We start from the raw sequence: 57671 nt of genomic DNA on the forward strand, positions 1-57671 counted from the left end.
ATACGGCGTCCAGCGGCTGCCGAGGGGACTCTTGCGACGGCTGACGGTGCGGTCGGCGGTCGGTGGAGCGTGTACTGCCATGGGTCTCCTTAGTGCAGCGTCGCCGGTGCCCACGGGGCACCGGCGACGCCGCAGGGCTCAGCCGACGAGTTCGACAGCCTGTTCTTGTGCCTTGTCCAGGGCCTCCTGCATCGTCTGCTCGCCTTGGAGAGCCGCGATCACGTTCTGCACGACCACCTTGCGGATGTCAGGGGTCCGGGACTCGAATCCGAGGACGACGTGGGGAAGGCTCGAATCGGTCAACTCGTCGAAGACCGGAAGGAACGGTGTCTCCTCCAGCGACGCGGCACTTCGCTCCGTCACCGTCGCGACACTGCTCGCCCCGAGGATCTCCTGGAGCTTGACCTGGTTCTCCTCTTCGAGCACCCATTCGATGAACGTCGCCGCCGCTTCCTTGGCTGGGCTGGCCTCGTTGATCACGATCGGTGCGAGGATGGCGCCCTGCACGCGCTCCGGGAACGGGATCGGGGCGACGCTGAAGTTGAGGTCCGGCCCCTGCCCCTTCGTCGCGGAGACGTATCCGCCGTTGTTGAGTTCCATGCCGACCTTCCCCTCGGCGAACATGCGGCGGAAGGTTGCGGCGTCGGCTCCCTTGGGAATCACATTGGCGTCGTAGAGCTCCTGGTATGCCTCGAGGCCCTCGAGGTTGTCAGGGCTGTTGATCGTCAGTTCTTCGCCGTCGGACCAGGCACCGCCGAATCCGTAGACGTAGTTGAAGATGTCCTGCCATACTCCGGCCTCTTCAGCCTCGGTCTGCCGGAACGCCAGCCCGTAGGTGTCGCCACCCGTGACCTCGACAGCGGTCTGGAAGAATTCCTCGTACGTCGTGGGTGGCTCGGGGATCAGGTCCGTGTTGTAGAACATGCCGTAGTTCGAGGCCTCGAAGATGATGCCGTGCCGCACGCCGTCATGCACCATGAACTGGTCGGGCTGCTCGAGCAGGTCGTATCCGTCGACGTCGATGAGGTCATCCAGTGGTGCGATGAGCCCCGCCTCCGATGCCGAGGCGAACTCCGGCATGTCGAAGCGGATGAGATCGGGACCGAGGCCGCTGCCCATCTGCGTCAGAATCGTCTGCCCGAAGGTCGGGTAGGGCACCGCGGCAGCGGCCACCCGCACTTCGTCCTGGCTTGCGTTGAACTCGTCCACGAGTTCGAGAAGCAGCGGACCCCGGCCCGGGTCTCCGAAGGTCGACGCCGCGAAGGTGACCGTCGTGACGCCTCCGGTCTCGGTCGGCGTCTCGGTGGCGCTGCACGCGGTGAGCGCGAGGACGAGTGCCGTGCCCGAAGCGGCGGCGATCATCCCCGTCCTGCCGTGCCTGGCAACTCTCATCTTTACTCCTTCGTAGTGAAAGCGAATTCCGGTGCACGTCGCAACGAGCGTCGCAACCCGTGCAACGTTAGGTAGCCATTTCGCTGAGCGCTACACTCCATTGCAGATAACGCAATGGAGGCATCATGTCGCAGGCCGTGCAACGGGCCATCGAATTGATCCAGCGATCAGCGGAGGGCCCGATGTCCCTTTCCGACGCGGCCGATCTGCTCGATGTCCACAAGTCGACCGCGTTGAGGATCCTGCAGACCCTGGAAGCCGCACGCTTCGTGCGGAAGACGGGCGCTGGAACCTACGTCTTCGGCAGTGGCCTGATCGAACTGTCCGAGCTCACCCTCGGTTCAATGGATCTTCGGCAGCACGCGGGTGGCCTTCTGCGAGACCTGCAGCGACGCACCGGGCACACCGTGCACCTCGCACAGCTGATCGGCGACGAGATCATCTACGTCGACAAGGTCGACAGTCCGGCTTTTCAGGCCGTGCAGTTGCCGTCTCGGGTGGGACACGCTGTGTCGATCTACGCCAGCGCCGTCGGCAAAGTCATCTTGGCCTACCTCCCCCGCCAGGAGCGCGACCGGCTGCTCTCGCATGTCGTGTTCGAGCGCTACACGCCCACGACATTCGCCGACCGCGATTCGCTCGAGGTCGAGCTGGCAGGCATTCGCCAGCGGGGCTGGGCCGTCGACAATGGCGAGCACGATTCGTACGTCATGTGCGTCGCGGTCCCGGTGCGGGATTCACGCGGTCAGACCGTCGCCGCAATCTCTGTGACGGCGATCGAAGTCGTCGCCACGCTCGCCAAGCTCGAAGAGAACCTGCCTCTCCTGTTCGCCACGGCCCGCGACGTCTCTGCCGAGATGGGCCACAGCGCCTGAGGGGCCGATGGCCGGCATCTTGCGTGCGGGCGAGCGTCCTTCGTCAGGCCGACGCGGGCGGCACCACGCTCGCGATGAGGTCGGGATCGCCGCCGAGGCTCGTCAGGCGCGCCCGCAGGGCCGTCGCTGCCCGGGCGTAAGGCTCGGCGCTCGCGTACAAGAGGGATCGGGTGTTCGCCGCCTCCAGGAAGGACACCATCTCGAACGTGAGCTGGCGCGCATCGTCGAGGAGGGGCAGCTCGCCCGCCTTCATCGCGTACTCGATGCTGACCGTGAGGTAGTCCTCCCAGTCCGAGCTTGCCGCGACGACGGCGTCGCGCACCGCACCGGGCTTGGAATCGTACTCGACCGACGTCGCGGCGAAGAAGCAGCCGCCGCGGAAGACGCGTGTCTCGGAGTACGCGAGCCACTGCGACAGCAATGCGCACACGCGCGACAGCCCTCGCTCGGAGGTCGCTCGGGCGGGAGTGACGACGCTGTCGACGAAGACCTCTCGTGCTGCCGCCACGACGGCCAGCTGCAACTGCTCCTTCGACCCGAACAGCGTCGCGACGCCGCTCTTGCTATGGCCTGAGGCATCCGCCAATCGCCCGATGGTGATGCCGTCGAGGCCGTCGACCGAGGCGGTGTCAACGGCGTGCGCGAGGATCCCCCGGCGGGATTCATCGCCCCGGAGTCGGCGTCCGTCGATCTGTCCTTGTGCCACGGGATCAGAATACCGTACGATCGTTCGTATTACTAAGTACGACCGTTCGTATACCCGGATTGGAGCATGATGAACACCGTCCTCTCGCTTGCCGGCGCCGGCGTGCGCGCCGCAGGATCCGTCTCGCCTCGGTGGGGTGCGGCAGCGGCCATGCCGCTGTTCGCCCATGTCGACCGGCCTCGACCGGTGCGCACGGTCGATCTCCCTACAATGTCGCGCTCACGGCGGTCAGTGGTGCGCATCCCCGGCGTCGCCGGCACCGGCGTCGATGTCGTGGCCTACGAGTGGGGCGCCGGCAACCGCACGGTCGTGCTCGCCCATGGCTGGAACGGGCGCGCCAGCCAGTTCGCGACGCTGGTGCGCGAACTCATCGCCGAGCGGTATCGAGTGGTGGCCTTCGACGCGCCCGCCCACGGCGACTCGGCGGGCCGCAGGACCTACCTCGTCGACTGGCGCGATGTGCTCGGCGCTCTGCAAGAGCGGTACGGGCGCTTCGAGGCGATCGTCGGCCACTCATTCGGGGGCCTTGCCACACTCGTCTCGACGGCAGGAGGGATCGAGACGGAGCGAGTGGTCACGGTCGCGGCGCCGGCTGCTGCCGAAACCCTGCTGACGCGATTCCAATCGACGCTCCGTTACCCCGACCGCACCTCGGACGCGCTCGCGCAGGTTTTCGCGCGTAAGTACTTCCCCGGCGATGCCGACCCGTTCACGTGGCTCTCCGCGGTCCGGCGGCCGTTGCCGGGGACGCCGCTGCTCGTCATCCACGACGACGCCGATCGTCGCGTTCCGTTCGCCGAGGCGTCGCGCATCACGGACGCGAACCCGGGATCGCGTCTGCTGTCGACGAGCGGCTACGGACACAACCGGATCCTCACGGCCGATCCGTTCCTCGACGCCGTCGTCGACTTCGTCACGCGGCCGGTTCCTACGTCGTCCCGAGCGGGAGAGGCGTCCGCCGCGGCGCTCCGCGAAACCGCCGAGGCAGTAGCGGTGTGAGTGTCAGAAGAGCCGGGCGGATGCTTCGCGCCCGTCACCCACGCCGGCAGGGCGCGGCTGCGCCGCCCGGCCGCGCGAGGTGACGATGATCGGCGCCGAGCGGGCGGCCAGGCCCGAGACGGGTGCGCCCCGCGGAGCGTCGTCTTCGGCGCGGCCGTCCAGGCCGTGGACGCGAAGCAGAGGCCGCACGCGCTTGGCAAGCCACGACCGGTAGGCCTTGGGCGCGTTGGCAGTCATCCCGGGATACAGGCCTCGATACGACGAGACGAGCTCCGGATGCCGCTGCTCGAGCCATTGCATGAACCACTGCTTGGCGCCGGGCCGCAGATGCAGTGCGCCGTACACGACGCGTGACGCACCCGCATCCTTGATGCGGGTCAGCGCGTGGTCGATCGCCGCGATGGAGTCGGTCAGATGCGGGATGATCGGCATGAGGAAGACGGTCACGCGGAAGCCTGCCTCGGTCGCCGCGCGCACCGTCTCCAGCCGCGCCGTCGCGGTGGGGGTTCCGGGCTCGATGATGTGCTGAAGCTCGTCGTCGAACACCGCGATGGAGGTGGCGATCGTCACGTCGACGTGACGTGCGGCATCTTTCAGCAACGGCAGATCTCGGCGGATCATCGTGCCCTTGGTGAGGATCGAGAACGGAGTACCCGATTCGGCGAGCGCCGAGGCGATGCCGGGCATCAGCTTGTAGCGGCCTTCCGCTCGCTGGTACGGGTCGGTGTTGGTGCCGAGCGCGACCGGCTCGCGCATCCACGTACCTCGTCGCAGCTCCTTCTGCAGCACGTCGACGACGTTCACCTTCACGACGATCTGCGAGTCGAAGTCCTTCCCCGCATCGAGTTCGAGGTACTCGTGGGTCCCGCGGGCGAAGCAGTTGTGGCTGATCACGCCGTTCGCGATGAAGTCGCCGGTCGAGGTCGTGATGTCGACCATGTCGATGGTCTCTCCGAGGTCTTCGATCGCGACGACACGCAGTGGCGCATCCGACTTCACCGCATCCCCGATGATGTTCAGCTTGCGAGTGATGGCGGGGTTCGTCAGATCGAAGAAGCGACGCCGCGTCGGCAGACCGCCGAGGAGACGAATGGAACTGACCCCGTTCGGACGCGGCGGTTCCTGCACATAGCGGAAGCCGTGCGCGTCGAAGGCCGCGGCAATGGCGGACAGGATCCTCGGATCCGAATTCGTGATCCGGAGTATGCCGCGGCTGCAGCTGCCTTCGGCATCGAAGATTCCGGCAAGGAACCCTCGAGACCACTCCAGCGACGGCTCCTCCGGCCATCCGATGAGCGCAGCGATCGCAGCGAAGTCGTCCGCTCGCGACGTGAAGATTCCGGTCATCTCCCGTCGAGTCGCAGTCGCCGGGGTGAACTGCCTGAGGGAAGTCTCCACGCCGCCGATCTGCAGGAAGTCCCTCGAACGAGATAGGGCCTCATCATCGGCGAGCGCGAGGCGAAAACGATGCGCCATGTAGCGACCACGTCCGTTGGACCGGTCGTACTCGCGCTTGAGCATCATCCCGTCGCCGCGGATCATCCCGCACAAGTAACCCCGCCGATAGTCATCGGTCTCGGTGTTGGAGGCGGGGACGCCGCCTGACCCGAAGCCGACGAGCTTGTTATTGGTTGTGAGATGCGGTCGCTGAGAACCGGCCTGGCCGGGCTGCACGTACTTCCAACCGCGTTCCGTCAAGAAGCGGTGGTCGCCGCTCGCCACGAGTTCCGTGCCGTCGGCGAGCGTCACGCGGTAGGCGTGCTTGCGGGTCGTCCATTGCGCCGACACCGTTGCCGCGACATAGCGACGGTACGAGCCCTCTCGCCGAGTGCCGATCACCTCGTCGCCCGCGCGCACATCGCCGATGCGCTTGCTGCGGCCATCGGACATCAGCACCAGTGTGTCCGGATCCAGACAGTACACGCATGCATGACTGCAGCCGCGGTACGGGTTCACCGTCCAGTCGAAGGGCATGGCCGAAGAGCTCGGAACATGGTTGAGAGCGGACTTGCAGAGCACCTCGTGGAAGGTCATGCCGGCGAATTCCGGCGTCGTCACCGACTGGACGAGACCGTTCAGCTGCTCGAGGCCGGGCAGGGCCGCGGCATCCGCCACGCCCAATTCCTGTCCCTGCCACCGCATGCTTCCATGAGAACATATCTTCGAGCATCGGTCAAGCAGACCTCGCATTACATCGAACATCGACCGAGGGACAGTTCGGCCCGGGTTCGCGTCGATCGGGCCCGAGGGCCACAATGGCTAACGTGACGGCGCCTGGCAAGCCCGAACCCTCCCGGCCGGCCCCCGGTACTCGTCGTGCCGCGCGAGCGATGCGCGACGAGGCGGAGCGACGCGCCCGCGCCGAGAAGAGCGCCCGCGCTGAGAACCGCACGCGTGCCGAGCACAGTACTCGCTCCGGGAGCGCTGCCCCGCCCGTGGGCAGTCGCCGCGCGGCACGCGCGGCCGAACTGTTCGATCCCGATGGGGTTCATGCCCACCATGCCCGCACGCGTCGCTGGAAGCGTGCGGGCGTCGTGGCCGGCCTCGCGGTCGGCGCCGCACTCCTGGTCGGCTCCTCGGCCGCGCTCACCGCGATCGTCGCACCACCCGCCGACACCGTCGAGGCGACGATGTCGCTGGCGGGCGATCCGCCCGAGATCGAGCAGCTGCCCGTGCCCGATGTGAGACAGTCCCCTGTCGTCACGGACCTGTGCGCGGTCCCCGAGTTCGTCGCTGCGCTCCAGTCGGGCGATGACGAGGCCGCCGTGCTGGCCGCCGGAGGCGGCGAGGCGTTCCGCTCCGCGGTCGCGGGGGGATCGGCGAGCTGTGTCGACCTCGGAGATTCCGCGCGAGTGTGGGCGGTCGTCGACAAGCTGCGCCCGGCGTCGCCGATCGACTACCGGCCGTCGGCGCTGGTGATGCCGGAGGGCGTGCGCAACATCGAAGGCGGCGCGTTGCGGGCGGAGGCGGCATCCGGGCTCACCTCCCTCGTCGCGGCGGCGCGCGATGCCGGCGTCGGCGAGGTCGCCCTCGAGAGCGCCTTCCGGTCGTACCAGACGCAGCAGGAGACCTACGGGCGCCATTTCGCGCAACGGGGCGAGCAGGCCGATCAGGTCAGCGCCCGGCCCGGCTACTCCGAGCACCAGCTGGGGCTCGGCGCGGACGTCGTCGCGTGCGCCGGCGCGTGCGGAAGCCTCGATGACCTCGCCGGCACGGCGCAGGGCCGATGGATCGCCGAGCACGCGTGGGAGCACGGCTGGATCGTGCGGTACGTGGACGGCGCGACCGCCGTCACGGGCTACCTGCCGGAGCCCTGGCACCTGCGCTACGTCGGCCGAGAGCTGGCGCGTGCCTATCACGAAGGCGGGTGGACGTCCCTGGAGGAGTTCTTCGCCCTGCCGCCCGCGCCCGACTACGCGGAGTGACGCCGGAACTCGATTCCATCTTTCGTGAGACTGAATGTCGCGGTTCGGCGTAGGATCGACGTGCCGCGGCCGAGAGCAGCGCCGCGGGCTCGACGAGGAGAGAGGTTTCGCCTGCCATGGAGCGGGATATCTACGACGAGGACCACGAGGCGTTCCGCGACGTCGTCAAAGAGTTCATCAAGCGCTACGCGTCCGACGAGAAGCGCAGGCAGTGGGACGCAGCCGGCGAGATCGACCGGGCCACCATGCTCGCCGCCGGCGAAGCCGGCATCATCGGCCTGTCCGTGCCCGAGGAGTTCGGCGGCGCCGGAATGCTGCAGGACTACCGCTTCCGATCGGTCGTGCTCGAAGAGACCATCGGCGCGGGCCTCGGCTCGCTCGCCGGTGCACTCGGCATCCAGGACGACCTGGCCGTGCCGTACATCGTGCACATGGGCACCCAGGCGCAGAAGGAGAAGTGGCTGCCGGGAATGGCGACCGGCGAGATCCTCGGCGCCCTCGCGATGACCGAGCCCGGCGCCGGCTCCGACCTGCGCGGCATCAAGACGACGGCGAAGAAGGTCGACGGCGGCTACCTCGTCAACGGGGCCAAGACGTTCATCTCGTCGGGCAAGACGGCCGACATGGTCGTGACCTTCGTCAAGACCGGTGAAGGCAACCGTCCGGATGCCTTCAGCCTGCTGATCCTCGAGAACGGCATGGAGGGCTTCGACCACGGCAAGAAGCTCGAGAAGATGGGCTTCCACGGGTGGGACACCGCCGAGCTCTCGTTCACCGATGTGTTCGTGCCCGAAGAGAACCTGATCAGTGGCAGGGAGGGTCAGGGCTTCATCCAGCTCATGATGAACCTGCCGCTCGAGCGCCTCTCGATCGGCGTCGCCGCGGCCGCCGCCGGCGAGGCTGCGTTCGTCTGGACGCGCGACTACACCCTCAGCCGGGAGGCGTTCGGCGAGCGCATCGCCGACTTCCAGAACACGCGCTTCAAGCTCGCCGACATGGCCACCACCGTCGACGTGATGTGGACCTATGTCGACCGCGCAATGATGCTCTACAAGGACCAGAAGCTCACGGCCGAAGAGGCCGCGAAGGTCAAGTTCTGGACGACCGACCGCGAGGCCGAGCTGCTCGACATCGGCGTGCAGCTGCACGGCGGCTACGGCTACATCACCGAATACCCGATCGCCCGCGCCTACCTCGACGCGCGCGTGCACCGCATCTACGGCGGCACGAACGAGATCATGCGCGACATCGTGAGCCGCCAGATCGTCGGCAAGCGCTGAGCATCCTCCACGGACGAACACGGCCATCCCCGGGATCGGGGATGGCCGTGTCGTCTGTATCAGGCTGCTTGGATGTCCGAGAACAGACCGGTGAACGCGGTCCCCGTCCCGATGACGCGCTGGAAGAACTCTCCTCCGATCGATGTCGTCACTGCGCGCGAGGCCTCGTCGTAGTCGCCGAAGTACAGGTCGAGTGTGCGGTGCGCGGGGGTCGGGGTGCCGTCTTCCTTCGGCCAGACCTTGGCGTCCTCCAGGCGCTGCAGACCTGGGAGCTGACGGGCCAGGTCGATGACGCGGGTGTACTCCGCTTCGAACGCGATGACGTCGTCGGGGTTGTCGAAGATGAGGGTGATCTTCGTCGGCATTGGCTTGCTCCTTCGATGTTGTGGTGAGGTCGGATCGTTCGTCATGCCCCGACGCGGTCAGTCGCCTCCACCCGCGGGGCGGCGGGGGACTGATGGCTGCCGTCCGGGCGTCCGTAGGCTTCGAGAAGTCGAAGCCAGATCTCGCTGATCGTCGGGTACGACGGCACCGCATGCCAGAGGCGATCGATCGGCACTTCGCCGACGACGGCGATCGTCGCGGAATGGAGGAGCTCGGCCACGTCCTGACCGACGAAGGTCGCCCCCACGACGACCTGGCGATCCTCGTCGACGACGAGCTTGGCGCGCCCGGTGTATCCGTCGGCGTGAAGCTTCGCGCCGCTCACCCAGCCGAGGTCGTACTCGACGGCTCGAACCGCGATGCCCGCGCGCCGCGCGCGCTCTTCGGTCAGACCGATGCTCGCCACCTCGGGGTCGGTGAACACCACATGCGGCACCGACCGGTGGTCAGCGGTCGCGACGTGCGCGCCCCAAGGCGCGTCGTCCACGGGTCTGCCCTGCAGACGCGCCGCGATCGCTTCACCGGCGGCGCGAGCCTGGTACTTGCCTTGGTGGGTCAGGAGCACGCGACCGTTCACGTCGCCCACCGCGTACAGCCAGTCGTTCCCGTCGACGAGCATGGTGTCGTCGACGGGGACCGCTTCGCCCGGAGTGAGCCCGACGGTCTCCAGACCCAGATCGCCGGTGTTCGGGCGTCGACCGGTGGAGACGAGGATCTCGTCGGCGTGCAGATTCGTCCCATCGGGAAGGAGCACGCGAACGGTGCCGTCGGGATCACGGACCACACGCTCAGGGGTCACGCCGAGGCGCACGTCCACGCCTTCGCGCTCGAGCGCGTCGGCGATGTACTCGCCGACGAACGGCTCCTCCTGGTCCAGCAGCGGCGTCCGCGAGATCACCGTCACCTGCGAGCCGAGCGACGCGAAGGCGAAGGCCAGCTCCGTCCCAGCGACGCCTCCTCCGATGACGATCAGGCGCACCGGAACATGGTCGGCGGCAGTGGCCTCCCGAGTGCCCCAAGCCGCGACGGTCTCGAGACCCGGGATCGGCGGCACGAAGGGAACCGATCCGGTCGCCAATGCCACTGCCTTCGCCCTGAACACGCGCTCGCCGACCTGTACCTGCTGTGGTCCGACGAGGCGCCCGTGGCCGCGGATGAGCTCGATTCCGGCAGAATCGAGCCACGCGACCTGCCCGTCGTCGTTCCAATGGTCGGTGAACTCCGAGCGCCTCGCGAGCACGGCCGCGACGTCGATCCGGCCGGTGACGGCCTCGCGTGCTCCCGCCAGGCGCTGAGCGGCACGGATCGCGTGACCGCTGCGCAGAAGCGCCTTCGAAGGCATGCATGCCCAGTACGAGCATTCACCTCCCACGAGCTCGGATTCGACGACGGCGACGCGAACACCCTGCTTGGCGGCATAGTCTGCGACGTTCTCGCCGACGGGGCCGGCGCCTACGACGATGAGGTCGTAGTCGAACGCCGTCATGCTGAGACCTTCTTCAGTGCGATGCTCAAGCGGATGGCGGCGATGAGGAAGAAGATCCCGCCGAGAACGGCGTAACCGCCGACGCCGGAGACGGTGCCGCACCCTTGCAGGCCCTGAGCCGCGAACGCCGCGCCGGCGAGAACCGAAATGCCGCCGCTGATGATGAGGGGCACCTGACCGCCTGACGTGCGGCGGAGAATCGCAGCGAACAGCTGTGTCAGGCCGGACACGATCGCCCACGTCCCCCACGCGAGCAGGACCGCAGGGGTTGAAACCGTCGACGCCCATCCGAGGGCGATCGCGGCGATCGCGCTCAGGATGACGTTGATCAGCTCCGCCGGACGCGGTCCGCGCGAATCGCCTTCGGAGCGAATCTGTGCCAGGACGGCGCCTGCGTCGACGAGCGGGTAGAGAACCAGGAGCACGGTCTGGAGCGGGCCTGCCGCGCTCCCGACGGTGAACACGAGCGCCGCCCAGAGGAGAGCGAACGCGAACCGGATGAAGTAGATGCGGCGCAGAGTTGCGCCGAGGGCGACGGATGAAACGGCAGAGCTCATGATCTTCTTTCGAGGGATGGATGTAGAGTTACTAGTACGTCTACATCACAGACTCTAGGATAGAAACGTCGCTGGGGCAACCAGCACAACCCGGATCGGAGCAGCAGGTGCATGCAGAGCTTGGCGAGCACACGCGTCGCACGACCTCCGGGCCCAGCACACGCGCGCGTATCCTCGCGGCGGCCAGCGAGCTCTTCTACGCGCAGGGAATCCGCGCCACCAGCGCCGACCGCATCATCGAGCAGGTCGGCGTCACGAAGGTGACTTTCTACCGGCACTTCCGCAGCAAGGGCGAGTTGGTGATCCACTATCTCGAGCAGCAAGCCGAAGCGGAGCGGAATTGGATGCAGAGCGTGCATCGACCGGGCGATCCGGTGGGAACGCTGCGCGCTCTCGCCGTGGGCATCGGCGAGGCCAGCTGCCGGCCCGGGTTCCGCGGATGCGCGTTCATCAACGCGGCTGCCGAATTCTCCGACGCTCAGGATCCGGTCCGGCAAGCGGTCGACGCCCATCGTCGATGGATGTTCGACTTCTTCACCGAGGTCGCGGGTGAGACCGAGCCGGGTCGTGCTGCGGCGGTCGCCCGGCAGCTCATGCTGTTGCGAGATGGCGGGATGGTGAGCGGGTATCTGGGCACGCCGGAGGAGGTCGCGAACTCGCTCGCCGCGGCGTTCGCGTCGGTCGTCGCCGCCCCGCGCCCGACATAGTCCGAACTCGGGCCGACATCCGTGGCGTCTGAGCCCCGTGCGGCATCCATTTCGTGTCGGCGTGAAGTCTCAGCGCGGCAGGGGTTCTCCGTCGAACGGCTTCGGGACGTCGCCGGGATCGGTGTTGCGCGGCCGGCGCCGGCTCGAAGCCCACGCTCGGATGCGGGCCTGGATCTCGGGCCGCTGGAGGGGCTCGGCCGAGAAGTAGTGGCTGACGTATCGCGCGGCGACGGCGACCTTCCAGTCCTCGGTCGCCAGCGTGCCGAGCACACGGGTCTTCGGCGGCGGCGGGGCCTCGACACCGTGAAGAGCGGTCGCCGCGAAGCGCGCATCGCTGCGGAGACCTAGTCGAACACGAAGTCCAGGGTCGAGCGGAACGACTCCTGGATTCGCCTCGCGAGGCTCGTCGGATCTCCGGCATCCGCGCTGGCGACGAGGTCGCGCATCCGCAGGGCTTCGACCGCTGCGACGGACATGCCCTGCCCGTAGATCGGGTTCAGAGCGAGCACCGAGTCGCCGACCGCGACGAAGCCGTCCGGTCGTGAGGCCATGTCCTCCCACCGGGTCCGGCGCGTTCCGCGGATCTTGAAGGGCTTCGGATCGTCGACGAACTCGGCCCGGCGGGCCGCGTCGGCGACGACCGGCGTGGGGGCTCGGTCCAGCTCCGCGAGGAACTCGTCTCGGTCCGCGGGCGCCCGAGACGCGTTCTGCGCGACCGTCACGATCTGGTGCAGCCCGTCGCCGCACGGGAGGAGAACGGCACCACGAGGGTTGATCGGTGTCGGCGGTGCGAGCACGCCGCGGATGTCGGGCCGCAGCGCGTCGGCGCTGAGTCGCACCACGGCAGTCGAGTAGACGATGTCGCTGACGATCTCATGTTCGGCCGGTGGCTCGAACCCGAGCGCGGTGATCCATTCCGCCGCGTGCGACGTGCGGCCCGACGCGTCGACGACGAGGTCCGCTTCGATGGCCTCCTCGCCCCGCAGTTCGACCCCGGTCACCCGGCTGCCGTCGCGCGACGCCCGCAGGCCCGTCACGGTTCCCTGGGCGATCGTGACGGTCGGGATCGCGCGGATCCGGTCACGCACGATCCGTTCGAGGACGAGACGACGGATGCCGTAGGTCCAGGCCTCGCTCGGGCCGCGAGCCGTCCATCCCTGGGAGCTGAAGCTCGCGACATCGCGCGTCGAGTCGAACCATGCCGCCCCGGCATCCGCCCAGGCTGCACCGATCCCCGGCAGCAGCTCTTCGAAGGCATCCTGGCCGATCGCGAGGAGCACGTGCATCTGCTCTCCTTGCGGAACGCCGCGGCGGTGCGTCGCATCGACGGGGAGCGCATCCCGCTCGAGGATCGTCACGCGCTCGAAGCGCGGGGCGAGCGCCGCGGCCGAGAGCAGTCCGCCGATGCCTGCACCGACGACCACCGCGTGATCGAATGCCATCGCGCACCTCCGCCGCCCGCACAGCGGCGCCTGTCGGCCCCGCTCGCCGCGAGCATAGCGGCGCCGACGCGACAACCCTCGGCGAAGGCCGTGTCAGGCGGCGGGTTCCGCTGCTGCCACCGGTGTGCGGCGCCGCGCGAGCTTCGCGACGCCCGCGGAGCGCAGGCGATCTGCGACGACGATGCCGAGCCACGTGCCGGCGAAGCAGCTGGCGAGCGTGACGCCGAAATAGGCGATCTGCATGCCGAGCGGGATCGTCCAGAGGTCGAAGGAGGCAGCCGCCATGACCGGGTAGACGATGCTGACGATGAGCGCGCTCGCGTAGTGCTGCCACGTGCGCCAGAACCGGTACAGCACCAGCAGGAAGCCGAGCTCGGCGAACAGCGCCCACCACAGCGTCGTGCCGATGGCGCCGACGGTGAACAACGGCGCGAGCACGAGCCCCGAGATGAGCCCGACCAGCAGGCCGGCGAACGGGCGCTGGATGAGGCGCAGCGCGATGACGGCGGGCATGAGCCACAGTCCCGCGATCGCGACCGAGATGAGGGGCATGGTGATGAACAGCATCGACGAGATCCACCAGCCGGCGGCCAGCACGATGCCGCCCGCGACGCCGATCGCGGCGCACGTCAACAAGTAGGCGGTCGAGACCTGGGCGCGGTTGGAGCGGCTCATGCCGTCATCTCCGCAGGAGCGGCCTGCGACTTCGGGGTGGGTGACGACGCACCGACACGCCAGTATCCGCAGAAGCTCACGAGGTCCTTCGAGACCCCGCGCTCACCGACCAGATGCCGTCGCGCTTCGGTCGGAAGCGCCTGCTCGCCCACGATGTAGGCGTGGAACGGAGCATCCGGAAGCGCTGCTTCGGTCAGTGCGTGCAGCGCGAGCGATCCCGGTTTGATGCCGTGCTCGCGCACGATCCAGCGCACCGTGATCCCGGCCGGATGCGGGAACTCGAGGGCGTCCTCGGCCGACGGCACCTCGATGATTGCCACGCCCGAAGAATCGGCGGGCAGTGTCGCGCAGATGCTCGCGATCGCGGGAAGCCCGGTCTCGTCGGCGACGAGCACCACTCGGTCGACCCCGCGCGCGGGATTGAACGCCAGGCCCTCGTCGATGATGACGACGCTCTCACGCGGCTCGCAGGTCTCGGCCCACCGCGAAGCGGGGCCGGCCGTGCCGTCGGCGGCCGAACCGTGCAGCACGAAGTCCACGTCGATCTCGGCGCCTGCCGACTCGGTCGCCGGACGGTACGCGCGCACAGAGTAGTTGCGCATCACCGGCCGCACGCCGTCGGGGATGCGCAGGTACCGCAGGTAGCCGAACATCTTGTTCGCCTTCGCGGGAAGGCGGTCGAGGCCCTCGTCGCCGCCGAGCGGCAGGAAGATGCGGAACCACTGGTCATAGCCCATGTGGCGGAATTGCGAGATCTCGCCGCCGCCGAGCGTGACGCGCATCCAGTGCGGCGACAGGCGCTCGGTGCGCAGCACGGTCAGATGCACGAGTCCCTGGGTCTCGGGCTTGACGAGTCGACTGGCCTGGGCCATGTGTCCTCCGATGATCGGTATGCGGTGAAGGGGTGTGGGATCGCGAAGCGTTCGGGCTAGCCGAGGCCCCACGGGAAGAAGAACCAGAGCACGGCGGCCGAGGCAGCCCAGAACAGCACGATGAAGACGGTGTCGCGCACCCGGTACGGAACCAGATGCCGTTCGGTCCGGTCGGGATAGGCGCCGAACGCGCGTGAGTCCATCGCCAGCGCGACGCGCTCGGCGTGGCGGATCGCGCCCGCCATCAACGGCACGACATAGCCGAACCAGCGCGCGACGGCGGTGAACGGGCCACGTCCGCCGTGGGATCCGCGCACCCGGTGCGCCTGCCGGATCACATCGAGCTCGTGGCCGAACCGGGGCACGAACCGGAAGGCGGCCAGTGCCGTGTAGCCGATGCGGTAGGGCACTCGCAGGTGCTGCACGCTGGCGCGCACGAGGTCGGGGCCCGTGGTCGACAGGCCGGCGATGAGGGTGAGGGCGACGATCGCCGCGAGGCGCAGACCGGTCGCGAATCCGATCGCGAGCGCACCCTGGTACAGGGTCCACCCGCCGATCTGCCAGAAAACCGGGGTGTCGTCGACCTGTGACGCATCCGTCCACAGCGAGAAGCCGAAGCCGATGGCCATCGCCCCCAGCGGCAGCGCCAGCAGCAGCACACCGGCGAGCACGCGCGTGAACTGCGCGCCCACCAGCAGCACGGCGTAGGCCAGCACGAGGAACGCCGCCGGCGTCGCGGCATCCCGTACGAAGATCAGCACGATCATTGCGGGCAAGGGAGCGGCGAGTTTCGCGAGCGGGTTGAGGGCGTAGAGGAACCGGACCGGGGATGCCTCGACGCGCTGCGCGTACGGATCGAACTGTGCGTCGGGCGCCTGCACGGCCAGCAGCGGGGCGGAGTCGGTCATGCCGCACCTCCCGTGTGGTGCGCGGCCGTCGCCGGCGTGGACGCCCGCGCGCCGGGAAGGTCCGTGAGTCGCGCGATGCGCGAGAGTTCCGGATGCCGCTGCAGGCCGTGCAGCGCGCGCCGCAGCGGCGGCAGCCGAAGGCCGGCACGCTCGATCAGCGCGGCGTCCGCGAAGACCTCCGGAGTGGCGCCGGATGCGAGCACGCGGCCGTCCGTCATCACCACGGTGCGGTCGGCGTACTCGGTGACCAGCTGCATGTCGTGCGTGACGACGATGATCGTCGTGCCGTCGGCGTTCAGCTCGGACAGCAAGCCGAGCAGTTCGTCGGCGCGAGCGCGGTCCTGGCCGAACGTCGGCTCGTCGAGCACCAGAACCGGGGCGCCGGCGACGAGAGCGGTGCCCACCGAGAGCCGGCGCTTCTGGCCGCCCGACAGCAGGAACGGGTGGCTCTCGGCCCTGCCGGCGAGGCCGAAACGGTCGAGCAGCGCCTCCGCGCGCGTGCGCACCTCATCGTCGGGCAGGTGCTGCAGTCGCAGGCCGTGCGCGATCTCGTCGAACACCGTGTGGGCGATGAACTGGTGCTCGGGGTTCTGGAACACGAAGCCGATGCGCGAGCTGAGGGTGCGCGCGTCGGCGCGGCCGATATCGATGCCATCCACCGTCACGGTGCCGCGAGGCGGCGGCACGACCCCTGCCATCGCCTGGATGAGGCTGGTCTTTCCGGCGCCGTTGGCTCCGACGATCGCGACGAACTCTCCGCGGGCGATGTCCAGATCGATGCCGTGCAGCACCTCGCTCCGCCCCCGGCGGAGGCTCAGGCCGCGGACCGTGATGAGTACGTCGCCCGTCGGTTCGGGTCGTTTCGTCTCGCTCGTTCCTCGCTCGCTCGACGACCGGGTGTCAGGAGGTGTCTGGCCTTCCTCGGCCTCGAGGGCGGAGTGCAGCTCCGCCGGCGTCAAGGGCAGGGGGTCGAGAACGAAGCCGGCGCGCCGCAGGCGCAGCGCGGCGATCGACGACACCGGCAGCCACACGCCCATCTCGTGCAGTTCTTCGGCGCGGCCGCGCAGCACGTCGTGGACGGTGCCGTCGGCGGCGAGGCGGCCGTCGTGGTCGAGCACGACGACCCGGTCGACGAAGCCGACGGCGGCGTCGAGGTTGTGCTCGACCAGCAGGATGGCGCGATCGCCCGCCGCGACCAGTTCGGCCAGGGCGTCGTACACCTCCTCGATTCCGCGCGGATCGAGGTTCGCGGTCGGTTCGTCGAGCACGAGCAGCGGCGACCCCATCGCGAGGGCGCACGCGATCGCCAGCCGCTGGCGGCCACCGCCCGACAGGCGGTCGGGGTTCTCGCCGCGTCGCTCCCACAGACCCACTCGGCGCAGCGCCGCCTCGGCGCGTGCGAGCACCTCTGCCACCGGCATCCGGAGGTTCTCAGGACCGAAGGCCACCTCATCCAGAAGTGTGCCGGTGACCAGCTGGGCGTCGGGATCCTGGAAGACCATGCCGACGCGGGTGCTGAGCTCGGCCACCGGTGTGGTGTTCGTGTCCAGGCCGTCCACGACCACCGAGCCGGTGACGGTCGCGGGCACGGCATGGGGGATCAGGCCGTTCAGCGCGAGGCTCAGGGTCGACTTGCCCGAGCCGCTCGGGCCGAGAAGGAGCACGACCTCGCCGGGCGCGACGTCGAACGAGACGGATGCGGGAGCCGGTGTGGTCTCGCCGTCGTGGGTGATGCCGAGGTCGCGCACCCGCAGCAGCGGCACGGCAGAGGACACGGGCATCCGATCGTCGGGGTAACTAAGCCTCCCCTAACTTAGCGTGACCTAACCCGCAAGGCCACTCCGGTTTGCGGGGACAGGATGCCTCAGGGCCGGCTGCGACGCGCGACTCCTGCTCGTCGCAGCGCGCTGCCGACGCCGAGGCCGACGGCGGTCCAGCCGACGGGACCGAGCACGAACAGTGCGACATAGACGATCTGCCCCCACACCGGGAAGCGCGAGACGTCGGCGGTGAACCAGATCGCAATCGCGATCACTGCACCCACGATGACCGCGGAGAGGAAGAAGCGCCAGGACTCCCAGCGGCGGTAGCGCGACATCGCCGCGATCAGCTCCTGCAGCCCGCCGATCAGCAGGGCGGTGCCGATGTACCGGCCGATCCACAGCGGGACGACGGCGCTCGCGACGAGAGCGGCGATCAGGTGGGTGATGAGCGCGACCCACGGGCGTCGGAGCACGTCCTGTGCGATCACACCCGGCAGGACGTGGACCCCGAGCACGAGCCCGTACAAGAGGGGGACCCCGGCCGAGACGAACCCGCTGATCGCTCCGGCGCCCGCCTGCAGCGCACCGGTCGCCACCCCGATCGCCGCGCAAGTGAGCAGAACGCTCGTCGACAGTCGGGAAACTCGGGCCACCTGCCCAGCGTACCGGCGGGCGGGAGGGCGGTTCTCATGGAGCTCTCATTTACTGAGAGTCGCCTGGGAGTTACGTTGGAGCGTGCTGCGCCCCAACGATGTGGCGCGGCAACTTCCTCATATCCACGATGGAGGCCAACATGGGTCGATCCTCCGTGCGGGCAGCAGCGGTCGTCACACTCGCCGCACTGTTCACCGGTACCGCCACCGCCAGTTTCGGTGCCGAACCGGAGGAGGTGAACACCCCCATCCCCATCGACCTCTCGGCCGGACGCTACATCGTCCTGCTCGACGAGGCCCCGGCGGCCACCTACGAAGGCGGCGAGGCCGGCCTGGCTCCCACCAAGCCCGAGGCGGGCGAGAAGCTCGACGCGTCGAAACGAGACGTCCAGCGGTACTCGGACTTCCTCGAGGAGCGGCAGCGCGACGTCGCCACCGAGGCAGGCGTGACGCCTGACGGCACGCTGACCATCACGCTCAACGCGTTCACCGCCAACCTCACCGCAGCGCAGGCGGCGAAGCTCGCCGGCGCCGACGGCGTCAAGTCCGTCGTTCCCGACGAGATCCTGCACCCGGATGCCGTCCCGTCGACCGAGTTCCTCGGACTCGAAGGCGACGCGGGCGTGTGGAACGCCGTCGGCGGCGTCGACCAGGCCGGCGCCGGCACGGTCGTCGGCGTCATCGACACCGGCATCGCCCCCGAGAACCCGTCGTTCGCGGGTGCGCCGCTGGGTACCGCCGCGGGTGCGGAGCCGTACCTCGACGGCAACACCGTCGTCTACGCCAAGGCCGACGGCAACACGTTCCGCAGCGACAGAGTCACCGGCGAAGAGTGGGACGTCGACGACTACTCCACCAAACTCGTCGGCGCGAAGTACTTCAGCGCCGGCGCCGCCGCGGCGGGCTTCGACTTCGCCCCCGATTACCTCTCTCCCCGGGACGCCGACGGCCATGGGTCGCACACGGCAGGCACGGCAGCGGGCAACCACGACGTCGCGGCATCCGTCGAAGGAATCGACTTCGGCGCCATCTCCGGTGTGGCACCGGCGGCCAGGGTGGCCGCGTACAAGGCCTGCTACGTCGGGCCCGACCCGCTCATCACCGACGACGACATCTGCGCGCTGAGCGACCTGATGGCAGCGATCAACGCCGCCGCCGCTGACGGCGTGGACGTCATCAACTACTCGATCGGCGGCGGCGCCGCGACGACGACGTTCGCCACCGAGGACGCGGCGTTCTTCAACGCCGCGGCCGCCGGCATCTTCGTCGCGGTCAGCGCCGGCAACGACGGCCCTGGCGCCTCGACCGCCGACCACGCGTCGCCGTGGTACACGACGGTCGCGGCATCCACCATCCCGACGTACGAGGGCACGGTCGAGGCCGGACCCGTCCTCGCCGCCGGCGCTTCGGTGAGCGTCCCGTTCGGTGAGACCGTGACCGCACCGGTCGTCTATGCCGGCGACGCCGCAGCAGCGGGTGCGGCGGTCGCGGAGGCTCAGCTGTGCTTCCTCGACACGCTCGACCCGGCCGTCGTGACCGGCAAGATCGTCGTCTGCGACCGCGGCACCAATGCCCGCGTCGAGAAGTCGCAGGCGGTGGCCGAGGCCGGCGGCGTCGGCATGATCCTGGTGAACGTCACGCCGGGGTCGCTCGACAACGACTTCCACTCGGTGCCCACGGTGCACATCTCCGACACGTATCGCGCGGCCCTGCTGGCGTACGTGCAGGGTACGCCGGATGCGACCGCCACGCTGCACGGCGCGAACATCACCGGAGTCGAGACCCCGACCCCCGTGGTCGCCGGGTTCTCGAGCCGTGGCCCGATGCTGGCCGACGGCAGCGACATCCTCAAGCCCGACATCTCGGCTCCGGGCGTCGCGATCCTCGCGGCGACCCACAATGCCGCGGCGGAGGACGCGACGTTCGGCTTCAAGTCGGGCACCTCGATGTCGTCGCCGCACATCGCCGGTCTCGCCGCGCTGTACCTGGGCGAGCGACCGAACGCGACCCCGGGCGAGATCAAGTCCGCGATGATGACGACGGCGTACGACACCGTGAACGACGACGGCTCGACCAGCACCGATCCGTTCGCGCAGGGCGCGGGACACGTCGACCCGACCCGGTACTTCGAACCGGGCCTGGTCTACGACAACGGACCCGCGGACTGGGCGGCGTACCTCCAGGGCAAGGACCTGTACGACTTCGGCGTCGAGCCGATCGACGGCAGCGACCTGAACCTGGCCTCGATCGCGATCGGCTCGCTGTCGGGCCCGCAGACGGTGACGCGCACGGTGCGCGCCACTACCGCGGGCACCTACACGGCGGCCGCCTCGGTCGCCGGCGTGGACGCCGTCGTCGAACCGGCCTCGCTCACCCTCGCCGAGGGTGAGACGGGCACGTTCACCGTGACCTTCACCAAGACGACGGCCGACCCCGAGACGTGGGCCACCGGCTTCCTCACGTGGAGCGGCCCGACCACGGTGCGCTCGCCGATCGCGATCTATCCGGTCACCGCGGACGCCCCGGCGGACGTGTCGGGCGAGGGGATCAACGGCAGCACGACCGTCGAGATCACGCCGGGCATCACCGGCGAGCTTCCGCTGAACCTCAGCGGTCTCGCGCCGGCGACACTCCAGACCGAGGAGATCTTCGCCAACGGTGTCGAGGTTCCGGGTCACTCCGGAAACGAGACGTCCGGTGACGAGGACGGGTACTCGTACTACCTCGTCGACGTGCCGGAGGGCTCTACTCTCGCGAGGTTCGACCTCGACTCGTCGGACGACGAGGGCTCCGACCTCGACCTGTTCGTGTACCGCGTGGTCAGCCCGGACGACCTGCGGTTCTACGAGCAGTGGCAGTCGGCGAGCGGCGCGGCCGACGAGTCGGTCGTACTGACCGAACCGACCGCCGGCACCTATCTCGTCGAGGCGCACGTGTACTCGCACACGGCTCCGTTCACGTGGGACCTTACGACAGCCGTCGTCGGGGTCGAGGGCGAGGGGTCGCTCACCGCGGCGCCGAACCCGCTGCCGGTCACCGAGAGCACGCCCACGAGCTACACCCTGTCGTGGTCGGGCCTGGCCCCTGAGACGCGCTACTACGGCGTGGTGCAGTACGGCGACTCGGACGTGCGCACGGTGCTGACGGTCGACTCAGGTGCCGCGGCACCGGCGGCCGTCGTCGCCCCGAAGATCCACGGTTCCGCGAAGGTCGGCAAGACCCTCAAGGCCAACCCGGGTCAGTGGGAGCCGGCCGACGTCACGTTCGCCTATCAGTGGCTGCGCGACGGCGCTCCGATCGAGGGTGCGACCGCTCAGAAGTACACGGTGACGGATGCCGATGCCGCAACGGCGCTCTCGGTGCAGGTGACCGCCACCCAGGCGGGCAACATCAACGCCGGGACGGCGGTGAGCGAGTCCGTCTTCGTGAAGTTCACGTCGAAGACCTCGGTGACGGTCAGCCCTTACATCGGGCGGACCTCGACCGACTTCGCTGTGACCGTCACGGTCACGCCGTCGGGCGGGGAGGCTGCTTCTGGGCCTGTAGCGGTGTGGGTCAACGCCCAGAAGTTCACCGGCGAGCTGGTGGACGGAACGGTCACGATCGCGCTGCCGAAGCAGAAGCGCGGCCTGTACGTCGTGACGGCGAGCTACCCGGGCAGTGACCATGTGCAGTCATCGGCGGGCCTGTCGGGATTCATCGTCACCCGCTGATGTCCTGATGCACGAAGGCGCCCGGGCTTCGGCTCGGGCGCCTTCGTATGCCCGGACGGCATCTTTTCTGCCGAGAAGGTGCCCACCTTCTCGCGGCGCAAAGCACCTTCTCGGGGCGCAAGGCACCTTTTCGCGGCGGCGGGCCTGCTACAGGCGCCGCCTGCGGCGGGTCAGCCGCACCGCGGGGAGCGGGGGCGCCGGGATGCGCTCGTCGCCGTGGTCGACGACCGGGCCGAACCGAGCCGGCGCAGCAGCGTCGCCGGCACCCTCGGCCTCCCAGGCCTCCCGTGCGTCGGCGATCTCCTCGTGCGAACGGGCGACGAAATTCCACCACATGACGATGTCGTCCTCGAACGGCTCGCCGCCGAGCAGGAACAGGGTCGCGCCTGAGGCGCTCTCGATGACCACGTCGTCGCGCTGCAGCCCGAGATAGAGCAGGTGGGCGGTGTCGAGTGCGGTGGATGCCACGGCCGCCTCGCCGTCGACCGCGATGAGCGCGTGCTCCCACGCCGGGTTCAAGGGCACGCGCACGCTCGAGCCCGCGGGGATGCGCAGTTCGGCGCCGACGATCGGCGTGTACGTGCTGGCCGGCGAGCTCACGCCCGCGAGCTCCCCCATCACGACGGTCGCGCCTCCCGGCTCACCCGCGATCGCCTCGAGCTCCACGTCGGGCAGCACCGCGTGCTGCTCGAAAGCGGGCGGACCGTGTCGCCGCGACTCGGGCAGCGCGACCCACAGTTGCAAGGCGTCGAGGGGCGTGGCATCCTGCCCGACCGAGTACTCGGAGTGGGCGATGCCCGCACCGCTCGTCATGAGGTTGAGCGCACCGCGGCGCACGACCACGTCGCTGCCGACGGTGTCGCGGTGTCGCACCTCGCCGACGTACGGCCAGGTCACGGTCTGCAAGCCGATGTGCGGGTGCGGTTCGACGCGCATGCGCGCCTCCTGCGGGCCGAAGCGGTCCAGGAAGCACCACGCGCCCACGAGCGGCAGCTCCCGCTGCGGCAGCGAGCGGCGCACCGACATCGCCCGCACGCCGCCGAGCGGCACGTCGCGGCTCTCGAGCAGAAGCGTGCGCGGCCCCGAGCACTCGGCGGGACCGGCGATCTCGGCCGCGTCGGGGTTCAGCCCGCCGGCCGTCGAGTCGACGTCGAGCCGCGTCATGTCAGGGTGCGCTGACCCGCGACGGCCAGTGGATGTCGAGTCCCGGCACCTCGTTGTCCTGCAGGTAGCGCACCACCACGGGGCACAGCGGCACCACGGTCTCGCCGCGGCGTGCGGAGTCGGCCATCGCCTCGGCCACCACGATCTGCGCGAGGCCACGGCCGCGGAACGCGGGATCGACCTCGGTGTGCGGGTAGCGGTAGCGGCCGCGGGCATCGACCGAGAACTCGGTGAACCCGGCGAGCGTGTCGCCCACCCACACCTCGTAGCGGCCCTCGTCGTCGTTGCGGCGGACAGTCGTCTGGTCTTCGGCGGCTGGCATCGGCATCCCTTCGTCCTCCGTCCCAACGTAGGCGCGCCACCGGGTGTTCCGCCAGCGTCGCGCTCGGGCCGGACGTCACGCCGGCACCTGGCAGACTCGGACGATGCCGCTCTCGCTCCTGGACGCCGTGCCGCGCGACGCGGACGCCGACGCGGTGTACACCGGGTTCGTGGAATGGGCCGCCGATCGCGGCCTGTCGCTGTACCCCGCGCAGGACGAGGCGATCATCGAGATCGTCTCGGGGTCGCACGTGATCCTGTCGACGCCGACGGGCACCGGCAAGTCCCTCGTGGCGGTCGCGGCGCACGCCGCGGCGCTGTCGCAGGGCGGTCGCACCTACTACACGGCACCGATCAAAGCGCTGGTGAGCGAGAAGTTCTTCGCGCTCGTCGAGATCTTCGGCGCGGCCAACGTGGGCATGGTGACGGGGGATTCCGCGGTGAATCCGGATGCCCCGATCGTGTGCTGCACGGCAGAGATCCTGGCCAATCTCGCCCTGCGCCAGGGCGCCGACGCGATCGTCGACCAGGTCGTGATGGACGAGTTCCACTACTACGGCGACCCGGAACGGGGCTGGGCGTGGCAGGTGCCGCTGCTGCTCCTGCCGCGCGCGCAGTTCGTGCTGATGTCGGCGACTCTCGGCGATGTGACCGCGATCGCCGAGGATCTCGAACGCCGTACCGGCCGCCCGGTGGCGCGCGTGACCGGTGTGGAACGCCCCGTGCCATTGCACTTCTCGTACGCCCGCACGCCGATCCACGAGACGGTCGAGGAGCTGCTGCAGACCGGGCAGTCGCCGATCTACGTCGTGCACTTCTCGCAGGCCGCGGCGATGGAGCGTGCGCAGGCGCTGTCGTCCATCCGCGTCGTGTCGCGCGAGCAGCGCGACGAGATCGCCGACGCGATCGGCGGCTTCCGCTTCACCACGGCGTTCGGGCGAACGCTCTCGCGTTACGTCCGCTCCGGGATCGGCGTGCATCACGCGGGCATGCTGCCGCGATACCGGCGCCTGGTCGAGACGCTCGCGCAGCGCGGGCTCCTCCGCGTGATCTGCGGCACCGACACGCTCGGCGTCGGCATCAACGTGCCGATCCGCACGGTGCTCATCACGGCGCTGTCGAAGTTCGACGGCACCCGGATGCGTCAGCTGAGCGCCCGCGAGTTCCACCAGATCGCCGGTCGCGCGGGGCGAGCAGGGTTCGACACCGCCGGAACCGTCGTCGTGATGGCGCCGGAGTGGGAGATCGAGAACGAGTCCGCGCTGCGCAAGGCAGGCGACGACGCGGCCAAGCGCAAGAAGATCGTGCGCAAGAAAGCCCCCACCGGCGTCGTCAACTGGGGCATCGGCTCGTTCGAGCGCCTCGTCGAGGCCGAGCCCGAGCCGCTCGTGCCGCAACTGCAGCTGACCGCGGCGATGCTCATCAACGTCATCGCGCGCGGTGGCGACGTGTTCGGGAACGTCCGCTCGCTCGTCTTCGACAACCACGAGCCTCGCGCGCGCAAGTACGAGCTCGCCCGGCGCGCGATCGCGATCTTCCGCACTCTGGTGACCGCCGGCGTGGTCGAGGTCGACCGCGCCGCGGCGTCTGACGCCGAGCCGTCGCAGATGGCCGGGTCTGCGGTCGACCAGGCGGCCGTTCGCGACGACTCGGTGCAGATTCCGGATGCCGCAGGCCCCGGCATCCGGAACACCATCCGTCTCACGGTCGATCTGCAGCCGAACTTCGCCCTCAACCAGCCGTTGTCGCCGTTCGCGCTCGCCGCGATCGGGCTGCTCGACCCGGAGGGCTCCGAGGGAGGAGCCGGGACCGGGCATTACGCGCTCGATGTCGTGAGCGTCATCGAGGCGACCCTCAACGATCCGCGGCCGGTGCTGTCGCAGCAGCAGTTCCGCGCGCGCGGTGAGGCGGTGGCGGCGATGAAGCAGGATGGCCTCGATTACGACGAGCGGATGGCGCTGCTCGAAGAGGTCACGTATCCGAAGCCTCTCGAGGAGCTGCTCGCCCAGTCGTTCGAGGTTTTCGCGTCGAGCCAGCCGTGGATCCGCGACTTCGAGCTGTCGCCCAAATCGGTCGTGCGCGACATGTTCGAGCGGGCGCTGTCGTTCTCGGAGCTCATCTCGCTCTACCAGCTCGCCCGCAGCGAGGGCCTGGTGCTGCGCTACCTCTCGGACGCCTACCGCGCGATCCGGCAGACCGTGCCGGCTGAGGCGCAGACCGAGGACCTGCACGATCTCGTCGCGTGGCTCGGCGAAGTGGTGCGACAGGTCGACTCGAGCCTCGTCGACGAGTGGGAGTCGCTCATCAATCCCGTCGACGACCCGTCGGCCCCGGTGGTGCCGCCCGCGCCGCCGTCGGTGCTCACGAACCGGCGCGCCTTCGGTGTGCTGGTGCGCAACGAGCTGTTCCGGCGCGTGCAGCTGGCCGCCCGGCAGCGTGACGACGAGCTCGTCGAACTCGATCCCGACGCCGGCTGGCCGGACGCCCTCGACGCGTACTTCGACGAGCACGACGAGATCCTCACCGGCGGACCGGCGCGCTCGCCGCGGCTCGTGACGGTGGATGAACATCCCGCCACGGCATCCGGTGTCTGGCGGGTCGAGCAGACGATCGACGACCCCGAGGGCCACCACGACTGGCGGATCCGCGGGGTCGTCGACCTCGCCGCATCGGAGGAGTCCGGCACGGCGGTCGTGCGGGTCACCGAGGTCGTGCGGCTGTAGCCCTTCGCCATTGCCCGAACAGGTGATCTGCCGGGGTCAGCCGAGCCCGAGACCTCCGTCGGTCGAGAGCACCTGCCCCACCACCCACGCCCCGGCGGGGGTCGCGAGCCACGCGATCAGCCGGGCGGGGTCGTCCGGCTGCCCGTAGCGGCCGAACGGCGTCGCCCGCATCCACGCTTCGATCTCATCAAGCGGACGGTCCGTCGTCTCGGGGTCGAGGTACCCCGTGTTCACGGGCCCCGGGTCGATCGTGTTGAGGATGATGCCGAGGTCGAGCACCTCCGCGGCCACCGTCTTCGTCAGTCCTGCGAGCACCGACTTGCTGGCGGCATAGGCGACCTCGCCGCGCATCGGCCCGTGGATCTGCCCCGACGTCATCCAGAACACCCGGCCGGTCGGCTCGGCGAACGGCTCGCTGCGCCCGATCCGCTCGCCGGGTCGCGATTCGGTGCGCTCGCCGCTGTGGAGCGCGGCGAATTCGCGTGTGAGCAGCAGCGTCGAGCGGGCGTTGGCCTGCCAGAACGCGTCGAGCCGATCAGCGGTCATGTCGAGGATCGAGCCGTCGTCACCCGACTTCGCGTGGTTGCACACGAGGATGTCGAGCCTGCCGGTGAGAGCTCTCGCGGCCTCGATGACGAGGGGAACGGATGCCGCGTCCCGCAGGTCCGCGCCGATGTCGCCGAGCGACGCACCGGGCGTGAGCTCTTCGCGGAGCCCGTCGCGCACGGCGTCGAGGTCGTCACCGCCCCACGGCAGGTCGGTGTCATGCGGGCGGTAGTGGTGGATGAACACGTCGGCGCCGAGCCGCGCGAACTGCGTGGCGACGGCGAAGCCGATGCCGCGGCGGCGAGAGACGCCGGTGACGAGAGCGGTCTTGCCGCGCAGCGGCAGGGAGGTTGAGGGGAACATGCGATGCCTTTCGAGGTGCCCGGGTTGTGGGCCCACGCGCCCCGAGGCTCCGCGCAGCGCGCCAGCGATGCGTGGAGAGGGCGTGGGGAGCATCCGGAATCTGTGCGCAGAACGCGCGATGGTGACGGGGGGCGAGGTCACAGGCATTGCATGCAGACGACGATAACGGATGCTTCGGCCCCGTCGCATCCGCCATGATGGCGGGATGCCGACCTATGTGGCTTTCCTTCGTGCGATCAACCTCGGGGCGAAGCGGGTGTTTCCGAAGGGCGACATCAAACGGGTGGTCGAGGAAGCCGGGTTCACCGACGTGGAGACGCACATCAACACCGGCAACGTGCGACTGACCACGCCGATGCGCTCGCGCGCCAAGATCGAGGCCGCGCTCGAGAAGGCATTCGCCGCGGACCGGGGGTTCGAGGTCCCCACGATGGTGTTCACGACCGCGGAGCTCGCCGCGATCGCCCGCGAGGCCCGTGAACTGAGCGACGCCCGGCCCGGGCTCGCGCGGCACTACGTGTATCTGATGAAGGACGAGATTCCCGACGAGACCCTGGTGCGCATCGCGTCGCTTGCGAGCGACGCCGGAGAGATCGTCGTGCGTGGCCGCGCGGCCCACGCGCTGCTTGGGCCCGGCTACCAGACCGGGTCGGTCGATCCGCTCAACGCGACCAAGCTGCTCGGGGTCGCGACCAACCGCAACCTCAACGTCATCACGGCGATCGCCGAGAAGTGGTGCTGACGTCGCTTCCTCCCCAGACAACGGGCCAGGTCACGTCTCCACCGGCCGGTCGACGGGGGACTGATCGTCGGATGCCGCGGTTACCCTGGATCGGGTGACCATCCCCTCCGGCGACCCGTACGCCGACCTCGCGTGGAGCGACGCGGACGCGCCCCCGCTCGACGAGGCATGGGTGCCGCCCGAGGACGGGTGGTCCCCGCCTCCCGACCCGCGGGCGCCCTCGTCGGCGTTCCTCGACTCGCCGTTCGACACGACCGCGCCGCGCCGCGACTTCTCGGGAGCCGACCCGCGCGCCGTGCTCCACGAGGTGTACGGCTACGACACGTTCCGCGGTGAGCAGGGCTCCATCGTCGAGCACGTGATCGGCGGCGGGGATGCCGTCGTGCTGATGCCGACCGGCGGGGGCAAGAGCGTGTGCTACCAGGTGCCTGCCCTCGTGCGGCCGGGCACCGGTCTCGTGGTCAGCCCGCTCATCGCGCTGATGCACGACCAGGTGGACGCGCTCGTCGCCAACGGCGTGCGTGCCGCCTACCTCAACTCGACTCAGGCTCCGCCCGAACGTGCGGCCGTCGAGCGGGCCTACCTCGCGGGCGAGCTCGACCTGCTCTACGTGGCGCCCGAGCGGCTGAACACCGAGACCACGCTGCGGTTCCTGGCGCGCGGCCGCCTCAGCGTCATCGCGATCGACGAGGCCCACTGCGTCTCGCAGTGGGGCCACGACTTCCGTCCCGACTACCTCGCCCTCGGCGCGCTCGCCGAGCGCTTCCCCGGCGTTCCGCGCCTGGCGCTGACCGCGACCGCGACGCCGGCCACGCACCGCGAGATGACGGAGCGACTGCAGCTGCCCCAGGCGCGGCACTTCGTCTCGAGCTTCGACCGGCCCAACATCCAGTACCGCATCGAGACGAAGACCGATCCTCGACGCCAGCTCGTGGCGTTCATCCGCTCGCAGGGCGCCGGCGCGGCGGGCATCGTCTACGCGCTCAGCCGCAAGTCGGTGGAGCAGACGGCGGAATTCCTCGCCGGTCAGGGCATCGACGCGCTGCCGTACCACGCGGGCCTGCCGGCAGAGACGCGTGCCGCCAACCAGTCGAGGTTCCTCCGCGAAGACGGCGTGGTGATGGTCGCCACGATCGCGTTCGGCATGGGCATCGACAAGCCCGACGTGCGGTTCGTCGCCCACATCGACCTGCCGAAGTCGGTCGAGGGCTACTACCAGGAGACCGGACGCGCGGGCCGCGACGGTGAGCCGTCGGTCGCATGGATGGCGTACGGCCTCGGCGACGTGGTGCAGCAGCGTCGCATGATCGACCAGTCGCCGGGAGACCGCTCGTTCAAGACCCGTCTCGGACAGCACCTCGACGCGATGCTCGCGCTGTGCGAGACGATCGGATGCCGCCGACAGAACCTCCTGTCCTACTTCGGCGAGGACTCCGGCCCGTGCGGCAACTGCGACACGTGCCTCGAAGCGCCCGAGACGTGGGACGGCCTGGTTCCCGCGCAGAAGCTGCTGTCGACGATCGTGCGGCTTCAGCGGGAGCGCGGGCAGGCGTTCGGCGCCGGTCACCTCATCGACATCCTGCGCGGCGCCTCGACGGAGCGCGTGCGCCAGCAGGGGCACGACTCGCTGTCGACCTACGGGCTCGGCGGCGACCTCAGCGAGCAGGACTGGCGCAGTGTGATCCGGCAGCTGCTGGCCCGCGGCATCCTGGTCGCCCGCGGCGAGTACGGCACCCTCGCCCTCGGCGAGCCGGCCGGGGGAGTCTTGAAGGGCGAGACCGCGGTGCCGCTGCGACGCGACGTCATGGGCAGGTCGGCTGGCGCCGGGCGCGTGCGCAAGACGACGGCGCCCGAGTCGCTGGCCGCTGGCGATGTCGGCCTGTTCGAGGCGCTGCGCGCATGGCGCGCGGGGGTCGCGAAAGAGCTCGGCGTTCCGGCCTACATCATCTTCGGCGACTCGACCCTGCGTGCGCTGGCCGAGCGGCGTCCGGCCAGCCTCGCCGACCTCGACGGTGTCACCGGCATCGGCGCCAAGAAGCGCGAGGCCTACGGCGATGCGGTGCTGGAAGTGGTCGCAGCGGCGGCATAGCGCCGAGCAGACGCGCCCGAAGAGCGACGAGGGTCAGTCGAGCTCCTGGGCGTAGTAGTAGGCACGCTCGCCGGTGTCGGGGTCGGCACCGTGGAAGCCGTGGCGCTCGTAGAAGCGCTGCGCGTCGACGTCGGCCTCGTCGACGTTGATCTCGATCGCCGAGACCCCGGCCACGCGGCAGTCCTCGATTAGCCGCCGGATGATCGCGCTGCCGATCCCGGCACCGCGCGCGGAAGGGACGACGTACATCTCGTCGAGCAGCGCGACGGGTCCGGGGTACCAGACGTTCGGACGCAGGGTCACGAGCGCAAGGCCGGCCGGAGGCTCGCCGCCGAGCAGTGCGAAGGTGTCGGCGCCGGCCAGCAGCGACCGCAGCCGGGAGGCCAGGACGATCGGGCCCGGGGAGTCGGTGTCGAACTCGGTGTTGAAGTCGTGCAGCATGCTCGCCACGATCCCGGCATCGCCGATGCCGGCACGCCGGACGCGCACCCCGTTCATGCGTCCACCGTAGAGCCGCGGAGGCGCGGTGGACAGGGTGCGGGCTCACCGAGCGACTCCAGACTGATCGAAATTGGGGGTTGTATCGATTAAATCCCCTCTGATTTAATCGATTGAATTCACGACGAGGAGGTCGAATCCCGGATGAGCGCCACTATCACCGCCGCACCGCGCGCAACGTCGCCACGCACGCCGGGCCCGAGTCGGGCGGGTGGAGGCCTCCGCCGCGGCACCTCGAGGTTGTGGCTGTTCCTCGTTCCCGCGGCCGCCTTCTACCTCTTCGTCGTCCTGTGGCCGAGTGTCCAAGGTGCCGGCCTGGCCTTCACGGACTGGGATGGGCTCTCCTCCGATCGGGCCTTCGTCGGATTCGAGAATTTCGTCCGGCTCGCACAGGACCCGAAGGCGGCGGGCGCCATCGGACGCACACTCGTCATCGCGTTCACCATCACCATCGTGCAGAACGCGATCGGCCTCCTCCTGGCCCTCGGCGTCAACAGCAGGATCAAGAGCCGCAACATCCTGCGTGTGCTGCTGTTCGCGCCGGCGATCATCACCCCTGTCGCGACGGCGTACCTGTGGCAGAACCTCTACTCCCCGGACGGCGCCGTCAACTCACTTCTCAACGCGGTCGGCCTCGGAGCGTTGGCGCAGAACTGGCTCGGCGACTCGGACGTCGCGATCTGGTCGATCTGCATCGTCGTGGTGTGGCAGTTCGCGGGCTATTCGATGGTGATCTTCCTCGCGAACATGCAGGGCATCTCGACAGAGGTCATCGAGGCGTCGTACGTCGACGGCGCGGGCCCCTTCCGGCGCTTCTGGAGCATCATCCGCCCCGAGCTGGCGCCGTCGATCACGATCAACCTGATGCTGTCGATCATCGGCGGCCTTCGACTGTTCGATCAGGTGTGGGTGATGACCGGCGGCGGCCCTGGAGGGTCGACCGAGACCATGACCACGCTCCTTTACAAGAACGCATTCCAGTTCGGCGACTTCGCCTACGGCATCGCGATCGCCGTCGTCCTGACCGTCCTCGTGGCCGTTCTCTCCAGCGGACAGTACTTCGTGCTGAGCCGCCAGAACCGGAGGTAGTCGTGTACCTGCGCTACACCTGGAGAACCGGCATCCTCGAAGCCGTCATGATCGTCGTCGCGGCGCTGTTCTTCGTGCCCGCATACGTCCTGATCAATCTGTCGTTCCGCGAGCCGAACGACCAAGCGGGGCCGCTCGAGCTGCCCACCACGTTCACACTGCAGAATTACGCGGATGCCTGGGTTCAGGGCAACCTCGGCAACGCGCTCATCAACAGCACCGTCGTGGCGGTCGTGAGCGTCACGGCACTGGTCGTCTTCGCGTCGCTGGCCTCCTACCCTCTGGCCCGCGTGGGTCGGGGCTGGTCCACCGCCGCCTACTTCGGGTTCCTCATCGGGCTGCTGCTGCCCATGCAACTCGCGCTCATCCCCCTCTACACCACGATGCGGGACCTCGATCTGCTGGGATCCGTGTGGGGTCTGGTGATCTACTACATCGGCTTGCAGATGCCGTTCTCGATCTTTCTCTATACCGGCTTCCTCCGGGCCCTGCCGCATGAGTACGAAGAAGCGGCGGCGATCGACGGGGCTGGCGCGTTCGGCACCTTCTGGCGCGTGGTCTTCCCGCTGCTGAGGCCCATCACCGGCACGGTGATCATCCTCAACGTGATCGCCGTGTGGAACGACTTCCTCACCCCGTTGCTGTATCTCAGTGGGAGCGGACAGCAGACCGTCCCGGTCACTCTGTACAGCTTCGTCGGCCAGTACGTGTCGCAGTGGAACCTCGTGTTCGCGGGACTCGTGATCAGCATCGCGCCGATCCTCATCGTGTACTTCCTGCTGCAACGGACGGTCATCAAGGGTTTCGCCAGCGGCCTCAAGGGATAGCCGTCGCGAAATGCGATCCGCGGGCAGCCGCGCGCGGACCGACGCCACACAACGAAGGAGCACTCATGCACTACAGAGCGGTAGTCACGCTCGTCGCCGGTGCTGCGCTGGTCGCAGCGCTCGCCGGCTGCTCGAACACCCCGCCCGGCGGTTCCGGCGAAGGCGGAGAAGGTCTCACGTGGGCCACGGTGACCAGCGACAAAGCCGGCGCAGAGGCGGCAGCGGAGGCGTTCGAGGAAGAGACCGGCATTCCGGTCGAGGTCATCGCGTCGGGTGTCGACGAGTATCAGACGACCCTGCGCACTCAGCTGTCCAGCGGTACCGCCCCCGACGTCTTCTTCGTGTGGGCCGGCGACGGCAACCCGATGGCGATGCAGGTGGTCTCCGACGCCGGCCTCGTCGCGGATCTGTCCGACATGGACTTCGTGGAGAAGATCCCCGAGGGGTTCGTCTCGGTGAGTCAGAACGGCGGCAAGACGTACACGGCACCGATCAGTTCGGCCGGTATCGGCTCCGCCTTCAACATGACGGCGATGGAGGAGAACGGCTGGACCATCCCCACCACGTGGACCGACACGCTTGCCTTCTGCCAGGAGGTGAAGGCCGCGGGCAAGACGGCATTCGCGCTGGCAGCCGGGACTCCGTGGAACACGCAGCTGATCTCGTACGCGCTGGCGCCGACGCTGGTCTATGGCCCGCAGCCCGACTTCGCGCAGGCGATGGCGGAGGGCGAGGTCACTTTCGCGGACTCGGCGTGGGTCGAGGTCTTCGACAAGTATCTCGAGATGCAGGACGCGGGATGCTTCCAGGAGAACGCGCTGGGCACGGTCTACGAGGACGCTCTGGCGATGGTCTCCAGCGGAGACGCGATGGCCTCCGTGCAGGTCAACGCATCTCTCGCTGCCATCCGCCAGGGCGCGCCGGACGGGACCGAGTTCACGCTCGCGCCGCTGCCGGCGACGGACGACGAGACCGAGACGCGCATGGCTGCTGCCATGGGCGCGGCGTACGGCATCAACGCCGATGCGTCGAACCCGGAGGGAGCGCGCCAGCTCGTCGAGTTCCTCACCTCGGACGAGGGGCAGAACGTCTACAACACTCCGATCGCCGCCATTCCCGCTCTGGGCTCGTCCAGCTACGAGCCCGACCCGGCGCTGGAGACGCTCACGCAGTACCTCGCCGACGGGCTCACCGACCCCTTCATGGATCAGCTGTGGCCGAACGCCAAGGTGCAGCAGGTGCACTTCGAGGTGCTCCAGCAGCTGCTCGCGGGTGACACCGACGCGGTCGGCGCCCTCACGCAGATGGACGCCGCATACGCCGAAGGATGAGATTCCCGGGGTGGCGGTCCCGCGCCGCCACCCCGACTCTCGACCGCACCCGCCTCCACCGCACCCCGCCCCGATCAAGGATCTTGATGTCGACCGAACTCGTGGACCGCTTCGAACGGCCCTCCGTGCGTTACGGCCCGCTGCCGTTGTGGTGGTGGAGCGGTGAGCGCCTCGATCGCGAGCGTCTGCGGTGGCAGATGGGCAAGCTGATCGAGCAGGGCGTGTGGCAGGCCGTCGTCATGAATCTCGCGCCGACCGGTCCGCTCTACGGCGCGCTCGCCGACGATCCGCCCTTCATGTCGGAGGAGTGGTGGGACATCTTCACGTCGGTCGCCGCCGACGCGGAGCAGCTCGGGTTCCAGATCTGGCTGTACGACCAGATCGGATTCTCGGGTGCAAATCTCCAGGGGAGGATCGTCGCGGATGAGCCTCGTCATGCCGGCCGTTCGATCGCCCACCTTCGCGTCGACGCCCGTCCGGGAGCCGAGCTCACCGCTCCCCCTGGCGCTGAGCCCATCAGCGCGTGGATCGCGATCAACGGCGAGGCGGCCGTGCCGGTGCCGCTCGACCGGGGGATCGCGCGCTGCGGCGCGGCGGAGGGCGACCTCGTGCTGTGTTACGCCGTCGCCCGGGGATTCGATTACTTCTCGGCGTCGGCCTGCGCCGCGCTGATCGACACCGTCTACGGCGAGTACGAGCGGCGGGTGGGAGGCCAGTTCGGACGAGGCATCGGCGGTGTCTTCCAGGACGAGCTGCCCGACGTTCCGACCTGGTCCGTCGACTTCGCGCCGCGCTTCCGCGCCGCATTCGGCTACGACCTCGAGTCCGTTCTCCCCGCGCTGTGGGGCGACGGCCTTCCAGCCGATGCACCCGTGGACGCGGATCTTGCGCGCCTGCACTACCACCGGGCCCGTGCGCGGTTCGCGCGGGAGGCGTTCTTCGATCCCCTGAGCGCGTGGCTACGACGCGCCGGTCTGCCGTGTGGGTTCGACCAGCAGAGCCCCGCGCGGGAGGGCATGCCGATCGGCGCCGTCGAACACTACGCGGACTATCTCGACACGCACTCCGGCTACGCCATCCCCGGCAACGATCACTGGGGCGATGCGAAGGTCCACTCCTCGCTCGCTCACGCGCACGGCCACGAGAGGGTCTGGATCGAAGCCTTCCACTCGTCGGGCTGGGGCGGGACTCTCGAGGAGACCTACGACTGGCTGGCGCCGTTCCTCCGTCGTGGTGCCAATCTGTATGACCCGCACGCGGTCTACTATTCGACGCGCGCGGGCTGGTTCGAGTGGGCACCGCCCTCGACCTGCTGGCGTCAGCCATACTGGCCCGACTACCACGGCTTCGCCGAAGCGGTGATGCGGCTGTGCTCGGTGCTGACGGCGGGCGACCACGTCGCGTCGACGGTGCTCCTGTACCCCACTGAGACAGTCCAGATGAAGCTGACGGCCGACGGACGCGACCTCGGCGCCGAGCATGCGCAGACGACCTACCTCCGGCTGAACGGACTCACTCCCTGGTTCGCTGAGCGGCGAGGTGCACTCGAACGTGCCGGAATCGACTACGACATCCTCGGGTCCGCGTCTCTTCAGGAAGCCGAGGTCCGCGACGGTGAGCTCGTGGTCGCCGGTGAGAGCTACCGCAACGTGGTGCTTCCCGCGATCGATGTCCTTCCCGCCCGCGTGGCCGGTCTCCTCGCCGATCTGGCCGAAGCCGGCGGGACGATCGTCTGCGTCGGCAGGACGCCGGGCCGGGTGGTGGACGCGGACGGATCCGACGGCGATGCCGCAGCCCGCTTCGCGGCTGCCGTGGCCGGCGGCCGGGTCGCCCTCGTCGCCGAGCCGGAGCACGTCGCGGACCACCTCGAACCGTCGGCGGTCGCGGCCACCGCCGACGCGCCCGTGGTCCACCGTCGCGTCGGCTCCACGCACCTGATCGCCGCCTTCGCCCATGACGAGCTCACCGGGACGGTTCAGCCGATGCTCGACGGGTTCGACGACCCGTGGTCGTCGGGCGACTTCGACTGGCCCACCTACTGGGAGCGGCTCGGCAACGAGGGGTATCGCTTCGTTCCCCCGACGGGTCGGCGACTGACCGTGCAGCTGCGGGGAGCCGGTGTAGAGGCGCTGCAGGCCCAGCTGTGGGATCCGCGCACGGGCGACCGGTGCGAGCTAGCTGTCCATTCGCACACTGCCGGGGTCGCCGAGGTCTCGTGCGACTTCCCCGGGACGGCGTCCATCATCGTCTTCGGCGCCGACCTCCCCGCCGCGACCGCTGCGGCGCTGGGCGGGATCGTCTCACGCGAGACGCTCGAGGGCCCGTGGTCGCTTCGCCCCGAGTCGACTCTGGACAATCGCTGGGGCGATCTGGATGCCCCGGACAAGACCGGCATCGTGCCGGTGCAGGTGTGGCAGCTCCATCACGGCAGCGCGGATGCGCGCCCCGATGAGCTGCGCCCGGCGATCGCGACGTTCGGCGACTTCGCCGAGGTCGCGGCGGATGACGATGACTGGAGGCCGGTCGAGTGGTCGCTGTCACGAGGCATCCGGAACGATCCGATCCACGACGCCAGTCTCGGACCCAACGGGTACGTGCCCGAGGAGTTCGTGCTCGTCCGCGGAGTCGTCGCCGGAGCGCGCCGTCGCCTGAGGACGACGATCGCCGTTCCAGACGATGATCGGGTCAGGCTCGCCGTCGGCGCCAACGCCGCGCGCTCCGTCCGGTTCGACGGCGAGCTGCTGGAGACCGGAGAACCGGGCTACCTCACGCTGAGTCCATTGGCGACAGGCAGGACGGGCCTTCTGGAGATCGACTTCCTCGCGGCCGAGGACGGCGATCTGCGTGCGTTCTTCGCTCTCACCACCGAGCCGGAGAGATTCGCCCGCCCCGAGTGGATCGAAGCAGCCGATCGGCCGGCTCGCGCCACCACCGTTGTCTTCGCGACCGAGGTAGACGTGCCCGCCGACGTCCGCGACGCTCGCGTGCAGCTGAGCACAGAGGCGCCCTCCGTGCTCGTGGTCAACGGTGTCGAGATCGGCAGGCAGAGCGACTTCGATCCTTACGCCGCGCGACGGTTCACGCGAGTGCACCCGTACGACCTGCGCGACGTGCTTCGCCCGGGCGCGAACCTGATCGAGGTGCGCTGCACGGACGTCGGCCGGGAAGTGGCCGTACGGCTCGACTCGGTCCCCCGCGCGGAGGGCGGGCTCGGGGTGCGCACCGACCGGGGCTGGAGTGTCGCGCGCGACGGGGCCCCGGTGGCGGCCCGACAGCGACTGCAGCAGTTCGAGGATCCCCGCTACGGATGCCTCGTCGCGCGGCCGCATCCGCTTCAGCGTGCGACGTGGCTCGAGCCGGAGGGTGCGCACGCCAGTGTCGTGGCGCTCGTGCCCGACCTCGCGCCCGACGAAGGGCGCACCGAACTCCTCGCCGTCGACGTGCCGCTCGGCGCCGTCTCGATCGACGTGCCCACGGATGTTCCGTTCGAGCTCGTGGAGGGTGGTGTGTCGGTGACCGGCACACGCGTCGAGCTGGCGTCGCCCGCAACGGCGGGCACCCGGCTGACCCTGCTCTTCCATCCGACCGACGGTCGACGAGGAGGAGCGCTGCTCGACGGGCCCCTGACCGTGGAATGCGATGCGGCGGACGCGGAGCTCGTCGAGTGGTCGGCGCTCGGGCTGGGAAACCTCGGGGGCGCGGTGCACTACGAAAGGCCGATCCGAGCCGACGTGCCGGCAGGCGGCCGAGCCATCCTCGACCTCGGAGCGCTGCGCGGCACTGCCGAGATCGCGATCGACGGCGTCCGCGTGGCGAGCCTGTTCGCCGGCCCGTGGCGAGTGGACATCACCGATGCGGTCGCGGACGGGCGTGAGCATGCGCTCAGGGTCACCGTGCGGGGCACGCTCGCTCCCTACCTCGACGCGGCTTCGCCGACGTCCGCCGTGATGGCGGGCCAGACCGTCCAGGGCCTGTTCGGTCCGGTGTGTATCGAGGTGAGGGACGGGAAGATCATGAGCGACACCACCGTCGCCCAGGGAGGAACCAGATGAGCAATCGTGCAGCCGTCATGCCCGGCCTCGGCCGGATCGAGATCCGCGATGCGCCCGAGCCGCTCCCGGGACCGCGCGATGCCGTCGTGGCCATCGAAGCCGTCGGAGTCTGCGGGTCCGACACGGCGTACTTCACACACGGCAGGATCGGCGACTGGGTCGTCGACGGGCCTCTGATCCTCGGGCACGAGGTGTCGGGACGAGTGGTCTCGGTCGGAGAAGCCGTCACACGAGTCGGCGTGGGGGATCGAGTGGCGATAGAGCCCGGGAGACCGTGCCGGGACTGCGAGGACTGCTCCGCTGGCCGGTATCACCTCTGCGCTCGTCTGGAGTTCCTCGCGACGCCGCCCTACGACGGCGCGCTCGTGCAGCGTGTGGCCTTCGACGAGCGGAATCTGTTCGTCATTCCCGAGGGCATGTCCTTCGAGGAGGCGGCGCTGTGCGAGCCGCTCTCGGTCGGAATCTGGGCATGCCGGCGAGCGGGTCTGCAGGCCGGTGACCGGGTGCTCGTCTCCGGCGCAGGACCCGTCGGCATCCTCGCCGCTCAGGTCGCGCGCGCCGAAGGTGCGTCCTCGGTGGTGGTCAGCGATGTGTCGGATTTCCGGCTCGACAAGGCACGCGGGCTCGGCTTCGAGGTCGAGCGCAGCGGGTCGGTGGACGAAGGGCCGGGGCACGAGGACGTCGACGTCCTGCTGGAGTGCTCGGGCGCACCCGGAGTGCTCGCGCAGGGGCTCTGGCGCCTACGCAACGCCGGGCGAGCCGCGATGGTCGGGATGCCGAAGCAGGATGTCTCACTGCCGCTGTCGCGGTTGAATGTCAAAGAGATCTCGCTCGCCCTGGTCAATCGATACGCGCACACGTGGCCGACCGCGATCGCGCTGGTCTCGTCGGGTCGTGTGGATGTGTCGGCGATCGTCACGCATCGGTTCTCCCTCGACGACACGGAGCAGGCACTGACTCTCGCATCGCAGGTCCCCGACTCGCTGAAGGCGGTCGTCTACCCACAAGGGCTGCCCTCCCACGGAGCAGTGTCGGCATGAACGGACAGGATCTCGGTCTCGCTGCGGTCGCTCGGCTCGCCGGCGTCTCGACCGCGACGGTCTCGAATGTGCTGAATCGACCGCATCTGGTCGCCCCTGCCACGCAGGAGCGTGTGCTGGCGGCGATCGACGAGCTCGACTTCGTGCCCAACCGTGCGGCCGCGGCCCTGCGCAAGGGCACCAATCGCATGCTCGGGCTCGTCATCCCCGACATCGTCAACCCGTTCTACGCGGCGATCGTCGATGCGGTGGTGGAGGCGGCCGATCGAGAGCGCTATGCCGTCGCCCTGTGCGTCAGTCACGAGGATCCGGCCCGTGAGCAGCGCCATTTCGACATGCTCGCCGAGCAGCGGGCGGCGGGAGCGCTGGTCGTGCCGATCACCGCGGACTGGTCTCGCCTCTCCCAGTTGCGGATGGTCGGCGCCCACCTGATCGCCGTCGACCGTCGGGTGGACGAGGCCGAGGCGTGCTCCGTCGCGATTGATGACGTCCACGGTGGCGATATCGCCGTCACCCACCTGCTGGCCATCGCGGGAGAGGGAGTCGTCATCGTGAACGGCAGTCGCACGATCGTTCAATGCGAGGACCGGCGCGCCGGTGCGCGGCTCGCCCTCTCGCGCGCCGGAATCGAACCTGACTCGCTCGTCGAGCTCGAGGTGGCGGAGATGACCGTCGAGACGGGGATCGCCGCAGGACGGCGGATCGCAGAGACCGGCGCGCCTCGGCGGATCTTCTGCACGAACGACCAGCTCGCCATCGGCGTCATGCGCGGGCTCGCCGACTCCGGGCTCATCGTCCCCGACGACGCCGCTGTCGTCGGCTACGGCGACCTCGCGTTCGGAAACGACGAGGCGCGCCGCCTGACCACCGTCGGCCAGCCCAAGCACGAGATGGGTGAGGTGGCGGTGGCCAAACTGCTCGCCGAGCTTCGCGAGGGCGCCGCCCACCAGCATTCCGCCACCACGTTCCAGCCGCACCTCGTCATCCGCGAGTCCACCTCGCGCTGACCCCGCACCAACAGGAGCCTCATGTCCCCGGATTCCTCTGCTCACCCGCTCCTGGCACCGAAGGTGCGGCGCAAGACCAGAATCGGCCTCGTCGCCGGCGGTCTCGGCACATACTGGCCGCAGTTTCCCGGTCTGCTCCCGCAGCTTCAGGAATCGGCCCGCTACGTGTCCGATCGTTTTCAGAGCATGGATGCCGAGGTGGTCGACGCAGGATTCGTCTCCGACGCACAGGAGGGCGCGCGGGCCGCCGAGCTGCTCCGGCAGGCCGATTGCGACCTGATCGTGCTGTTTCTGACGACGTACCTGACCTCGTCGATGGTGCTTCCGATCGCGCAGCGTTCAGGAACTCCAGTGCTCGTCATCGACCTCCAGCCGAGCGAGCGCATGGATCATGCCTCGTTCGATACCGGCGCGTGGCTCGCGTATTGCGGGCAGTGTCCGGTTCCCGAAGTCGGGAATGTCTTCCGCCGTGCCGGCATCCCGTTCCGTTCGGTGACGGGATACCTGCGCCAGGATGCGGCGTGGCGACGTATCGAGCGGTGGATCCAGGCTGCGCATGTCCGTGCGGCGCTGCGCCATGCACGACATGGCCTCATGGGCCACCTGTACCCCGGAATGCTCGACGTCTCCACGGACCTGACGCTCCTGCCGGTGACCTTCGGATCGCACGTCGAGGTGCTGGAGTTCGACGACCTTCGGGTCCGCGTCGAGAAGGTGACCGACCAGGAGGCGCGGGAGCGCGTCGATTCGGCTCGGGAGCTGTTCACAGTGGACGACTCGGTGGTGGACGAGGACTTCGAGTGGGGTGCGCGGGTGTCCGTCGGGCTCGACCGGCTGGTCGAGGACTTCGACCTCGACACGCTCGCGTATTACCACCGCGGCCTCGACGGGGAGCAGCACGAGCGCCTGGGCGCCGGCATGATCCTCGGCGCCTCACTCCTCACCGGCCGGGGGATTCCCGCGACCGGTGAGTACGAGCTGAGGACGACGGTTGCCCAGCTCGTGACCCAGGTCGTCGGTGCCGGCGGCTCGTTCTGCGAGATCCAGGCGCTGAACTTCGAAGACGACGTCGTCGAGATGGGTCACGACGGTCCCGCGCATCTGGCGGTCTCGAGCCGGGACCCGCTGCTACGCGGGCTCGGTGTCTATCACGGCAAACGCGGGTGGGGTGTCTCGGTCGAGTTCGACGTCCGCCACGGACCCGTCACGCTGCTCGGACTCGCCCAGGACGCCGACGGTGCGCTGGCGTTCGTCGCCTCCGAGGGAACGGTGGTACCCGGACCGCTGCTCGAGATCGGCAACACCACCAGCCGCGTGCAGTTCGGACGCGATCCTGGCGAGTGGGTCGATGACTGGTCGGGCACGGGTGTGGGCCACCATTGGTCCCTGTCGATCGGGCATCGCGCCGCCGACTATCGCGCGGCTGCGAGCCTCTTGGGGATCGAGTACCGCGAGGTCTGACGGCCCGGCGGTGCAGGTCAGCGCGTGCGGTAGCTGCGGACGTGAGCCACTCGCAGCACGTGAGGCAGTGCCGCGGTGTCGCGGGTGCCGTCGGCACGCGGGAACTCGTACACGTCGAGCATGAGCTGCACGGGGCAGTCGATGCGCTGCGCCACGGTCTTGACCCAGCGCCCGTCGACGAAGAAGCGCACCCGGTCCCGCGTCCACTCCACCGCGTAATCGTGGAAGTCGGTGAGGTCGCCCTCGACCCGGATCTTCTCGAAGTCGGTGCGCAGGCGAGGGTCGTTCTGGGCCTTGACGCCGACGCCGACGAGTCCGCCGTGCTCGCCGATCTCATGACCGAAGATCTCGGCGACGCAGAGCTCGCCGCAGTCGGCGGGCTGTTCTTCGAACCCGATCGGCCAGAACGCCACCATGACGTCGGGATGCCGCACCGCGGCCATCCTCACCTCGATGACGCCGTGGTGCACCAGCCAGCCCCGGTGCTCGGGCTGCTCCTCGCGCACGCGCAGACCGGTCCGGAATCGATGCTGTCCGAGTTCGCTGCCGACAGGGCCGGAGTGCTGTCCCGTCTGCAGGTGCGAGACGCGCACCTGTCCGTCAAGGTCCGGCGCCCACGGTTCGGTGTCGGCGTCGATCCGCAGCTCGAGGCCACCCGGGCCGATCGACCAACGCGCGGCCGAGGCATCCCGCGCCGACCAATGCGGCGTGTAGAACGGCCACCAGCGCGCCTCGTCGAGCCGGTCGCCCTCGAACTGCTCGTCGACGTCCGGCTGCCGACCGGCGAGATCGAGCGGCGACATGTCGAGCACCCAGATGTTGAAGGTGAGCTCGGCCCCACGCCACGGCTCGGTCAGCGACCCGCCATGCTCGAAGCCCGCACCACGGCACAGCGCGTTGGACGCCGGGTTGTCGACCCCGGGGTAAGCGACCAGGAGTGAACGGTCGCCCCGGGCGGCCACCTCCCCGATCAGGAGGCGCAGCGCCTTCCGCGCGATCCCGCGCCCCTGCCACCCCGGCAGCACGTTCCACCCGGTCTCCCACGCCGGTGTGCCGTCGTGCTCGGCCTTCCAATAGCCGATTCCGCCCACCGGATCGCCGTCAGCCTCGATGCGATACATGACCGCGTCGCCGGACTCGCGCCACCGGAGGTACTTCTCATGGCGTGCGCTCAGCTGCTCCGGCGTCTCGGGGCCGCCGAGGTGCGCGGTCATCTCGGGAGTGTTCGCGGCCTCGAGGAGGAACAGATCGTCGACGCCCCACGGCTCCAGCTTCACGTGAGGGATGGCGCTCATCGCTCCAGTGTGCTCGCCCGCGCCGACACGCGTGGTCGCAATCGGCGATCGCGGCCGATCGAATCGGGCGCGCGTGCCGCTTTCCGCAGCGCGAGCACGCCGTTGCCTAGGCTGGGTCGCGGCGGGCGACGATGCCCGGAAGCGAGGAGCGAGCGTGGCCACGAGCAACATCGAGATCGCACAGCAGGCCGAACTCTGGCCGATCACCCGGATCGCCGAAGAACTCGGCATCCCCGAGGAGGCTCTCGAGCCGTACGGGCGTCACAAGGCCAAGGTCGCCCTCTCGCACCTGGCCGCATTGCGCGATCGGCCGCGGGGCCGGCTCGTGCTCATGACGGCGATCTCGCCCACGCCCGCCGGCGAGGGCAAGACGACCACGACCGTCGGACTCGGCGACGCGCTCAACCGCATCGGCGAGCGCGCCATGATCTGCCTGCGGGAGCCTGCGCTCGGCCCGGTGTTCGGCATGAAGGGCGGCGCCGCCGGCGGCGGCTACGCCCAGGTCGTGCCGATGGAAGACATCAACCTGCACTTCACCGGGGACTTCGCGGCGATCGCGGTGGCGACGAACCTGCTGGCCGCGCTCATCGACAACCACATCCACCACGGCAACGACCTCGGCATCGACGTGCGCCGCGTGACGTGGCGGCGTGTGCTCGACGTCAACGACCGGGCACTGCGCGACACCGTGATCGGCCTCGGCGGGCCGGGCAACGGCTACCCGCGCGAGGGCGGCTTCGACATCGTGGTCGCCAGCGAGGTCATGGCGATCTTCTGCCTCGCTTCGAGCCTCGAAGACCTCAAGAACCGTCTCGGCGAGATCGTCGTCGCCTACACGCGCGACCGTGCCCCGGTGCGGGCGCGTGATCTGCACGCGCACGGTGCGATGGCCGCGATCCTGCGCGACGCGCTCGCGCCCAACCTCGTCCAGACGCTCGAGCACACGCCGGCGTTCGTGCACGGCGGCCCGTTCGCCAACATCGCTCACGGCTGCAACTCCTTCATCGCGACCGACTCGGCGCTGCGGCTGGCCGACTATGTCGTGACGGAAGCGGGGTTCGGTGCGGACCTCGGCGCCGAGAAGTTCGTCGACATCCTGTGCCGCTCGACCGGCCTGCGCCCCGACGTCGCGGTCATCGTGGCGACCGTGCGCGCGGTGAAGTATCACGGCGGCGTCGAGGTCGCCGACCTCGCGAGCGAAGATGTCGGCGCCGTCACCCGAGGCATCGTCAACCTCGAGCGGCACCTCGCGACCGTCCGCGAGACGTGGGGCATCCCCGCGGTGGTCGCGATCAATCATCGAGCCGAAGACACGGATGCCGAGATCGCGGCCCTCATCGGAGCGGTCGAGGCCGCGGGGGCCCGCGCCGTGGTGGCGAAGCACTTCGCGGACGGCGGTGCCGGCGCCGAAGACCTCGCCCGTGAGGTCGTGCGGCTGTGCGCCGAGCCGGTGGAGCGCGAGCTGCGATTCACCTACCCCGACGAAGCGGGCCTGTGGCAGAAGATGAGCGCGATCGCGACGCGTGTCTACGGGGCATCCGCAATCACCGCCTCGACGGCGGTGCGCGCGCAGATCCGCCGCCTGCAGGAGGACGGCTACGGCGCGTATCCGGTCTGCGTCGCGAAGACGCAGTACTCGTTCTCGACCGATGCGAAGTTGCGCGGGGCGCCCACCGGGCATTCCGTCGACATCCGCGAGGTGCGTCTGGCGGCGGGAGCGCGCTTCATCGTGATGGTCTGCGGCGACATCATGACGATGCCCGGGCTGCCCGCGGTCCCCGCGGCGAACACGATCGACGTCACCGAGGACGGGCGGATCGTCGGGCTCTTCTGAGTCCGCGATGCGAATGCTCCGCCCGTCCGAGGCTGGGCGGGATGCTCGTCATGCGGGCGCCCGGGTACGGTGGAACGTCGGCTTCGTCTGAAGCGCCATCTGCTCGCGCCATGCAGGCGCCCTCGCTGCGACGACATCCGCCCCCATCGACATCAGCCAAGGAGCCCGTGTGGACGAACACGCCCCCATCCCCGATCGACCGCGCATCTCGGTCGTGACCAACGACGACGGCACCGGATCGGTCACCGTCGACGGCAGCATGCGCACCGTGAACGCCCGCGATGCGGCCGGAGCCCGGGAGGCGGTTCTCGCGCTGGTCGTCGAGGTGGCTCAGCAGCACGGACGCCCCGTGCGGGTCGCGGCCAGCGGCAGCGAAGGCGTCAGTGCGCTGATCGTCGCGCCGGACGGATCGGTCGAGGAGGGCATCGAGGCGGACGACCTCGGCGCCACCGCGCCCCAGCCGGCCGCGCCGTCGGTGACCGCGCCGCCGGTGACCACGCAGCCCGCGACGGCGGCACCCGCCACGACGACTTCGATACCGGTGGTACCGACGACCGCGGTGCCCACCGCAGCGCCCACGGCAGCGCCGGCAGCGGCGTTGCCGAGCGAACCCGCGACTTCGCCAGCGGCGCCGGCCGCGGCATCCGATGAGCAGTCCTTCACACGGCGCGACGCGCGGCTGCTGACCGCGCGCGACTTCGCCGAGTCGGCCCAGACGCCCACGCGGATTCTTGCCACCGAGGGCGTGCGCGGCGGATTCAACAAGATCGGCTTCCGCCTGGCGCCGGGCAAGAAGGAGCAGGCCAAGCGCGATCGTCACGACACCATCCAGCGGGCGTTCACCGGTCGCAAGACCATCGCGGTGATCGGCGAGAAGGGCGGCGTCGGCAAGACCACGACCACGTATCTGCTCGGCGCGACGCTCGGGCGGGTGCGTGGCGGCAGCGTGCTCGCGTGGGACAACAACGAGTACAAGGGCACTCTCGGCATCCGTTCACTGACCGCGCCGTCGCACGACCGCACCGCGATCGACCTGTTGCGCCATGTGAACGAAGGCTCCGGCCAGCTCAGCTCGGCCGACCTCATCGACTTCGTGCGCGGCCAGCGCGACAACAAGTTCGACGTGCTCGCCTCGCAGAATCTCGACGGTGACAGCGATGTGATCGACGAAGAGGCCTTCGGGCTTCTGCACGACACGCTGAGCGGCTCGTACCGCGTGATCATCGTCGACACCGGCAACAACTCCAAGGCGGGCACGTGGCAGTCGGCGGTCGCCGCGGCGGACGTGCTCGTGCTCACGACGATCGTGAAGGAAGACAGTGCCCGCACGCTGGCGTCGATGGCCGACACGCTCGTCGCCCACGGCCACGAGGCCAAGCTGCGCAACGCCGTCACCGTCATGAGCCACCCCTCGCCCACGAGCCATCCTGACCTCGAGCAGCGACTGACGCGCCACATGGGCGAGCTGACGCGACAGGTCGTCGCGGTGCCGTTCGACGTCTCGCTGGATCGCGGCGACGTGATCGACTACGACGCCTTGACCGACGCGAGCCGCGAGGCCTGGATGGAGGTCACCGCGGCCGTCGCCGCGGGCCTGCGCTAGCGCGACGGGCGGCGATGGCGCTGTCGGGTCCGCACAACGAGCCCGTCCGATGCCGTCGCCGGGCTTTGTGCATACTCGCCAACCGGCTTGCCTCTGTGTTGTAGGAAGTCCTACCGTCTCAGTGACTCTTCCTCTCGCGACCCGAAGGTGATGCACATGGCTGACGCCGCCGTCCGCACCAAGAAGCCCGCCGTCCACAAGCGCACGCCCGCCGGCGGCGCCCCGACCGCCGCGCACACCGCGGAGGAGGCATCCGAGCCCCGCATCGATGTCGCCGCCGTCACGAACCTGCTGCTCGGCACATGGGGCGAGACCCGCCGCACCGCGCGCGAGATGATCAAGGACCCCGCCTTCTGGCGGATCGACGGCCAGCCCATGCCCGATCACCGCGAGCGGGTGCTGACACAGCTGCACCTGCTCGTGGAGCACGGCGGCTCGCGCCGCGCGTTCCCCGAGGAGTACGGCGGCCAGAACGACAACGGCGCCAACCTCGCCGGCTTCGAAGAGCTCGTGCTCGCCGACCCGAGCCTGCAGATCAAGTCGGGCGTCCAGTGGGGCCTCTTCGGCTCGGCGATCTTCCAGCTCGGCACCAGGACGCACCACGAGAAGTGGCTTCCCGGCGTCATGGACATGAGTCTTCCCGGCGCATTCGCGATGACCGAGACGGGGCATGGATCAGATGTCGCGGCCATCGGCACGACGGCCACCTACGACCCCGACACCGAGGAGTTCGTCATTCACACGCCGTTCCGCGGCGCGTGGAAGGACTACCTCGGCAACGCGGCGCTGCACGGCAAGGCGGCGACCGTGTTCGCGCAGCTGATCACCGGTGGCGTCAACTACGGCGTGCACTGCTTCTTCGTGCCGCTGCGCGACGAGAACGGCGACTTCCTGCCCGGCATCGGCGGAGAGGACGACGGGGTCAAGGGCGGCCTCAACGGCATCGACAACGGGCGCCTGCACTTCGACCACGTCCGCGTGCCCCGTGAGAACCTGCTCAACCGCTACGGCGACGTCGCCCCCGACGGCAGCTACAGCTCAGAGATCGCCAGCCCCGGCCGTCGCTTCTTCACGATGCTCGGCGCCCTCGTGCAGGGGCGCGTGTCTCTTGACGGCGCCGCCACCACCGGCACCGCGCTGGCGCTGTACATCGCGCTGACCTACGCCAACCAGCGCCGTCAGTTCGACTCGGGCGCGGGCAGTGAAGAGGTGGTGCTGCTCGACTACGGCAAGCACCAGCGGCGCCTGCTGCCCCTGCTGGCCCAGAACTACGCTCAGTTCTTCAGCCATGACGAGCTGCTGCGCAAGTTCGACGGCGTCTTCTCGGGTCGCACCGACACCGCCGAGGAGCGCGAGGACCTCGAGACGCTCGCGGCGGCCCTCAAGCCGCTGTCGACGTGGAACGCGCTGGCCACGATCCAGGAGGCCCGCGAGGCCTGCGGCGGGGCCGGCTTCCTCGCCGAGAACCGCATGGTCGGGCTGCGCCAGGACCTCGACGTCTATGTCACTTTCGAAGGCGACAACAACGTGCTGCTGCAGCTGGTCGGCAAGCGGCTGCTGGCCGACTACGCCAAGCAGTTCAAGGGGAAGGATGCCGCGGCCCTGGCACGCTTCGCGGTCGCGCAGACCGCGGGCAAGCTCTTCCACGGTGCGGGCCTGCGCCAGCTCGGGCAGGCGGTGGCCGACTTCGGCTCGACGGCCCGCTCGGTGGAGCTCGGACTGCGCGAGGACCAGCAGCACGAACTGCTCGCCGGCCGTGTGCAGCAGATGGTCGCCGACGTCGCGGGCGCCCTGCGCCCGGCATCCTCGCTCTCGCCGGCCGAGGCCGCTGCGCTGTTCAACAGTCACCAGGCCGAGCTCATCGAGGCGGCCCGTGCCCACGGCGAGCTGCTGCAGTGGGAGGCGTTCACCGACGGCGTGCACCGCATCTCGGACGAGGGCACGAAGCGTGTGCTGACGTGGTTGCGCGATCTGTTCGGCATGCAGCTGATCGAGAAGCACCTCGCCTGGTATCTCGTCCACGGGCGGCTGTCGACCCACCGCGCGGCATCCGTCTCGCGGTACATCGACCGGCTGTCGTCCCGGCTGCGGCCGCACGCGCAGGACCTGGTGGACGCGTACGGCTTCGAGCCGGAGCACGTGCGCGCGCCGATCGCGTCGGGCGCCGAGCGCGAACGCCAGGACGAGGCACGCGAGTACTACCGTGCTCTCGCGGCCTCGGGCGAGGCGCCGGTCTCGGAGAAGTCGCTCAAGAAGAAGGACCGCGCGAGCCGATAGTCACGGAACGGTAACGATGGCCGGAGACCGTGTCAGGGTCCAGATCTCGCGAACATTTCGCTGATGAAGGCACCTCGCTGGGCACCGCGGCTCGGGCTTCGCGCGGATGGAGGGTTTTCAGGAGGGGATCGCGTCGGGAAACGCGCTCCCCTCCGACACCCTCCCGCTCGTGCGGCGGTGAGTCAGCGTCGTCAGCTGTCCGACCAGCCGCACATGCCGCATTCGCCGGTCGCCGAGACCTCGACGAAGCAGTTCGGGCACGTCGCGCGCAGGCGCTCGGGGATGGTCGGCTTCGCGGGCCGGCGCTCAGCAGCCGCACGCGAGGATCGCGCGGAACGGCCCGGGGCGACGTATGCCGCGACGACGGGCCGCTGGAGCACCGGACGATGCTCGGCGCAGTAGAAGCGGACATAGCCGTCGTGATTCTTGGGGTGACGGTGCTTGTACGCCCACAGCTCGGTGCGCGGACGCGGCTCGGAGTCCGTCCCGCACGTGAAGCAGCGTGTCGGCTCGCCGGGGACGATGTCGGCCACCACCACGAGCGTGTCGAACGGGATGGCGTCCCGCCAGTCCGATGATGCGACGATCTTCATGGGGAGCCTCCTGCGCGCAAGCCCGAATGGGCTCAACACTCAACGGTAAGCGACCGGAGCGCCCTGCGGATACCGGGTCTCGGGTCCGTTCGTCGCTCGTTGCCGGTTCGTTCGCCGTATGTGTACGCGGATCCGGCCTGTCCGTACGACGGCCGAGGCCCTGTCCCGGGCCGGCCGTAGGCTGGCGCGGTGAACGTACGAACCGGAACTGATGGCCTCGCGCGCTGCGCGTGGGTGGGCGACGACCCGGAGTACGCGCGCTATCACGACGAGGAATGGGGTCGGCCACTGCACGGCGACCGGCCGCTCTTCGAGAAGATGAGCCTCGAGGGGTTCCAGGCGGGGCTGTCGTGGATCACGATCTTGCGCAAGCGACCGCGGTTCCGTGAGGTCTTCGCGGGCTTCGACCCCGAGGTCGTCGCTCGGTTCGGCGAGGCCGACATCGAGCGGCTGATGACGGATGCCGGCATCATCCGCAATCGCGCCAAGATCCTCGCCACGATCTCCAACGCCCGGCTCGTGCTCGAGCTCGAGCCCGGGGAGCTGGACGCGTTCATGTGGTCGTTCGCCCCCGACCCGGCCGGGCGTCGGCGGCCGCGATCCTTCGCCGAGGTCCCGGCGACCACGGCGGAGTCGGACGCGATGAGCAAGGCACTCCGCAAGCGCGGCTTCCGATTCGTGGGCTCGACCACGATGTACGCCCTGATGCAGTCGGCCGGCATGGTCGACGACCACGTCCAGGGTTGCTGGCGCGCGGAGTGAAGCCATCCGCCTCGGTCCATGCTGAGGAATGAATACCGGGCTCCGGCGGTTCCATGAGCCGGAGGAACCACATGGATTACGGACACGCCCTCGAGTTCGGTGCGTTCATCACGCCGGCAGCCGCCGACCCGCAGGCCCCGGTCGAACTGGCGCAGCTGGCCGAGGCATCCGGTCTCGATCTCGTCACCTTCCAGGACCACCCTTACCAGCCGGCTTTCCTCGACACGTGGACGCTGATGTCGTTCGTCGCGGCCCGGACCGAGCGCGTCCGCATCTCGCCGAACGTGCTCAACGTGCCGCTGCGCCCGCCGGCCGTCGTGGCGCGAGCCGCGGCCAGCCTCGACCTTCTCTCGGGCGGCCGATTCGATCTCGGCCTCGGCGCCGGCGGCTTCTGGGACGCGATCGAGGCGATGGGCGGAACCCGTCTGACCCCGGGTCAGGCGGTGAACGCGCTGGAGGAGGCCATCGACCTCATCCGCGAGCTGTGGCGCACCGACCAGCGCGGCGGCGTCTTCACCGACGGCCCTCACCACCGGGTGCACGGCGCCAAGCGCGGCCCGCGCCCGGCCCACGACATCCCGCTCCTCATCGGCGCCTACAAGCCCCGCATGCTCGCCCTGACGGGGCGCAAGGGCGACGGATGGCTGCCGTCGCTCGGTTACATGCAGCCCGGCGACCTGCAGAAGGGCAATGCGGCGATCGACGAGGCCGCGGCGTCCGTCGGCCGCGACCCGCGTGAGATCCGCCGGCTGCTCAACATCGGTCAGCTCGCCGCCGATCCGGCGGAGTTCGCCGAGCGCCTCGCGCGGCTGGCCAGCGAAGACGGCATCGGCACGTTCATCATCGCCGCCGACGATCCGCGGCTGCTGCGGTTCTTCGGCGAGGAGGTGGCGCCCGCCACACGCGAGCTCGTCGCGAAGGAGCGCGGGGCCCGCGGCACGGAGCAGGCGCCGCGGCGCTCGTCGGCGGCCCTGTCGGCACGGCGCCCCGGCATCGCGTACGACGAGGTGCCGGCGGGCCTGCGCGCGATCGAGCCGGGCGACTTCGAGTACGGCGACGTCCGCGCGACGTACATGCGCGGCGGAGCGCCGGGGATCGTGCTGCAGCCCGAGACGGCGGCCCAGGTGGCCGAGGCGCTCGCATTCGCACGGCGGCATCCGGGCCTCCCGCTCGCGGTGCGCAGCGGCGGGCACGGCATCAGCGGCCGCAGCACCAACGACGGCGGCATCGTGATCGACCTGCGGCGCCTCAACGCGATCGAGGTGCTCGACGAGGAGCGACGGCTGGTGCGCATCGGTCCGGGCGCGCGATGGGCCGAGGTCGCCGCGGCGCTGGGTGAGCATGGCTGGGCGCTCACGTCGGGCGACTACGGCGGCGTGGGCGTCGGCGGGCTCGCGACCGCGGGCGGCATCGGGTTCCTCGCGCGCGAGCACGGCCTGACGATCGACCACCTGCGCGCGGCCGAGGTCGTGCTCGCCGACGGATCGATCGTGAGGACGGATGCCACGACCCATGCCGACCTGTTCTGGGCGATCCGCGGAGCCGGCGCCAACGTCGGCATCGTGACGTCGTTCGAGTTCGAGGTGGACGAGGTCGGTCAGGTCGGCTGGGCGCAGCTCGCGTTCCAGGCCGACGACATGGCGGCCTTCCTCGAGGGGTACGGCACGATCGTCGAGTCCGCGCCCCGCGACCTCACGGTGTTCCTCCTCGCGGGCGGTCCACGGCCCGGTCAGCCGCAAGTCGTCCAGCTCTACGGCCTCGTCGACTCCGACGATCCCGACACGATCATCGCGCGTCTTCAGCCGTTCGCCGAGCTCGCGCCGCTCGTCCAGCAGTCGGTGCAGCTCACCCCGTACGCGCAGGTCATGGCGAACGCCGATCTCGGTCCGCAGCACGGCTCGGGAGAGCCGCACTCGCGGTCGGGGCTCATCGAGCACGTCACGCCGGCGTTCGCCGAGACGGCGGCGGCGATGCTGGCATCCGGCGCGATCCCGTTCTTCCAGTTGCGCGCCGTCGGCGGCGCCGTGTCGGATGTCGCCGAGGATGCCACCGCCTACGCCCACCGGTCGGCGAACTTCTCCGTCGTGGCCCTCGGCTCGGACCCGGCACGGCTCGACGCGCAGTGGCGTGCCCTGGCCGAGCACACGGCGGGTATGTACCTGAGCTTCGACTCCTCGCTGCGGCCCGAACGCATCGCCGAGGCGTTCCCGCCGGCGACGCTGGAGCGGCTGCGCGCGATCAAGGCGGCGTACGACCCGACGTGCGTCTTCCGCGACAACTTCGCGATCGAGCCGGCCGAGTCCGCCGACGCCGCCTGAGCCGAGACGGCATCGAGCAGGATTCAGGAAGCGGGATGTCCTCATCGGTGGGCAGAATGTAGGTCGCACCGTCGAGAGGACTCCATGGCCGAGGCATCCGTCCCCCATATCGCCGACACCCACTCCGTCATCCGGGTGGTCGGAGCGCGAGAGAACAACCTGAAGAACGTCTCGGTCGAGATCCCGAAGCGGCGGCTCAGCGTCTTCACCGGCGTCAGCGGCTCGGGCAAGTCCTCGCTGGTCTTCGCCACGATCGCCAACGAGTCGCAGCGGCTCATCAACGAGACGTATCCGACGTTCGTGCAGCAGTTCATGGGGCAGCTCAATCGTCCCGAGGTCGACGGTCTCGAGAACGTCAGCCCGGCGATCATCGTCGACCAGGAGCGCATGGGCTCCAACTCGCGCTCGACCGTCGGCACGGCGACGGACGCGCACGCGATGCTGCGGATCCTGTTCAGCCGCATCGGCGCGCCGCACGTCGGGTCGCCCCAGGCGTTCTCGTTCAACATCCCGTCGGTCAAGGGCAGCGGCGCGATGACGGTCGAGCGCGACAGCGCGAAGGGCAGGCCCGAGCACCGGACGTTCGAGATCACCGGCGGCATGTGCCCGCACTGCGAGGGTCTCGGCGAGGTCAGCGACATCGACCTGGACGAGCTCTACGACAAGACCAAGTCGCTGGCGGAGGGCGCGCTCACCATCCCCGGGTACAACGTGGACGGGTGGATGGTGAAGGGATTCACCGAGTCGGGCTTCGTCGACCCGCACAAGCCCATTCAGGACTACACCGAGCAGGAGCGCGCGGACTTCCTCTACAAGGAGCCGACGAAGGTCAAGATGGCGGGCATCAACATGACCTACGAAGGTCTCGTGCCCAAGATCACCAAGGCGATGCTGCAGAAGGACCGCGACTCGCTGCAACCGCACATCCGGGCCTTCGTCGAGCGGGCCGTCAAGTTCATGCCATGCCCCGACTGCGGCGGCACGCGCCTGAACGAAGGCGCGCGTTCATCGAAGATCGACGGCGTGAGCATCGCGGATGCCGCGGCCATGCAGATCACCGACCTCGCCGAGTGGCTCGCCACGATCGGCGACCCCGCCGTCGCCCCACTGATGGCCGGCTTGCGCAAGACGATCGGCTCGTTCATCGACATCGGGCTCGGATACCTCTCGCTCGACCGCGGGGCCGGCACGCTGTCGGGCGGCGAGGCGCAGCGCACCAAGATGATCCGGCACCTGGGGTCGGCGCTCACCGACGTCACGTATGTGTTCGACGAGCCGACGGCGGGTCTGCACCCCCACGACATCCAGCGTATGAACGACCTGCTGCAGCAGCTGCGCGACAAGGGCAACACGGTGCTGGTCGTCGAGCACAAGCCCGAGGTCATCGAGATCGCCGACTACATCGTCGATCTCGGACCCGGGGCGGGGCGTGCGGGTGGCGAGATCCAGTACACCGGCGACGTGGCGGGACTGCGGACCTCGGGCACGATCACGGGCCGGCATCTCGACGACCGTGCACGCATCAAGCCCTCGACGCGGGCGCCCAAGGGGGCGCTCGAGATCCGCGGTGCGACGCAGCACAACCTGCGCGAGGTCGACGTCGACATCCCCCTGGGCATCCTCACCGTCGTCACGGGCGTCGCCGGCTCGGGCAAGTCGTCGCTGATCCATGGCAATGTGCCGGCCTTCGACGACGTGGTCGTGGTCGACCAGTCACCGATCAAGGGCTCGCGCCGGTCGAGTCCGGCGACCTACACCGGCCTGCTCGACACCATCCGCTCGGCGTTCGCGAAGGCGAACGGGGTCAAGCCCGGCCTGTTCAGCGCGAATTCCGACGGCGCGTGCATCGCCTGCAAGGGGCTCGGCGTGATCATCACGAACCTGGGCTTCACGCAGAGCGTCGAGACGCTGTGCGAGGTGTGCGACGGCACCGGCTTCAGCGACGAGGTGCTCGAGTACCGCCTCGACGGCAAGAACATCGCCGAGGTCCTGGCGATGTCGGCGGATGAGGCATCCGTGTTCTTCACGAAAGGTCCCGCGCACACGACTCTCGCGCGCATGATCGACGTGGGCATCGGCTACATCACGCTCGGCCAGGCGCTGAACACCCTCTCGGGCGGCGAACGGCAGCGGCTCAAGCTCGCGATCTCGATGGCGAAGAAGGGCGCGATCTACGTGCTCGACGAGCCGACGACCGGGCTGCACCTCGCGGACGTGCAGAACATGCTCGGGATGCTGGACCGCCTGGTCGAAGCCGGCAACAGCGTCATCGTGATCGAGCACCATCAGGCGGTCATGGCGCACGCCGACTGGATCATCGACCTCGGGCCCGGAGCCGGGCACGATGGCGGCGAGATCGTCTTCGAGGGGACCCCGGCCGACCTCATCGCGAACGGCGAGACGCTGACCGCCCAGCACCTGCGCGAGTACGTCGCGGGCTGAGCCCGCCGGCGCTGCGGTCACATGGGTGATTGTCCCCATGGAGTGCCTCTGATCAGGCAGATTACGCTCGTCGGTGTGGACGCATGCCGTCCGTTCGCACACCACGCGACGGGTTAGGCTGAGGCGTTCCCCTGGGCTCTTGGGGTAGTCGGGGACGCCTCACGTCGGTCCTGCGCGACGGCGCACGATGCCCCAGAGGAGGCGGCGTTTCTTCATGAGGTTGTTCGCTGGGCTTCGTGCCCGACCTCGCGCGCTCGCGTCCGCAGGTGCGGTCACGGCCGCGGCGGTCGTGGTCACGACGCTCGCGTTCATCTACGAGGGGCTTCCCACCACCGAAGTCGACCTGCACGACGGCGGGGTCTGGGTGACGAAGGAGTCGGCTCTGCTCGTGGGCCACTTCAACCACGAGTCCCAGGTCCTGGACGCCGGGCTCCGCACCGTCAGCGACGACTACGACATCCTGCAGTCCGGGTCGACGGTGCTCGTCGTGGACGAGGCGGATTCGACGCTCGCGGTCGTGGATCCGGCGAACGTCGCGCTCGGCGAGCCGGTCGACCTGCCGGGCGCGGCCAAGACGGTCCTCGGCGGGCAGACCGTGGCGGTGCTCGACACGGCCTCGGGTGACCTGTGGGTCGCGCCCGCGCAGAGCGCGGGCTCGCTGAAGGTGCAGGGAAACGATCCCCTCGTGAACCTCGGCAAGGGGGCGGATGCCGCAGTCGGCGTCGACGGGACGGTGTACGCCGTCGCCCCCGCCAGCGGTGAGATCATCGTCGCGCGCACCGACGCCGAGGGCGAGCCGGCCGAGCCGGAGCGCCGCAGCGTCGAGGGCCTGCCCGAAGACGCGGCGGCGTCGATCACGGTGGTGGGCGACCAGCCGGTCGTGCTCGACGCCGACACCGGCACCGTGTACCTGAACGGCAGCCAAGTCCCCGTGAAGGGTGCGACGGCGCTTCAGCAGCCGTCCGCGGCCGCCGATGTCGTCGCCGTCTCCACGTCCTCGCAGCTCGTCGCCGTGCCCTTCGATGGCTCGAAGCCGAACGCGGTGGACGCCGGAGGCGAGGGATCCGCGGCCCCGCCGGTGCTCCTCGACGGCTGCACGTATGCGGTGTGGAGCGGCTCCGGCAGGTTCCTCCGCGATTGCGCGGGCGACGCCGACGACCTCGAGACCGACGTCGCGGGCATCGAGCCCACGTCTGTCCTGCGCTTCCGCGTGAACCGCGACGTCATCGTGCTCAACGACGTCATCGGCGGAGCGACGTGGATGGCGGCCGAGGATCTGCGACGCGTCGACAACTGGGAGGAGATCACCCCTCCGGAGGGTGAATCCGAAGAAGACGAGCGCACGTCGGAGGACACCACCGAGACGACGCTGCCCGAGCGCTCCGACGTGAACACGCCGCCGACGGCGACCGACGACGACTTCGGCGTGCGTCCCGGGCGGACCACGATGCTGGCGGTGCTCGACAACGACAGCGACCCCGACGGCGACATCCTGACCGCGCGCGTGACCGGCGACGGGCCGTCGTTCGGCGAGATCCAGGCCGTCGAGAACGGGCGCGCACTGCAGATCGCGGTGCCCGAGGATGCCACCGGCTCCGCGAGCTTCACGTACGAGATCACGGATGGCCGGGGCGGCTCCGACACCGCGACGGTCGATCTGACGGTCCACGGGTGGGACGTCAACGAGGCCCCGAAGCCCAAGCGCGTGACGACCGTGGCCGTGGAGGCCGGCGGTGTCGTGACGTACAACCTGTTGCCGGACTGGTACGACCCGGACGGCGACGACGTCTTCCTCAAGTCGGCCGTCGCGGCGGACGGCGACGAGTCCGACTTCACCTCGGACGGGCGCGTGACGTTCCGTGCGGTCGGAGGGACGCAGGGGCGCAAGGACGTGCCCGTCGTCGTGTCGGACGGCACGGACGACGCCATCGGCGATGTGCGGTTCGACGTCAAGCCGATCGGGACGACGGTTCCGGTGACCAACGCCGACTACGTCGTCGTGCGCGCAGGGCAGACCGCGACGGTCTCGCCGCTGCTCAACGACGTCAGCTCGACCCGCGAGCCGCTGCGGCTGGCGCGCGTGGACGAGGTGGACGGCGCGACCATCGCACCGGACTACCCCAACAAGACGTTCTCGTTCCGCGCCGACACGGCGGGGACGTACTACGTGCAGTACCTCGTCGCGGCCGGTGTCCAGCCGGTCCCGGGCCTGGTCCGCGTCGACGTGGTCGAACAGGGCGAGACCGACCTCCCCCCGGTCGCGGTGCGCGACGTCGCACTGCTGCCGAGCGGCGGCGAGGTGCTGGTCGACGTGCTGCAGAACGACAGCGACCCGAACGGCGGCATCCTCGTCGTCCAGTCGGTGACAGTCGAGCCGGGCGCGGGGATCGCGGTCGCCGTCCTCAACCACGAGACGCTGCGGATCACCGATCAGGCCGCGCTGGCGCAGCAGGTGCGGGTGTCTTACCGCATCTCGAACGGGTCGCAGCAGGCCGAGGCCGATGTGATCGTCATCCCGGTGCCGGCACCCGCCCAGCTGCGCCCGCCCGTGGCGAACGATGACACGGCGGTGGTGCGCGCGGGGGATGTCGTGACGATCCCGGTGCTCGACAACGACTACCACCCGAACAACGATGCGATGCATGTCGCGCCGCAGCTCGTCGAGCCGCTCCCCGAGCCGGAGTCGGGTGAGATCTTCGTCTCGCAGGACACCGTCCGCTTCCGCGCGTCGGACGAGCCGGGCACGGTGTACGCCACGTACGAGGTCGTCGACAGCACGGGCCAGAAGGACGCGGGCTACATCACGATCCAGGTCGTGCCGGTCAATGCCGAGACCAACGCGGTTCCGCGCCCGCGCGACATCACGTCGCGCGTGCTGAGTGGCAGCCGTGTGCGCATCGGGGTGCCGCTGGACGGCATCGACGGCGATGGCGACTCCGTCGAACTGGTGGGTGTGGAAACGCCGCCGAGGAAGGGCCGGATCGTCGAGACCGGCTCGGACTACCTGGTGTACGAAGCGTTCGGAGACACCGCGGGCGTCGACGGTTTCACCTATCGGGTGCGCGACCGCCTCGGCGCAGAGGCGACCGCCACGATCCGAGTCGGCATCGCGCCGCCCGAGTCGGCGAACCAGTCGCCCTACGCCGTGAAGGACTCCGTCGTCATGCGCCCGGGTCGCAGCGTCGCCGTGCCGGTCATGGCCAACGACTCCGACCCCGACGGCGACCGCATCGACCTGGTCTCGAACGCACTTGTGCTGTCCGACGAGGACGGCCTGGAGGCCGAGGTCAAGGGGGGCCGCGTCGTCGTGACCTCACCCGATCAGCCGGTCGAGACGTCACTGCAGTACTCCATCAAGGACGAGCGCGGCGCGCGAGCCACCGCTGTGCTGCAGATCACCGTCGCCGAGGACGTGCCGCTGCTCCCGCCGATCGCGCGCGATGACTACGTCCGCGCC

The 57671-nt window shown here is 69.4% G+C and carries 41 protein-coding genes and 1 pseudogene (1 of these 42 running past the window's edge); 23 read left to right on the top strand and 19 right to left on the bottom strand.

The features are described from left to right. Window positions 1-138: 138 nt before the first annotated feature. A complete protein-coding gene (locus tag ACLKM7_RS07240) occupies window positions 139-1392 on the bottom strand; it encodes an ABC transporter substrate-binding protein (RefSeq protein ID WP_436446480.1) in 1254 nt (417 codons plus the stop codon). Between the two features lie 125 nt (window positions 1393-1517). On the opposite strand from ACLKM7_RS07240, the gene ACLKM7_RS07245 reads away from it, so the two are divergent. Further along, window positions 1518-2267, top strand: a complete 750-nt coding sequence (locus ACLKM7_RS07245) for an IclR family transcriptional regulator (RefSeq protein ID WP_436446481.1) — start codon at window positions 1518-1520, stop codon at window positions 2265-2267. 43 nt (window positions 2268-2310) lie between these two features. On the opposite strand, the gene ACLKM7_RS07250 is transcribed toward ACLKM7_RS07245, so the two are convergent. After that, window positions 2311-2973, bottom strand: a complete 663-nt coding sequence (locus ACLKM7_RS07250) for a TetR/AcrR family transcriptional regulator (RefSeq protein ID WP_436446482.1) — start codon at window positions 2971-2973, stop codon at window positions 2311-2313. Between the two features lie 66 nt (window positions 2974-3039). Between ACLKM7_RS07250 and ACLKM7_RS07255 the strand changes: the two genes are divergently transcribed. Continuing rightward, on the top strand, window positions 3040-3972 hold the full coding sequence (locus ACLKM7_RS07255) for an alpha/beta fold hydrolase (protein WP_436446483.1): 933 nt from the start codon (window positions 3040-3042) through the stop codon (window positions 3970-3972). A 3-nt stretch (window positions 3973-3975) separates the two neighbouring features. On the opposite strand, the gene ACLKM7_RS07260 is transcribed toward ACLKM7_RS07255, so the two are convergent. Continuing rightward, window positions 3976-6114 carry an intein-containing Rv2578c family radical SAM protein gene (locus ACLKM7_RS07260; protein WP_436446484.1) on the bottom strand — a complete coding sequence of 713 codons (2139 nt, stop codon included), beginning with the start codon at window positions 6112-6114 and terminating at the stop codon, window positions 3976-3978. Between the two features lie 122 nt (window positions 6115-6236). On the opposite strand from ACLKM7_RS07260, the gene ACLKM7_RS07265 reads away from it, so the two are divergent. Further along, entirely contained in the window at window positions 6237-7397 is a 1161-nt protein-coding gene (locus ACLKM7_RS07265) for a D-alanyl-D-alanine carboxypeptidase family protein (RefSeq protein ID WP_436446485.1), read from the top strand. A 116-nt stretch (window positions 7398-7513) separates the two neighbouring features. After that, window positions 7514-8677 carry an acyl-CoA dehydrogenase family protein gene (locus tag ACLKM7_RS07270; protein ID WP_436446486.1) on the top strand — a complete coding sequence of 388 codons (1164 nt, stop codon included), beginning with the start codon at window positions 7514-7516 and terminating at the stop codon, window positions 8675-8677. Between the two features lie 59 nt (window positions 8678-8736). Here ACLKM7_RS07270 and ACLKM7_RS07275 read toward each other — a convergent pair whose 3' ends face one another. From ACLKM7_RS07275 to ACLKM7_RS07285, 3 genes are read right to left on the bottom strand one after another with little or no spacing between them, the layout of a single operon-like run. Then, complete coding sequence (locus ACLKM7_RS07275) at window positions 8737-9042, bottom strand: EthD family reductase (protein ID WP_436446487.1); 306 nt, start codon at window positions 9040-9042, stop codon at window positions 8737-8739. A gap of 41 nt (window positions 9043-9083) precedes the next feature. Then, entirely contained in the window at window positions 9084-10547 is a 1464-nt protein-coding gene (locus ACLKM7_RS07280) for a dihydrolipoyl dehydrogenase family protein (RefSeq protein ID WP_436446488.1), read from the bottom strand. Then, entirely contained in the window at window positions 10544-11104 is a 561-nt protein-coding gene (locus ACLKM7_RS07285) for a hypothetical protein (RefSeq protein ID WP_436446489.1), read from the bottom strand. Before ACLKM7_RS07285 ends, ACLKM7_RS07280 begins: the two co-directional genes overlap by 4 nt. A 107-nt stretch (window positions 11105-11211) precedes the next feature. On the opposite strand from ACLKM7_RS07285, the gene ACLKM7_RS07290 reads away from it, so the two are divergent. Continuing rightward, window positions 11212-11811 (top strand): TetR/AcrR family transcriptional regulator, encoded by a 600-nt coding sequence (locus ACLKM7_RS07290; RefSeq protein ID WP_436446490.1) that lies wholly within the window; start codon window positions 11212-11214, stop codon window positions 11809-11811. Window positions 11812-11880: 69 nt separating this feature from the next. Here the strand turns inward: ACLKM7_RS07290 and ACLKM7_RS07295 are convergent, their stop codons facing one another. From ACLKM7_RS07295 to ACLKM7_RS07325, 7 genes are all read right to left on the bottom strand, one after another. Beyond that, window positions 11881-12081, bottom strand: coding sequence for a hypothetical protein (locus tag ACLKM7_RS07295; protein ID WP_436446491.1), 201 nt, complete (start codon window positions 12079-12081; stop codon window positions 11881-11883). A gap of 74 nt (window positions 12082-12155) precedes the next feature. After that, window positions 12156-13253: a tryptophan 7-halogenase gene (locus ACLKM7_RS07300; protein WP_436446492.1), complete on the bottom strand. Its 1098-nt coding sequence runs from the start codon at window positions 13251-13253 to the stop codon at window positions 12156-12158. Window positions 13254-13346: 93 nt separating this feature from the next. Then, a complete protein-coding gene (locus ACLKM7_RS07305; RefSeq protein ID WP_436446493.1) occupies window positions 13347-13928 on the bottom strand; it encodes an ECF transporter S component in 582 nt (193 codons plus the stop codon). Continuing rightward, window positions 13925-14800, bottom strand: coding sequence for a siderophore-interacting protein (locus ACLKM7_RS07310; RefSeq protein ID WP_436446494.1), 876 nt, complete (start codon window positions 14798-14800; stop codon window positions 13925-13927). Before ACLKM7_RS07310 ends, ACLKM7_RS07305 begins: the two co-directional genes overlap by 4 nt. A gap of 56 nt (window positions 14801-14856) precedes the next feature. Further along, a complete protein-coding gene (locus tag ACLKM7_RS07315; protein WP_436446495.1) occupies window positions 14857-15708 on the bottom strand; it encodes an energy-coupling factor transporter transmembrane component T in 852 nt (283 codons plus the stop codon). After that, window positions 15705-17489: an ABC transporter ATP-binding protein gene (locus ACLKM7_RS07320; protein ID WP_436446496.1), complete on the bottom strand. Its 1785-nt coding sequence runs from the start codon at window positions 17487-17489 to the stop codon at window positions 15705-15707. The genes ACLKM7_RS07315 and ACLKM7_RS07320 overlap by 4 nt, the downstream gene beginning before the upstream one ends. Window positions 17490-17572: 83 nt before the next feature. Beyond that, window positions 17573-18124, bottom strand: a complete 552-nt coding sequence (locus ACLKM7_RS07325; protein ID WP_436446497.1) for an ECF transporter S component — start codon at window positions 18122-18124, stop codon at window positions 17573-17575. 140 nt (window positions 18125-18264) lie between these two features. Between ACLKM7_RS07325 and ACLKM7_RS07330 the strand changes: the two genes are divergently transcribed. After that, a complete protein-coding gene (locus ACLKM7_RS07330; RefSeq protein ID WP_436446498.1) occupies window positions 18265-21837 on the top strand; it encodes a S8 family serine peptidase in 3573 nt (1190 codons plus the stop codon). A gap of 147 nt (window positions 21838-21984) precedes the next feature. On the opposite strand, the gene ACLKM7_RS07335 is transcribed toward ACLKM7_RS07330, so the two are convergent. After that, window positions 21985-23001 (bottom strand): pirin family protein, encoded by a 1017-nt coding sequence (locus tag ACLKM7_RS07335; protein ID WP_436446499.1) that lies wholly within the window; start codon window positions 22999-23001, stop codon window positions 21985-21987. A gap of 1 nt (window position 23002) precedes the next feature. Next, window positions 23003-23365 (bottom strand): annotated as a pseudogene (locus ACLKM7_RS07340) (GNAT family N-acetyltransferase); the annotation flags it as partial. 61 nt (window positions 23366-23426) lie between these two features. Here ACLKM7_RS07340 and ACLKM7_RS07345 point away from each other — a divergent pair. Then, the gene (locus ACLKM7_RS07345; protein ID WP_436446500.1) at window positions 23427-26045 is read left to right on the top strand and encodes a DEAD/DEAH box helicase; all 2619 of its coding nucleotides are present in this window, start codon (window positions 23427-23429) and stop codon (window positions 26043-26045) included. A 36-nt stretch (window positions 26046-26081) separates the two neighbouring features. Here the strand turns inward: ACLKM7_RS07345 and ACLKM7_RS07350 are convergent, their stop codons facing one another. Further along, complete coding sequence (locus ACLKM7_RS07350) at window positions 26082-26954, bottom strand: SDR family oxidoreductase (protein ID WP_436446501.1); 873 nt, start codon at window positions 26952-26954, stop codon at window positions 26082-26084. Between the two features lie 205 nt (window positions 26955-27159). On the opposite strand from ACLKM7_RS07350, the gene ACLKM7_RS07355 reads away from it, so the two are divergent. Both ACLKM7_RS07355 and recQ read left to right on the top strand, forming a co-directional pair. Further along, window positions 27160-27696, top strand: a complete 537-nt coding sequence (locus ACLKM7_RS07355; RefSeq protein WP_436446502.1) for a DUF1697 domain-containing protein — start codon at window positions 27160-27162, stop codon at window positions 27694-27696. Window positions 27697-27790: 94 nt separating this feature from the next. Beyond that, window positions 27791-29785, top strand: coding sequence for a DNA helicase RecQ (recQ, locus tag ACLKM7_RS07360; RefSeq protein WP_436446503.1), 1995 nt, complete (start codon window positions 27791-27793; stop codon window positions 29783-29785). 33 nt (window positions 29786-29818) lie between these two features. Here recQ and ACLKM7_RS07365 read toward each other — a convergent pair whose 3' ends face one another. Next, a complete protein-coding gene (locus ACLKM7_RS07365; protein ID WP_436446504.1) occupies window positions 29819-30283 on the bottom strand; it encodes a GNAT family N-acetyltransferase in 465 nt (154 codons plus the stop codon). Between the two features lie 144 nt (window positions 30284-30427). On the opposite strand from ACLKM7_RS07365, the gene ACLKM7_RS07370 reads away from it, so the two are divergent. From ACLKM7_RS07370 to ACLKM7_RS07400, 7 genes are all read left to right on the top strand, one after another. Beyond that, window positions 30428-31372, top strand: coding sequence for a carbohydrate ABC transporter permease (locus tag ACLKM7_RS07370; protein WP_436446505.1), 945 nt, complete (start codon window positions 30428-30430; stop codon window positions 31370-31372). A 2-nt stretch (window positions 31373-31374) separates the two neighbouring features. Further along, on the top strand, window positions 31375-32199 hold the full coding sequence (locus ACLKM7_RS07375; protein WP_436446506.1) for a carbohydrate ABC transporter permease: 825 nt from the start codon (window positions 31375-31377) through the stop codon (window positions 32197-32199). 65 nt (window positions 32200-32264) lie between these two features. Then, window positions 32265-33530 (top strand): ABC transporter substrate-binding protein, encoded by a 1266-nt coding sequence (locus ACLKM7_RS07380; protein ID WP_436446507.1) that lies wholly within the window; start codon window positions 32265-32267, stop codon window positions 33528-33530. Window positions 33531-33616: 86 nt separating this feature from the next. Further along, a complete protein-coding gene (locus ACLKM7_RS07385) occupies window positions 33617-37582 on the top strand; it encodes a hypothetical protein (protein ID WP_436446508.1) in 3966 nt (1321 codons plus the stop codon). After that, window positions 37579-38622, top strand: a complete 1044-nt coding sequence (locus ACLKM7_RS07390) for an NAD(P)-dependent alcohol dehydrogenase (protein WP_436446509.1) — start codon at window positions 37579-37581, stop codon at window positions 38620-38622. The genes ACLKM7_RS07385 and ACLKM7_RS07390 overlap by 4 nt, the downstream gene beginning before the upstream one ends. Continuing rightward, window positions 38619-39629, top strand: a complete 1011-nt coding sequence (locus ACLKM7_RS07395; RefSeq protein WP_436446510.1) for a LacI family DNA-binding transcriptional regulator — start codon at window positions 38619-38621, stop codon at window positions 39627-39629. The genes ACLKM7_RS07390 and ACLKM7_RS07395 overlap by 4 nt, the downstream gene beginning before the upstream one ends. Before the next feature lie 21 nt (window positions 39630-39650). Beyond that, window positions 39651-41090: an arabinose isomerase gene (locus ACLKM7_RS07400; RefSeq protein WP_436446511.1), complete on the top strand. Its 1440-nt coding sequence runs from the start codon at window positions 39651-39653 to the stop codon at window positions 41088-41090. A gap of 17 nt (window positions 41091-41107) precedes the next feature. Here ACLKM7_RS07400 and ACLKM7_RS07405 read toward each other — a convergent pair whose 3' ends face one another. Continuing rightward, a complete protein-coding gene (locus tag ACLKM7_RS07405; RefSeq protein WP_436446512.1) occupies window positions 41108-42385 on the bottom strand; it encodes a GNAT family N-acetyltransferase in 1278 nt (425 codons plus the stop codon). Window positions 42386-42539: 154 nt separating this feature from the next. Here ACLKM7_RS07405 and ACLKM7_RS07410 point away from each other — a divergent pair, with 154 nt between their 5' ends. The 3 genes from ACLKM7_RS07410 (at window position 42540) to ACLKM7_RS07420 (ending at window position 48099) form a co-directional block, all read left to right on the top strand. Continuing rightward, a complete protein-coding gene (locus ACLKM7_RS07410) occupies window positions 42540-44219 on the top strand; it encodes a formate--tetrahydrofolate ligase (protein WP_436446513.1) in 1680 nt (559 codons plus the stop codon). Window positions 44220-44388: 169 nt separating this feature from the next. After that, complete coding sequence (locus ACLKM7_RS07415) at window positions 44389-45822, top strand: MinD/ParA family ATP-binding protein (protein WP_436446514.1); 1434 nt, start codon at window positions 44389-44391, stop codon at window positions 45820-45822. Between the two features lie 156 nt (window positions 45823-45978). Then, window positions 45979-48099, top strand: a complete 2121-nt coding sequence (locus ACLKM7_RS07420; RefSeq protein ID WP_436446515.1) for an acyl-CoA dehydrogenase family protein — start codon at window positions 45979-45981, stop codon at window positions 48097-48099. Window positions 48100-48290: 191 nt separating this feature from the next. Here the strand turns inward: ACLKM7_RS07420 and ACLKM7_RS07425 are convergent, their stop codons facing one another. Beyond that, the gene (locus ACLKM7_RS07425) at window positions 48291-48692 is read right to left on the bottom strand and encodes a glucose-6-phosphate dehydrogenase (RefSeq protein WP_436446516.1); all 402 of its coding nucleotides are present in this window, start codon (window positions 48690-48692) and stop codon (window positions 48291-48293) included. Between the two features lie 189 nt (window positions 48693-48881). Between ACLKM7_RS07425 and ACLKM7_RS07430 the strand changes: the two genes are divergently transcribed. From ACLKM7_RS07430 to ACLKM7_RS07445, 4 genes are all read left to right on the top strand, one after another. Continuing rightward, window positions 48882-49454, top strand: a complete 573-nt coding sequence (locus ACLKM7_RS07430) for a DNA-3-methyladenine glycosylase I (RefSeq protein ID WP_436446517.1) — start codon at window positions 48882-48884, stop codon at window positions 49452-49454. A 71-nt stretch (window positions 49455-49525) separates the two neighbouring features. Continuing rightward, window positions 49526-51772, top strand: a complete 2247-nt coding sequence (locus tag ACLKM7_RS07435) for an LLM class flavin-dependent oxidoreductase (protein WP_436446518.1) — start codon at window positions 49526-49528, stop codon at window positions 51770-51772. 84 nt (window positions 51773-51856) lie between these two features. Then, window positions 51857-54214, top strand: coding sequence for an ATP-binding cassette domain-containing protein (locus tag ACLKM7_RS07440; RefSeq protein WP_436446519.1), 2358 nt, complete (start codon window positions 51857-51859; stop codon window positions 54212-54214). A 214-nt stretch (window positions 54215-54428) separates the two neighbouring features. After that, window positions 54429-57671, top strand: partial view of an Ig-like domain-containing protein gene (locus ACLKM7_RS07445; RefSeq protein ID WP_436446520.1) — the 5' portion only. Its footprint extends 2850 nt past the window's final position; the window shows 3243 of its 6093 coding nt (coding positions 1-3243); its start codon is at window positions 54429-54431; the stop codon falls past the right edge of the window.

Origin of the sequence: Microbacterium sp. I2 (assembly GCF_051364985.1) — a bacterium.
Classification (GTDB): Bacteria; Actinomycetota; Actinomycetes; order Actinomycetales; family Microbacteriaceae; genus Microbacterium.

What these genes read in the sequence shown, in the direction of transcription:
- ACLKM7_RS07260 (WP_436446484.1), bottom strand. Translation starts at nt 6,114, where the DNA reads ATGCGGTGGCAGGGACAGGAATTGGGCGTGGCGGATGCCGCGGCCCTG.
- ACLKM7_RS07365 (WP_436446504.1), bottom strand. Translation starts at nt 30,283, where the DNA reads ATGAACGGGGTGCGCGTCCGGCGTGCCGGCATCGGCGATGCCGGGATC.
- ACLKM7_RS07305 (WP_436446493.1), bottom strand. Translation starts at nt 13,928, where the DNA reads ATGAGCCGCTCCAACCGCGCCCAGGTCTCGACCGCCTACTTGTTGACG.
- ACLKM7_RS07315 (WP_436446495.1), bottom strand. Translation starts at nt 15,708, where the DNA reads ATGACCGACTCCGCCCCGCTGCTGGCCGTGCAGGCGCCCGACGCACAG.
- ACLKM7_RS07385 (WP_436446508.1), top strand. Translation starts at nt 33,617, where the DNA reads ATGTCGACCGAACTCGTGGACCGCTTCGAACGGCCCTCCGTGCGTTAC.
- ACLKM7_RS07435 (WP_436446518.1), top strand. Translation starts at nt 49,526, where the DNA reads ATGGATTACGGACACGCCCTCGAGTTCGGTGCGTTCATCACGCCGGCA.
- ACLKM7_RS07285 (WP_436446489.1), bottom strand. Translation starts at nt 11,104, where the DNA reads ATGAGCTCTGCCGTTTCATCCGTCGCCCTCGGCGCAACTCTGCGCCGC.
- ACLKM7_RS07345 (WP_436446500.1), top strand. Translation starts at nt 23,427, where the DNA reads ATGCCGCTCTCGCTCCTGGACGCCGTGCCGCGCGACGCGGACGCCGAC.
- ACLKM7_RS07310 (WP_436446494.1), bottom strand. Translation starts at nt 14,800, where the DNA reads ATGGCCCAGGCCAGTCGACTCGTCAAGCCCGAGACCCAGGGACTCGTG.
- ACLKM7_RS07380 (WP_436446507.1), top strand. Translation starts at nt 32,265, where the DNA reads ATGCACTACAGAGCGGTAGTCACGCTCGTCGCCGGTGCTGCGCTGGTC.
- ACLKM7_RS07335 (WP_436446499.1), bottom strand. Translation starts at nt 23,001, where the DNA reads ATGACGCGGCTCGACGTCGACTCGACGGCCGGCGGGCTGAACCCCGAC.
- ACLKM7_RS07370 (WP_436446505.1), top strand. Translation starts at nt 30,428, where the DNA reads ATGAGCGCCACTATCACCGCCGCACCGCGCGCAACGTCGCCACGCACG.
- ACLKM7_RS07400 (WP_436446511.1), top strand. Translation starts at nt 39,651, where the DNA reads ATGTCCCCGGATTCCTCTGCTCACCCGCTCCTGGCACCGAAGGTGCGG.
- ACLKM7_RS07395 (WP_436446510.1), top strand. Translation starts at nt 38,619, where the DNA reads ATGAACGGACAGGATCTCGGTCTCGCTGCGGTCGCTCGGCTCGCCGGC.
- ACLKM7_RS07330 (WP_436446498.1), top strand. Translation starts at nt 18,265, where the DNA reads ATGGGTCGATCCTCCGTGCGGGCAGCAGCGGTCGTCACACTCGCCGCA.
- ACLKM7_RS07280 (WP_436446488.1), bottom strand. Translation starts at nt 10,547, where the DNA reads ATGACGGCGTTCGACTACGACCTCATCGTCGTAGGCGCCGGCCCCGTC.
- ACLKM7_RS07350 (WP_436446501.1), bottom strand. Translation starts at nt 26,954, where the DNA reads ATGTTCCCCTCAACCTCCCTGCCGCTGCGCGGCAAGACCGCTCTCGTC.
- ACLKM7_RS07320 (WP_436446496.1), bottom strand. Translation starts at nt 17,489, where the DNA reads ATGCCCGTGTCCTCTGCCGTGCCGCTGCTGCGGGTGCGCGACCTCGGC.
- ACLKM7_RS07440 (WP_436446519.1), top strand. Translation starts at nt 51,857, where the DNA reads ATGGCCGAGGCATCCGTCCCCCATATCGCCGACACCCACTCCGTCATC.
- ACLKM7_RS07240 (WP_436446480.1), bottom strand. Translation starts at nt 1,392, where the DNA reads ATGAGAGTTGCCAGGCACGGCAGGACGGGGATGATCGCCGCCGCTTCG.
- ACLKM7_RS07420 (WP_436446515.1), top strand. Translation starts at nt 45,979, where the DNA reads ATGGCTGACGCCGCCGTCCGCACCAAGAAGCCCGCCGTCCACAAGCGC.
- ACLKM7_RS07390 (WP_436446509.1), top strand. Translation starts at nt 37,579, where the DNA reads ATGAGCAATCGTGCAGCCGTCATGCCCGGCCTCGGCCGGATCGAGATC.
- ACLKM7_RS07405 (WP_436446512.1), bottom strand. Translation starts at nt 42,385, where the DNA reads ATGAGCGCCATCCCTCACGTGAAGCTGGAGCCGTGGGGCGTCGACGAT.
- ACLKM7_RS07425 (WP_436446516.1), bottom strand. Translation starts at nt 48,692, where the DNA reads ATGAAGATCGTCGCATCATCGGACTGGCGGGACGCCATCCCGTTCGAC.
- ACLKM7_RS07300 (WP_436446492.1), bottom strand. Translation starts at nt 13,253, where the DNA reads ATGGCATTCGATCACGCGGTGGTCGTCGGTGCAGGCATCGGCGGACTG.
- ACLKM7_RS07245 (WP_436446481.1), top strand. Translation starts at nt 1,518, where the DNA reads ATGTCGCAGGCCGTGCAACGGGCCATCGAATTGATCCAGCGATCAGCG.
- ACLKM7_RS07275 (WP_436446487.1), bottom strand. Translation starts at nt 9,042, where the DNA reads ATGCCGACGAAGATCACCCTCATCTTCGACAACCCCGACGACGTCATC.
- ACLKM7_RS07255 (WP_436446483.1), top strand. Translation starts at nt 3,040, where the DNA reads ATGATGAACACCGTCCTCTCGCTTGCCGGCGCCGGCGTGCGCGCCGCA.
- ACLKM7_RS07355 (WP_436446502.1), top strand. Translation starts at nt 27,160, where the DNA reads ATGCCGACCTATGTGGCTTTCCTTCGTGCGATCAACCTCGGGGCGAAG.
- ACLKM7_RS07270 (WP_436446486.1), top strand. Translation starts at nt 7,514, where the DNA reads ATGGAGCGGGATATCTACGACGAGGACCACGAGGCGTTCCGCGACGTC.